General features: G+C 43.9%; 53 protein-coding genes, 1 tRNA gene and 1 other annotated feature (2 of these 55 cut by a window edge). Of the genes, 47 read left to right on the top strand and 7 right to left on the bottom strand.

Translation table 11 applies throughout. The annotated features are described in order from the left end of the window. The 28 genes from DXD06_RS04305 to DXD06_RS04440 all read left to right on the top strand — a co-directional run. Positions 1 to 1107, top strand: partial view of a glycoside hydrolase family 9 protein gene (locus DXD06_RS04305; protein WP_117830784.1) — the 3' portion only. Its footprint begins 570 nt before the window's first position; only the last 1107 of its 1677 coding nucleotides appear in the window; its start codon lies off the left edge, out of view; the stop codon is at positions 1105 to 1107. Positions 1108 to 1245: 138 nt separating this feature from the next. Then, positions 1246 to 1794 carry an RNA polymerase sigma factor gene (locus tag DXD06_RS04310; RefSeq protein WP_055067087.1) on the top strand — a complete coding sequence of 183 codons (549 nt, stop codon included), beginning with the start codon at positions 1246 to 1248 and terminating at the stop codon, positions 1792 to 1794. After that, a complete protein-coding gene (locus DXD06_RS04315; protein WP_117830785.1) occupies positions 1791 to 2564 on the top strand; it encodes a hypothetical protein in 774 nt (257 codons plus the stop codon). The genes DXD06_RS04310 and DXD06_RS04315 overlap by 4 nt, the downstream gene beginning before the upstream one ends. After that, complete coding sequence (locus tag DXD06_RS04320; RefSeq protein WP_117830786.1) at positions 2542 to 3405, top strand: ABC transporter ATP-binding protein; 864 nt, start codon at positions 2542 to 2544, stop codon at positions 3403 to 3405. The genes DXD06_RS04315 and DXD06_RS04320 overlap by 23 nt, the downstream gene beginning before the upstream one ends. Beyond that, positions 3402 to 4517, top strand: a complete 1116-nt coding sequence (locus DXD06_RS04325) for a hypothetical protein (RefSeq protein ID WP_117830787.1) — start codon at positions 3402 to 3404, stop codon at positions 4515 to 4517. The genes DXD06_RS04320 and DXD06_RS04325 overlap by 4 nt, the downstream gene beginning before the upstream one ends. Positions 4518 to 4545: 28 nt before the next feature. Then, positions 4546 to 5655: a hypothetical protein gene (locus DXD06_RS04330; RefSeq protein WP_117830788.1), complete on the top strand. Its 1110-nt coding sequence runs from the start codon at positions 4546 to 4548 to the stop codon at positions 5653 to 5655. A gap of 341 nt (positions 5656 to 5996) precedes the next feature. Beyond that, on the top strand, positions 5997 to 8537 hold the full coding sequence (locus tag DXD06_RS04335) for a YhgE/Pip domain-containing protein (protein WP_117830789.1): 2541 nt from the start codon (positions 5997 to 5999) through the stop codon (positions 8535 to 8537). Continuing rightward, positions 8534 to 10720, top strand: a complete 2187-nt coding sequence (locus tag DXD06_RS04340) for a YhgE/Pip domain-containing protein (RefSeq protein ID WP_117830790.1) — start codon at positions 8534 to 8536, stop codon at positions 10718 to 10720. The genes DXD06_RS04335 and DXD06_RS04340 overlap by 4 nt, the downstream gene beginning before the upstream one ends. Before the next feature lie 115 nt (positions 10721 to 10835). Continuing rightward, a complete protein-coding gene (locus DXD06_RS04345; RefSeq protein WP_117830791.1) occupies positions 10836 to 12512 on the top strand; it encodes a glycoside hydrolase family 13 protein in 1677 nt (558 codons plus the stop codon). A gap of 123 nt (positions 12513 to 12635) precedes the next feature. Next, positions 12636 to 13955, top strand: a complete 1320-nt coding sequence (locus DXD06_RS04350) for an MATE family efflux transporter (RefSeq protein WP_117830792.1) — start codon at positions 12636 to 12638, stop codon at positions 13953 to 13955. Positions 13956 to 14094: 139 nt separating this feature from the next. Beyond that, positions 14095 to 14295, top strand: a complete 201-nt coding sequence (locus DXD06_RS04355; protein WP_117830793.1) for a hypothetical protein — start codon at positions 14095 to 14097, stop codon at positions 14293 to 14295. Between the two features lie 13 nt (positions 14296 to 14308). Further along, complete coding sequence (locus tag DXD06_RS04360) at positions 14309 to 15070, top strand: ABC transporter ATP-binding protein (protein WP_117830794.1); 762 nt, start codon at positions 14309 to 14311, stop codon at positions 15068 to 15070. Positions 15071 to 15074: 4 nt separating this feature from the next. Beyond that, positions 15075 to 16949: an FtsX-like permease family protein gene (locus DXD06_RS04365; protein WP_117830795.1), complete on the top strand. Its 1875-nt coding sequence runs from the start codon at positions 15075 to 15077 to the stop codon at positions 16947 to 16949. 249 nt (positions 16950 to 17198) lie between these two features. Then, positions 17199 to 17387: a hypothetical protein gene (locus DXD06_RS04370; RefSeq protein ID WP_117830796.1), complete on the top strand. Its 189-nt coding sequence runs from the start codon at positions 17199 to 17201 to the stop codon at positions 17385 to 17387. A 95-nt stretch (positions 17388 to 17482) separates the two neighbouring features. Further along, a complete protein-coding gene (gene thrH / locus DXD06_RS04375; protein ID WP_022045380.1) occupies positions 17483 to 18088 on the top strand; it encodes a bifunctional phosphoserine phosphatase/homoserine phosphotransferase ThrH in 606 nt (201 codons plus the stop codon). A 267-nt stretch (positions 18089 to 18355) separates the two neighbouring features. Further along, entirely contained in the window at positions 18356 to 18682 is a 327-nt protein-coding gene (locus DXD06_RS04380; RefSeq protein ID WP_022045379.1) for a (2Fe-2S)-binding protein, read from the top strand. Positions 18683 to 18697: 15 nt separating this feature from the next. Next, positions 18698 to 20281 carry an FAD-dependent oxidoreductase gene (locus DXD06_RS04385; protein ID WP_117830797.1) on the top strand — a complete coding sequence of 528 codons (1584 nt, stop codon included), beginning with the start codon at positions 18698 to 18700 and terminating at the stop codon, positions 20279 to 20281. Between the two features lie 21 nt (positions 20282 to 20302). Next, positions 20303 to 20644, top strand: coding sequence for a (2Fe-2S)-binding protein (locus DXD06_RS04390; protein WP_022045377.1), 342 nt, complete (start codon positions 20303 to 20305; stop codon positions 20642 to 20644). Continuing rightward, on the top strand, positions 20634 to 21761 hold the full coding sequence (locus DXD06_RS04395; RefSeq protein ID WP_117830798.1) for an NAD(P)/FAD-dependent oxidoreductase: 1128 nt from the start codon (positions 20634 to 20636) through the stop codon (positions 21759 to 21761). The genes DXD06_RS04390 and DXD06_RS04395 overlap by 11 nt, the downstream gene beginning before the upstream one ends. 174 nt (positions 21762 to 21935) lie before the next feature. Beyond that, on the top strand, positions 21936 to 23066 hold the full coding sequence (locus DXD06_RS04400) for a tyramine oxidase subunit B (RefSeq protein ID WP_117830799.1): 1131 nt from the start codon (positions 21936 to 21938) through the stop codon (positions 23064 to 23066). Positions 23067 to 23137: 71 nt separating this feature from the next. Further along, positions 23138 to 23950 carry a helix-turn-helix domain-containing protein gene (locus tag DXD06_RS04405; RefSeq protein WP_117830800.1) on the top strand — a complete coding sequence of 271 codons (813 nt, stop codon included), beginning with the start codon at positions 23138 to 23140 and terminating at the stop codon, positions 23948 to 23950. A gap of 27 nt (positions 23951 to 23977) precedes the next feature. Next, positions 23978 to 24322 carry a P-II family nitrogen regulator gene (locus DXD06_RS04410; RefSeq protein WP_022045373.1) on the top strand — a complete coding sequence of 115 codons (345 nt, stop codon included), beginning with the start codon at positions 23978 to 23980 and terminating at the stop codon, positions 24320 to 24322. Between the two features lie 17 nt (positions 24323 to 24339). Next, positions 24340 to 25743 (top strand): APC family permease, encoded by a 1404-nt coding sequence (locus tag DXD06_RS04415; protein ID WP_117830801.1) that lies wholly within the window; start codon positions 24340 to 24342, stop codon positions 25741 to 25743. 212 nt (positions 25744 to 25955) lie between these two features. Beyond that, complete coding sequence (locus DXD06_RS04420) at positions 25956 to 28400, top strand: methyl-accepting chemotaxis protein (protein WP_117830802.1); 2445 nt, start codon at positions 25956 to 25958, stop codon at positions 28398 to 28400. 45 nt (positions 28401 to 28445) lie between these two features. Beyond that, positions 28446 to 28761 (top strand) — a binding site (T-box leader). Positions 28762 to 28862: 101 nt separating this feature from the next. Next, a complete protein-coding gene (locus DXD06_RS04425) occupies positions 28863 to 29894 on the top strand; it encodes an ABC transporter substrate-binding protein (RefSeq protein ID WP_117830803.1) in 1032 nt (343 codons plus the stop codon). A 34-nt stretch (positions 29895 to 29928) separates the two neighbouring features. Further along, positions 29929 to 30810, top strand: coding sequence for an ABC transporter permease (locus DXD06_RS04430; protein WP_055067062.1), 882 nt, complete (start codon positions 29929 to 29931; stop codon positions 30808 to 30810). Further along, positions 30811 to 31584, top strand: coding sequence for an ABC transporter ATP-binding protein (locus DXD06_RS04435; RefSeq protein ID WP_117830804.1), 774 nt, complete (start codon positions 30811 to 30813; stop codon positions 31582 to 31584). 111 nt (positions 31585 to 31695) lie between these two features. Further along, positions 31696 to 32277, top strand: coding sequence for an ECF transporter S component (locus DXD06_RS04440; protein ID WP_117830805.1), 582 nt, complete (start codon positions 31696 to 31698; stop codon positions 32275 to 32277). Positions 32278 to 32332: 55 nt separating this feature from the next. On the opposite strand, the gene DXD06_RS04445 is transcribed toward DXD06_RS04440, so the two are convergent. The 4 genes from DXD06_RS04445 to DXD06_RS04460 form a co-directional block, all read right to left on the bottom strand. Continuing rightward, positions 32333 to 33160, bottom strand: a complete 828-nt coding sequence (locus DXD06_RS04445; RefSeq protein ID WP_117830806.1) for a DUF4097 family beta strand repeat-containing protein — start codon at positions 33158 to 33160, stop codon at positions 32333 to 32335. A 16-nt stretch (positions 33161 to 33176) separates the two neighbouring features. Then, positions 33177 to 34184 (bottom strand): permease prefix domain 1-containing protein, encoded by a 1008-nt coding sequence (locus tag DXD06_RS04450; protein ID WP_117830807.1) that lies wholly within the window; start codon positions 34182 to 34184, stop codon positions 33177 to 33179. Beyond that, entirely contained in the window at positions 34171 to 34524 is a 354-nt protein-coding gene (locus DXD06_RS04455) for a PadR family transcriptional regulator (protein WP_055067057.1), read from the bottom strand. Before DXD06_RS04455 ends, DXD06_RS04450 begins: the two co-directional genes overlap by 14 nt. Positions 34525 to 34684: 160 nt before the next feature. Continuing rightward, positions 34685 to 35851 (bottom strand): HD-GYP domain-containing protein, encoded by a 1167-nt coding sequence (locus DXD06_RS04460; protein ID WP_117830808.1) that lies wholly within the window; start codon positions 35849 to 35851, stop codon positions 34685 to 34687. A gap of 210 nt (positions 35852 to 36061) precedes the next feature. On the opposite strand from DXD06_RS04460, the gene DXD06_RS04465 reads away from it, so the two are divergent. The 14 genes from DXD06_RS04465 to DXD06_RS04530 all read left to right on the top strand — a co-directional run bounded on the left by DXD06_RS04465 (position 36062) and on the right by DXD06_RS04530 (position 50123). Further along, positions 36062 to 37246 (top strand): acetyl-CoA C-acetyltransferase, encoded by a 1185-nt coding sequence (locus DXD06_RS04465; protein WP_117830809.1) that lies wholly within the window; start codon positions 36062 to 36064, stop codon positions 37244 to 37246. Between the two features lie 84 nt (positions 37247 to 37330). Next, the gene (locus DXD06_RS04470; protein WP_022045362.1) at positions 37331 to 38203 is read left to right on the top strand and encodes a 3-hydroxyacyl-CoA dehydrogenase family protein; all 873 of its coding nucleotides are present in this window, start codon (positions 37331 to 37333) and stop codon (positions 38201 to 38203) included. Positions 38204 to 38248: 45 nt separating this feature from the next. Next, positions 38249 to 39403 carry an acyl-CoA dehydrogenase gene (locus DXD06_RS04475; RefSeq protein WP_117830810.1) on the top strand — a complete coding sequence of 385 codons (1155 nt, stop codon included), beginning with the start codon at positions 38249 to 38251 and terminating at the stop codon, positions 39401 to 39403. Positions 39404 to 39452: 49 nt separating this feature from the next. Continuing rightward, positions 39453 to 40235, top strand: coding sequence for an electron transfer flavoprotein subunit beta/FixA family protein (locus DXD06_RS04480; RefSeq protein ID WP_117830811.1), 783 nt, complete (start codon positions 39453 to 39455; stop codon positions 40233 to 40235). Positions 40236 to 40261: 26 nt separating this feature from the next. Continuing rightward, positions 40262 to 41311 carry an electron transfer flavoprotein subunit alpha/FixB family protein gene (locus DXD06_RS04485; protein ID WP_055067055.1) on the top strand — a complete coding sequence of 350 codons (1050 nt, stop codon included), beginning with the start codon at positions 40262 to 40264 and terminating at the stop codon, positions 41309 to 41311. A gap of 257 nt (positions 41312 to 41568) precedes the next feature. Beyond that, a complete protein-coding gene (locus DXD06_RS04490; RefSeq protein ID WP_158569483.1) occupies positions 41569 to 42024 on the top strand; it encodes an RNA polymerase sigma factor in 456 nt (151 codons plus the stop codon). Continuing rightward, entirely contained in the window at positions 42021 to 42692 is a 672-nt protein-coding gene (locus DXD06_RS04495; RefSeq protein ID WP_117830813.1) for a DUF4367 domain-containing protein, read from the top strand. Before DXD06_RS04490 ends, DXD06_RS04495 begins: the two co-directional genes overlap by 4 nt. Positions 42693 to 42704: 12 nt before the next feature. Beyond that, complete coding sequence (locus tag DXD06_RS04500) at positions 42705 to 43211, top strand: hypothetical protein (RefSeq protein WP_117830814.1); 507 nt, start codon at positions 42705 to 42707, stop codon at positions 43209 to 43211. Positions 43212 to 43336: 125 nt separating this feature from the next. Then, complete coding sequence (locus DXD06_RS04505; RefSeq protein WP_117830815.1) at positions 43337 to 44158, top strand: ECF transporter S component; 822 nt, start codon at positions 43337 to 43339, stop codon at positions 44156 to 44158. Positions 44159 to 44313: 155 nt separating this feature from the next. Further along, a complete protein-coding gene (locus DXD06_RS04510) occupies positions 44314 to 44667 on the top strand; it encodes a DUF2500 domain-containing protein (protein ID WP_117830816.1) in 354 nt (117 codons plus the stop codon). An 86-nt stretch (positions 44668 to 44753) separates the two neighbouring features. Further along, a complete protein-coding gene (gene coaBC, locus DXD06_RS04515) occupies positions 44754 to 45947 on the top strand; it encodes a bifunctional phosphopantothenoylcysteine decarboxylase/phosphopantothenate--cysteine ligase CoaBC (RefSeq protein ID WP_117830817.1) in 1194 nt (397 codons plus the stop codon). 9 nt (positions 45948 to 45956) lie between these two features. Then, positions 45957 to 46763: a class I SAM-dependent methyltransferase gene (locus tag DXD06_RS04520; RefSeq protein WP_117830818.1), complete on the top strand. Its 807-nt coding sequence runs from the start codon at positions 45957 to 45959 to the stop codon at positions 46761 to 46763. Continuing rightward, positions 46760 to 47905, top strand: coding sequence for a CapA family protein (locus DXD06_RS04525; protein ID WP_117830819.1), 1146 nt, complete (start codon positions 46760 to 46762; stop codon positions 47903 to 47905). Before DXD06_RS04520 ends, DXD06_RS04525 begins: the two co-directional genes overlap by 4 nt. A 118-nt stretch (positions 47906 to 48023) precedes the next feature. Beyond that, positions 48024 to 50123 carry a glycogen debranching protein gene (locus tag DXD06_RS04530; RefSeq protein ID WP_117830896.1) on the top strand — a complete coding sequence of 700 codons (2100 nt, stop codon included), beginning with the start codon at positions 48024 to 48026 and terminating at the stop codon, positions 50121 to 50123. 36 nt (positions 50124 to 50159) lie between these two features. Here the strand turns inward: DXD06_RS04530 and DXD06_RS04535 are convergent, their stop codons facing one another. Both DXD06_RS04535 and ymfI read right to left on the bottom strand, forming a co-directional pair. Then, positions 50160 to 50423 carry a helix-turn-helix domain-containing protein gene (locus DXD06_RS04535; protein WP_022045349.1) on the bottom strand — a complete coding sequence of 88 codons (264 nt, stop codon included), beginning with the start codon at positions 50421 to 50423 and terminating at the stop codon, positions 50160 to 50162. A 100-nt stretch (positions 50424 to 50523) separates the two neighbouring features. Then, the gene (gene ymfI / locus DXD06_RS04540) at positions 50524 to 51255 is read right to left on the bottom strand and encodes an elongation factor P 5-aminopentanone reductase (RefSeq protein WP_117830820.1); all 732 of its coding nucleotides are present in this window, start codon (positions 51253 to 51255) and stop codon (positions 50524 to 50526) included. Between the two features lie 96 nt (positions 51256 to 51351). Here ymfI and DXD06_RS04545 point away from each other — a divergent pair. Then, positions 51352 to 51425: transfer RNA gene (locus DXD06_RS04545), tRNA-Pro, on the top strand. A 159-nt stretch (positions 51426 to 51584) separates the two neighbouring features. On the opposite strand, the gene glmS is transcribed toward DXD06_RS04545, so the two are convergent. Further along, complete coding sequence (gene glmS / locus DXD06_RS04550) at positions 51585 to 53399, bottom strand: glutamine--fructose-6-phosphate transaminase (isomerizing) (RefSeq protein ID WP_117830897.1); 1815 nt, start codon at positions 53397 to 53399, stop codon at positions 51585 to 51587. A 560-nt stretch (positions 53400 to 53959) separates the two neighbouring features. Between glmS and lepB the strand changes: the two genes are divergently transcribed. From lepB to DXD06_RS04575, 4 genes are all read left to right on the top strand, one after another. Next, positions 53960 to 54496, top strand: coding sequence for a signal peptidase I (lepB, locus tag DXD06_RS04555; protein WP_022045346.1), 537 nt, complete (start codon positions 53960 to 53962; stop codon positions 54494 to 54496). A gap of 109 nt (positions 54497 to 54605) precedes the next feature. Beyond that, the gene (gene nadA, locus DXD06_RS04560) at positions 54606 to 55526 is read left to right on the top strand and encodes a quinolinate synthase NadA (RefSeq protein WP_055260618.1); all 921 of its coding nucleotides are present in this window, start codon (positions 54606 to 54608) and stop codon (positions 55524 to 55526) included. 405 nt (positions 55527 to 55931) lie between these two features. Next, a complete protein-coding gene (locus DXD06_RS04565; RefSeq protein ID WP_158569484.1) occupies positions 55932 to 56483 on the top strand; it encodes a zinc-ribbon domain-containing protein in 552 nt (183 codons plus the stop codon). A gap of 368 nt (positions 56484 to 56851) precedes the next feature. After that, positions 56852 to 57671, top strand: the 5' portion of a protein-coding gene (locus DXD06_RS04575) for a phosphate ABC transporter substrate-binding protein (RefSeq protein WP_117830822.1). 95 nt of this gene lie beyond the right edge of the window; the window shows 820 of its 915 coding nt (coding positions 1-820); its start codon is at positions 56852 to 56854; its stop codon lies off the right edge, out of view.

The following is a 57671-nucleotide window of genomic DNA, read 5'->3' on the forward strand; positions in this document are numbered from 1 at the left end:
TTCACCGAAAACTTAAATATTCCGGAAAGCAACGATGCGATGCCGGATGTCTTAAGTGAGTGCCTGTATGAGCTGCGCTGGCTTTTGAAAATGCAGATGGAGGATGGAAGTGTCTGCCATAAGCTGACTTCGATGCGCCATGCAAATTTTGTGATGCCGTGTGAGGACAAACGGCAGATGATCCTGTTTCCGGCATCGACAATGGCGGCAGCGGATTTTGCAGCGGTCATGGCACTGGCATCCCGCGTGTACCGGACATGGGAGCCTGCGTTTGCAGCGGAAGTGGAGGATGCCGCAGTGCGTGCGTGGGACTGGCTGATGCAGCATCCACAGTTTATCGGATTTGAAAATCCAGCAGGCTGCAATACCGGCGGCTATGAGGATACCTCGGATCTGGATGAGCGGCTCTGGGCGGCAGCGGAACTGTATGTGACCACGGGCAACGCCGCATATCTGGACAAGCTGGAGGACTATTTAAAAACAAACGAAAATCCAACCGATATGGGCTGGGTGGATGTGTCCGGTCTGGCGGGACTTTCCTGTCTGTTTGGGGCAAAGAAAAAAGAAGCAAAGGAAACACAGCGTTTTCAGGTATGCCAGCAGAAATTCCGGCAGGCATTTTTAAACGAGGCAGATAAAATCTGTGACATTGCAGATGTCAGCGGATATTTTGTCGCGCTGACAAAAGAAGAATATGGCTGGGGCAGCAACATGGTCGTGCTCAACCGCGCCATGATCCTTGCAGTTGCGCATCTTCTGACCGGGGAAGCGCGTTACCAGAAAATGGCACAGGCGCAGATGGACTATATTCTTGGTGTGAATGCAACCGGCTACAGTTATGTGACTGCCGTGGGAACAAAAAGCTGTCAGAATCCGCATAACCGTGTGACTGTTTCGGATGGAATCGACGAGACTATTCCGGGATTTGTGGTGGGCGGTCCAAACTCCGCTCCGGTGGATGAAAAGGCAGAGTGGCTGATCACACCGGATACACCGCCGATGAAATGTTTTCTGGATGTATGGGAGTGTTATTCGCTGAATGAAATTACGATTTACTGGAACTCTCCGGCGATTTTTGTCGCTGCATTTTTAGATAAGGACGCATAAAAGGTTATGACAGGACTGTGGCAAATTAGTTTTGCACCGGTCCTTTTTTCTTTTTTGAAAAAATCTTTTCAGAATCCAAACTATTTTGTATCATATTTCGTATATCTGAGTGAACGGAGATAAAGGCGGTGAACATGCATGCAGACGGACAACCAGTTAATCCGCAGAATTAAGAAAAAACAGGATAAAAAAGCGGCGGATGAACTGATCCGGCGATACTACCGGGAAATCTATGCGTTTACCTACCGGCAGACCGGAGAGAGGGAACTTGCGCTTGATCTGACACAGGAAATTTTTATTACGGTTTTGCAGGGGATTTATGCGTTTGATGAGAAAAAGGCGGGCTTCCGCACCTGGGCATACCGTGTGGCAGCCAACAGGATCACGGATTATTATCGCAGTAAAAGTTATAAAAAGGAAAAACTGCAGCAGCCCCTGCAATGGGAAACAGAGGAGGAAAAAACTGTGCGTGATCTGGCGGAGCATATGGTTCAAAAAGAAGAGATTCGCCGGATTATGGATATTGTCGTTTCCTATGAGCGCGAATGGATTCGCATTTTTCAGAAAAAATGCTTTGAGGAGAAAACATTTGCGCAGATTGCAGAGGAGATGGATCTTGCGGAGAGTACCGTAAAGACCCGGTTTTACCAGATGTTAAAAAGGATTCGGCAGGAGGTGCAAAGATGAAGGAAAAGGAATGGGAGAAAGAACAGAAGATACCACTGCTTCCAGTAGAATTCCCGGAGGATAGCGTTATGCAGAAGGAATGTCGTGCGATTGTGGAAAAAGCAATACCAAAGCGGCAGAGTCTGTGGGAAAGAATCAAAGAAATTTACTGGGGACCGGGCATTCGTGCCATATTTTATCAGAGCGGAAGTATCTGGCTTATTGTTGCCTGTCTGTATCTGGGAATCGGATGGCTCGGACAGTTGTATGCCAAGCAGCCCGAAACGCAGAGGATGATTGTGTTTTTAGGATTTCCTGTCTGTTTTCTGGTGTTTGCGGCACTGGCATGGTGGCTGGATGCGCAGAACCACATGCAGGAGCTGATCGGCTCGCTTCACTATTCCAAGAGCTATCTGTCGGGACTTCGCATGCTGTATGCAGGCGTGATCATGATACTGGTCAATGTGGCCGGAGAAGCTTTATTTACGGATGTTTCGGGAAAAGCATTTGTGAGTATGGTTCTGCTGGGAAGCAGCAGTGTGTTTTTGTTTGCTTCGGTCTGTGTATATGCCTGTCACAAAGGTGCGGGTGGTCTGTTTTATGCAGGTCTGATCGCAGTCTGGGCGTGTGTGTGTGTGATTGCAAGGTTTGCGGAAACTGGCGTGCAGATGTTTCTTTTTACATCGGTTCCGCTGGCGGTGCACGGCGCGGTCACTGCCGCAAGCTTTTGTCTTTTGTTCGTATCAATAGGAAAGGTGGAGAAAAAAGATGCTTACTCTTTCGCATGTTAGCAAAAGTTACGGAAAATTTCCGGCGGTGGAAGACATCAGTTTTGAGATGGAGCATGGGCTTTACGGAATGCTTGCCCCAAACGGTGCGGGAAAGACAACTCTCATAAAAATGATTGCAACACTGCTGGTTCCTACTCAGGGAGAAATTTTATGGGATGGGATTCCTGTTGCAAAACTCGGGGAAAAATACCGGGATCTGCTGGGGTATCTGCCGCAGCAGTTTGGATATTACAAAAACAACACACCCGTGCAGTATCTGGATTATCTGGCAGCACTTAAAAATATGCCAAAGCAGACCGCAAAAGAAAAGATAGAACAACTGCTTGAATTGGTCGGACTTTCTGATGTGGCAGACAAAAAAATGAAAAAATTTTCCGGAGGAATGATCCAGCGGGTGGGAATTGCACAGGCAATGTTAAATGATCCGAAAATTCTGATACTGGATGAACCGACTGCGGGGCTTGATCCCAAGGAGCGGGCGCGCTTCCGCAATATCCTGTCAACGTTGTCAAAGAACCGGATCGTCATTCTTTCCACGCATATTGTGTCGGATATTGAGTCGAATGCCAATCAGGTGATTCTGTTAAAAGAACGTAAACTATACCGGATGGACACGGTTTCCAATATTTGTAAAACGCTTGATGGAAAGGTGTATGAGTGTGTGATGGAAGACCGTGCGTTTGATGCATTTCAAGACACGCATCTGATTCTTTCTGTGCGGCAGGAGCAGGAACATATGCAGGTGCGTTATTACAGCAGCAAGCCAGAGGAAGGCAGCAGGAATTGTACGCCGAATCTGGAAGATGTATTTCTGGTTACTTATCAGGAGGAACCGGCATGAAAATATTGATAAAAGAATGTAAAAAAATCATGGATATCCGGGTATTGCTTGTTATAGCAGTATTTACGGTGCTGTTTTATCATTTGTTTTTAGAAGTGACGATTTATCCGGCGGGAGGGCAGACAACAAATTCCCCGTATGATATGCCGTTTTACGCCGAACTGATCGAAAGCTGGGGAACTTCGCTGCCGCGTGAGGACTGGTCGAAGCTGGATGAAAAAAGAAAAGAACTGGAAGAGGCATACACCCGGATCATTGCGGCGGATCCGGTTCTTGCAGATGCAAAAATTACGAATTATCAGGAATTTTCGAAGACACAGGAAACATTTTTTGATAAGGATACTTTAACCGATGAGGAAAAGAAAATCGATCAGGAACTGTCGCGTCTGGTCTTTGAGGATTCAAAAGGGTCAAAACTGTTTTTTGAACTTCAGGTGCTCGATCGGCTGGATGAACACAAAAATTTACAGAATGGAGACAGTATCTCTCTAATGCCGGGTGGAATTTTTTATATTGTAGAAAAAGATATGAGAATGATGGGAATTCTGCTTCTGATTTGTTTTGCAATCCTTGCACTGCCGTATCTGATACGGGAACGGTTATGTCATGTGCTGCCGTTGTATGCAACGACTGCTACCGGGCGGAAACTTTTTGACAGGCAGTTTCAGGCACTTGTGGCCTGCTGCGGTTTTGTGGGAATCGTACAATTTGGTATTTATGTACTGGTTTATGTCATAAAAGGACTGGCGGTATTCTGGAAAGGCGATTGTATCGATGATACGGGACTGCAGTTGTGGTGTAAAAATCTGCCATTTGGTTTCTATATGCTGCTTTACATGCTGCTGGTTTTTGTGTTTGTGCTGGCTGCGGTTGTTTTGATTTACCTGATCGGAAGAACGGCAGGCAATTACATTGCGGGAATTGCATTTGCCATTCCGGCATGCGCAGGAATTGGCTTTTTGCTGACACACATTTTTGTACATCTGTTTCAGAAGCCGATGGGTGAAAATATCCTGCCTTATTCAGAAGTGCTTTGGATTCTGGGGTGGATTTTGGCATGCGCGTGCGTGCTGTGGTGGAAAATGCACAGGGATCATTACAGAGATCTCTGACGATAGATGAGTGTAAAGGAGAGAAAGAATGCGCCTTTTGCAAAAAGAGTGTGGAAAATGTCTGCGGCATCCGTTTCTGTGGATTGTCTGTATCACATTCGGGCTGTTTCAGTTTTTGAGTATCTATACCTATGTGGGAAATGCCGGCATGAGAAAGGAACTGCGGCAGATGCATGTGGCTGTGACGGATGAGGAGACGGCAAGCCCGGAGTATGAAAGTGCCTATGCGGACTATAAAAAGACCTATGGCGGAATGTATGATACACTGGATATGCGTAAGATTCTGGAACAGAAAGAAAAAAAGAGTGGATATGAACCGCAAGGAGCCTGGGGAATGTGGATTGTGCGCAATTATGACCGATTGCAGAAGCGGGTGGAACAGATCAGAAAAACAGGGGAAGGCACGTATGCCTTTTATCCGGGAAGTTGGTATAAACTGCACTCCACTTTGTATGGAAAACTGTGGAAGAAGCTGATTTTGCAGACTGCGGTTCTGATGATTCTTTCGATGCTGTATCTGATGGATTATGAGAGGATATATAAGACGCAGGATCTGGTTTTAGCGACCACCACCGGAAAGAAAATGATGGAAAAGAAAATGCTTGCAGGAACGTTGTGCGGGCTGTTTTATGCAGGACTGCTTACAGTGTTTACCCTCTTGGTATTTTTTGCAGCGGTTCCGTTTCAGAACCTGTGGCATGTTCCGGTGGCGGCATGCATGGTTGCAGAGCCGCGGCTGCAGATGATGTATCCGTTTGTCACGTTCTGGCGGCTGGAGCAGTGGCGTTATTTTTTGCTTGCGCTGGTGGTGCTTGTGGGACTGCTTGGGATTGTTGCGGCTGTTACTGCCGCAGTGCAGTTGTTTTTACAGAACAGTTATTTTTCGTTTGCGGTATTGGGTCTTCTTTTTATGGGGGCATATCTGCTTGGCTATGTGCAGATGGGAAATGTGTGGGATCTTATCCGGGAATTCTTTAATCCCACAGTATTGTATGCAACCAGCGGAGGCTGGTTTATGGAAAATGATCTGTGCCTGTCGTTTGCAGGAAATGAATTTGCCGTGTTATTCTGCAGTGGAACGGCTGCGGTCTGCTTGATGGCTGTGGGAAAACGAAGATACCACCGGCTGGAAGTCTGATTGCCGTAAGGTATGCAGCAAAATCCGGTCATTTTTGATCATTTGTTCGCCCAGCTGATTGTGCACCATGCAAACGATTCTCAAGGAGTGAACAGGTATCAATGAAAACAGAAGAGCCATCCCTGGGTGATATACCGGGATGGCTCCATTTCTCATAATTCGGTACTTATATTATATGAGAAATCAGAAGAAAATACAATGGAAACCCCAAAAACATAAATTATAATTTTCAAGTTTCGGTTGAACATTCATATAGAACTCTTTATAATAAAAAAGGGGAATGGCTGAAAAAGCCATTTTCCTTTTTTCATGAAGAAACTGAGAATAGAAAGAGGTAATGAATGAAGACAGCATTTCAGATTTTCCGCAGGGATGTGCGACGTCTGTTAAAAAACCGTGCCGCGACACTGGTTATGATCGGCGTATGTCTCCTGCCGTCTTTGTATGCATGGTTTAATATTGCCGCAAACATGGACCCGTATGCAAATACTTCGGGAATCAGGGTGGCAATTGCCAATTGCGATACAGGAACCAAAACCGACGTGATCACGATGAATGCAGGCGATTCGATTGTTGAAAAACTGAAAGAAAACAAGTCGCTGGGCTGGCAGTTTGTCAGTGAAGAGAAAGCAAAAGAAGGTGTTCAGGCAGGAGATTACTATGCGGCAATTGTCATTCCGGAGAATTTCAGCAGTTCCCTGGTAAGTATTCTCTCCGGAGACCTGAAACGCCCGAAGCTGGACTATTATGTGAATGAAAAGAAAAATGCCATTGCACCGAAGATTACGGATACCGGTGCGACAACGGTGCAACAGCAGATCAACGACACATTTTCCGCCACGGCATCTTCGGCAGTATCAGAAATTGTAAAGTCTTCCGCAGACAGTATTACCAGAGGACTGGACGATACACAGTCGGAACTGACATCTGCCATTACCGAAGTTCAGAATAATTTAACGGATTATCAGAAGCTGGTAAAAGAATTTCAGAAAAAAGTAGATAAATCCGATGCACAGATCAAAGAACTCAAGGAGTCTTTGGATCAGGTGGATGAGGCAGCAAAGGACAGCTCTTCTTCTTTAAAAGAAACTTCTGTATTGCTGGAAAAAAGTCAGACGGCACTTGGAAAATTTTATAAACAGTTCTCCAATGGGCTGACCGGCGGGGAAGTTTTTCTGGATGAAGTTTCGTCCTCGGCTTCTAAGAGTCTGAATAGGTTTGAGATAAAGGCAGATAAGGCAAATCTTGCGGTTGGGGAAAGTCTCGATACGATCACCCGGATCAATGAGAAAAATGCCCAGCTTCTCAAAGATCTGGAAAAGTTAAATCAGAATCTTGGAAAAGATACACAGTTATCAGCATCTGTCGGACAGGAAATCTCACAGCTGCAGACGCAGAGCATTTCTGCGCAGAAACTGGTAAATTCATTGAAAAGTGCAAATACCAGTATGCGGAAAGTGTTAAAGAATTCCAAAGATACGAGAAGTTCACTGGAAACGCTTGCAGAGGATAACCGTGAGAGTTTTCAGGACAGCAGGATCGATTTCAGCAAAAATATTTACCCGCAGCTGGACCAGTCACTGGAAGGTCTGGCGAATGTAAGCGGGGATCTGTCAACAACCTTACATAGCATAACATCCATGACAAAACAGATGAGAGATCTGCTGGATCAGTTAAAATCTGCATTGCACAGCAGCTCCAAAGTACTTACGCAGACGGGCAATGTTATGGACCAGGTGGATCAGAAACTGCAGAAAATTGTCACGGATCTGCAGACACTGCAGAATTCGGATATGTATCAGAATATCCTGTCACTGGAAAAGATTGATGCCAAAGACATTTCCGATTTTATGTCTTCTCCGGTAAATATAAAGACGGATGTCCTGTATGAGGTGGAAAATTACGGAACAGGAATGACCCCGTTTTATACAAACCTGGCACTCTGGGTAGGTGGACTGATACTGGTTTCTATTTTAAAACAGGAAGTAGACCGGGACAAAGAAGTGCCGGATTTTACACCGACAAGTGCGTATTTCGGGCGTATTCTGCTGTTTCTTATCATAGGACTGATTCAGGGAGCTATCGTATGTGCGGGAGATATTATTCTGCTGAAAGTACAGTGTCTGCATCCGGTAAAATTTATTCTTGCCGGAATGTTAACTTCCTTTGTTTATGTGAATCTGATCTTTGCACTGGCATCGACGTTTAAACACATGGGAAAAGCACTGGCGGTTCTTCTGGTAATTTTACAGATTCCGGGTTCTTCCGGAACGTATCCGATTGAAATGATGCCGGAATTTTTCCAGAAACTTCATCCGCTGCTTCCGTTTTCTTATTCAATCAGCGCAATGCGGGAGTGTATTGCCGGATACTATCATCATACTTATAGAAGCAGCCTTGGAAAACTGCTGGTATTTTTACTGGTTGCATTGTTTATCGGGCTTGTACTCCGTCCGCTTCTGATGAATCTGAATCATCTGTTTGATGTCAGACTTGCAGAAACCGATCTGATGATCTGTGAGACGGATTCCAAAGGCAGGGATAATCCACAGCTGCAGCGGATTATGCAGGTGATTATGAAAGATGATGCGTGGAGAAAGAAATTAACAGAGAAAACACTCGCATTTGAAAAATATTATCCGGTCATGGTACGCTCCGGTTTTATCTGTATGATGGTCATACCACTCGTATTTCTGATTTTGATGTTTAGTCTGGAATCCAAACTGGTTTATCTGATTTTGTGGATCGTTTCTTTACTTGCACTGATACTGTATCTGCTGATTGTGGAATATCTACATGAAGAGATGAAAAAGAAATCTGTTTTGGGAGAGATGAGTTCCGAGGAACTGATGAAAATTTTGAAGGGGGAGAACAACAAATGAAAAACATTCTGAAAATTTTCATCAGCGATGTAAAACGGATTCGCAAAAATGTAATCGCAATGATTGTTGTCATCGGTGTCCTTGTCGTTCCGTGTCTGTATGCATGGTTTAATATTGCGGCAAGCTGGGATCCGTATAACAATACGGGAAATTTAAAGGTCGCGGTGGCAAGTGTGGATGAGGGATATACCGGAAGTCTGATTCCTCTTGAGATTAATGTAGGGGAACAGGTGATTTCCGCACTAAGGGAAAATACACAGATGGACTGGGTATTTACCAGCAAAGAAAAGGCAATGGAGGGGGTAAAATCCGGACAATATTATGCGGCGATTGTTGTTCCGGAGAAATTCAGTACCCAGATGATGAGTCTGTTTTCCGATCAGATTCAAAAGCCGGAAATTATTTACTATTCCAATGCCAAGGAAAATGCGATTGCACCAAAAGTGACCGACAAGGGTGCAACCGCGATCCAGAAACAGGTGAATCAGGTATTTATACAGACAATATCCGACACGGCAATGACGGTGTTTCAGTCGGTCTCTAATATGGCTGAGGCAAACGGAGCAGACCGACTGGTGGATAATCTGATTCACAATCTTGAGGATGCATCGGATGACATGGATATGACTGCATCCACGCTGGAAACTTTTTCAGGGATTACGTCTTCTGCCCAGTCCCTGCTGAATACGTCTTCTGATTTTTTAAAAGAACTGAAAACAGAGTCTGCGGATGGAAAACAGATTCTGGAAAATTCCAAAAAGACGTTTACCGATATGAAAACGACAATAAGCAGTGCGACCGAGAGCGTGGGCAAAGCACTGAAAGCAGGCAAAAAGGTATATTCTGAAATAAAACTGCTTTTGGATCAGACGGTGGAAGATGGAATAAATGGCAGTGAGGATACGGTGGATACCCTTGTAAAAGCAGCAAAGACGGTGGATAAAAACATCAAGTCATTTACAACACTCCGGGATAATCTGATCAAGCTTTCGGAAAAACATCCGGAAACCGATTCCTCATTAGGACCTATGATTGAAAAGATCAACCGTTCTATTGAAAAACAGGAAGAACTGCGGGATGATCTGACCGATACTGCGGCTTCCATGAAGAAGTCCACTACAGGTCTGATTTCTGACAAGAAAGCTTTGGATGCCCTTGTAAAAGAAAATCAGAAACGTCTGCAGCAGATCAGCAAAGAATATGAAAATGATGTAAAAGGAACTTTGCAGAAACTTGCAGATTCGGTCAAAGATACCTCTGCAGATCTTACAGGTCTGACGAAACAGATCAATGCAAGTGCAAAGGGTGTTTACACGTTAACGGACACCGCAGGATCGGATCTGTCAGAAATACAGACCTGTCTGGATGATTCTGGTAAACTTTTACGCAAATCTGCAAATAAAATAAAAAAGATTACGGATAAGCTTACGAAAGCAAAAGACAACGGGGATTATGCGGATCTGGAACATATGATCTATGATGATAAGTCCGGGGTCAGTGCCTTCCTGTCGGCACCAGTGGAACTGAATACGAAGAAAATTTATCCGATTGATAATTATGGTTCTTCCATGGCACCGTTTTATTCGACACTTTCTATCTGGATCGGCGGAATCGTGTTGGTTGCAATGTTAAAAGTGACCGTTTCCGAGGAAAGCATAAAAAAGATGGGACTGAAAAAGGTCAGAATTCATGAAATTTATCTTGGACGCTGGATCATATTTCTGATCCTTGGTCTGTTGCAGAGTACGCTGATTGCACTGGGAGATCTGTATTATCTTGGGATTCAGTGTGCGCATACGTTCCTGTTTTTATTTGGTTGCTGGTTTTCAAGTATAGTCTATGTCACGATCAGTTATACGCTGACGGTTTCATTTGGAGATATCGGAAAAGCAGGCAGTGTGGTTTTACTTGTTATGCAGGTTGCGGGAACCGGTGGAACTTTCCCGATTGAATGTGCTCCGAAATTTTTCCGGGCAGTGTATCCGCTTCTGCCGTTTACCCACAGCATGGCAGCCCTGCGGGAATCGGTTGGCGGATGTTATGGGAACGATTACTGGATAGATCTGGCAAAACTGGGCATCTTCCTGGTGATTGCACTTTTTATGGGACTTGTACTTCGCAAACCGATCATTCGGATGAACGAAGCATTTACCGAGCAGCTGGAGGAAACAAAAATAATTTAAGCAGGAAATGAGGGCAGAATTGTTTTATTTTTGCGCAGTAATGTGAAAGAAAATTCCGCAAAAATGCCGTATAATGCAGGTATTCAAATATGAGAGAGGCAAGGAGGATATGGTATTGAATAAGGCATGGTGGAAAGAAGCGGTTGTATATCAGATTTATCCGCGGAGTTTTATGGATTCAAATGGAGACGGCATCGGGGATCTCAATGGTATTACAGAAAAATTAGAGTACCTCAAAGAACTTGGAATTGATGTGATCTGGCTGTCCCCGGTTTATCAGTCACCGAATGATGACAATGGATATGATATCAGCGATTATCAGGCAATCATGGAAGAATTCGGAACCATGGAAGATTATGACAGGATGCTTGCACGGGCACATGAGCTGGGAATTAAGATTATGATGGATCTGGTTGTCAATCATACATCCGATGAGCATGCATGGTTTGTGGAAAGTAGAAAGAGCGTGGATAATCCATACCGCGATTTTTATATCTGGAGAAAAGGAAAAGACGGAAAAGAGCCGAATAACTGGGGATCCTGTTTCAGTGGTTCGGCATGGAAATATGACCCACAGACAGATATGTATTTCCTGCATCTGTTTTCGAAAAAACAGCCGGATCTCAACTGGGACAATCCAAAAGTGCGGGATCAGGTATTTGAGATGATGAACTGGTGGTGTGAAAAAGGCATTGATGGATTCCGTATGGACGTGATCAGCCTGATTTCCAAACCGGAAGGACTGCCGGATGGAATTCCGGGAGAAACCGGATACGCAGACAGTGGTTGTGCGAACGGTCCGCATGTACATGAGTATTTAAAAGAAATGAACCGGAAAGTGCTTTCCCATTATGATCTGATCACGGTAGGGGAGGCTGCCGGAGTGACGCTGGAAGAGGCAAAAAAATATGCCAATGCAGATGGCAGCGAACTGAACATGGTTTTCCAGTTCGAGCATATGGGAAGCGGACCGGAGGCAGACAACCGGTACGGTAAATGGGACAGCCATAAGATGCCGCTTCCGGTATGGAAGAAGATTTTATCCAGATGGCAGACCGGACTGGAAGGGAAAGCCTGGAACAGTTTGTTTTTATCCAATCATGATCAGCCGCGCTCGGTTTCCTGGTTTGGAAATGACAGTGAACAGTATCGGGAAATTTCAGCCAAAATGCTGGGAACCTGTCTGCATATGATGCAGGGAACGCCATATGTTTATCAGGGGGAAGAACTTGGCATGTGTAATGCTTATTTTGATCAGTTAGAGGATTACCGGGATATTGAAAGCCTGAATGCTTACAAAGAACTGACAGAAACCTGCGGTGTTTCCCATGAAGAAATGATGGGATATTTAAAGCGGATCAGCCGCGACAATGCGCGCACGCCGATGCAGTGGGATGACAGTGCAAATGCTGGTTTTACCACAGGAACTCCGTGGATTAAGGTAAACAGTAATTATCCAAAGGTTAATGCAAAACAGGAGGTCAGTGATCCGGATTCTGTCTTTTCGTACTACAAAAAACTGATTCGCCTTCGTCATGAAAACGAGATTATCGTTTATGGCGATTACGAACTGTTAGCACCGGAGGATGAGGCATTATTTATCTATACCAGAATGCTCGGGACGCAGCGGCTGATGGTGCTTTGTAATTTTACGGAAAAAGAAGTTGCCATTCCGGCAGAAGTAACGGAGCAGATTCCGGCAGATGCCAAGCTTTTGATCGGAAATTATTCCAAGCAGAAAGAAGAAGTGCTGCAGGCATATGAAGCACGGGTGTATGCTTATCATTTATAAATTTTAGAAAAGAAAAAGCATCCCAGGCTGGTGTAAATGGATGGGAAAAACAGATTGACTTGTATGATTTTCGGGCGTAAAATCCCCTGTGGAAATAGGAATTTTCACAGGGGATTTTGTTTTATGAATACATCAGACAGCAACTTTTTTGGAACAGAAAAAGTCAGCAGGATTCTGCTCAAGATTGCGCCACCGGTCATGCTCGCTCAGCTGATACAGGCTCTTTATAATATTGTTGACAGCCTGTTTGTCGGAAAATATTCGGAGAGTGGACTGACGGCACTTTCCATTATTTATCCATTGCAGCTTCTTATGATTGCCATTGCTGTAGGAACGGGAGTCGGGATCAATACGGCAATGGCACATTATCTGGGTGTACATGATGAGAAAAAAGCAAATGAATATGGCGGGATCGGAACACCGCTTACACTGGTTCTGTGGGTATTGTTTGCACTGATATGCTTCCTTTTTATGCCCGCATATGCAAGGATGTCTACGGATTCCCCGGAAGTCATAAAGGATGTGATTGTATACGGCCGGATCGTCTGCGTATTCAGCATCGGACTGTTTACCGAAAGTATCTGGACAAAGATTTTACAGGCGAATGGAGATATGCGGACACCGATGATTGCGCAGATTGTCGGGGCATTGGTCAATATCGCGCTGGACCCGTTATTTATTTTTGGACTGTTCGGGCTTCCGAAACTTGGGATTGCCGGAGCTGCCATCGCAACTGTTGTGGGACAGATTGTAGCGGCTCTTATCGTAATGAAAAAAGGGTTTCGCAAGTCTCCACCGCTTTCGGTGTATCCGCGGGATATCTGTTTTATTTATAAACTTGGAATTCCGAATATCCTTATGCAGTCGGCATATACCTTTTATATTCTCGGATTGAATCTGATTCTTGCAACCTTTTCCGATCAGGCAGTTACGGCACTGGGACTTTATTACAAGTGGCAGTCATTTTTCTTTATTCCGCTGGGGGCACTGCAGACCTGTATTGTGCCGGTGATCAGTTATAATTATGCATCGGGACGGATGGATCGCTGTAAGAAAACACTGTCCACTTCACTTGTGGGAGGAATGGGGCTGATGTTCATCGGAACGCTGGTTTTTAATCTGATTCCCGGACAGATGCTCCGTGTATTTACGAGTGATCCGCAGGTGATTGCGATTGGAACCGTTGGGTTTCATTTTGTGGGAATCAGTTTTATCCCGATGGTTACTTCCCTGATTTTTCCGGTATTTTTTCAGGCGGTTGGTGCAGCAGTCAAAAGTTCGCTTCTTACCGTCGTGCGCACGATGATTCTGTTTGTACCGCTCGGGTATTTATTTTCCCGTTTGGGACTGAATGATTTCTGGTTTACATTTCCGGTGACGGAAGTCATCACCACGCTGGTCGGGGTGTTCTTTTACCGGCGGTTTATGGCACAACAGAAGTGAAGAGTACCGATTGTATTTAGACAGAAAAAATAAATTAAAAAATGATTGCGATTTTTATAGAAATAGCATATTATAATATCAACAGGACTCCCCACACCTCTCACGTAAGTGATGTGTCCCATGGGGAGACATTTTTATTTTGGGAGAAATAATAGTGGATATAAGCGATGGTGTACGGGAAAATCATAGTAAAGCGGGGCATGATTATCAAATTATAAAACAGCCGAAAACCTATGAACAGCAAGTGGAACTTAATACAAAGATTATATTTAAAAACAAAATATATGAGATGAATACTATAGATGAAGTGAGCAGCAGATTGATTAGAGTATTTAGTTAGAAATGGTAAAAATATGGAAGAATGTCAAAATATTTTAGAAATTAGAAATCTTAAAAAGAGTTATATGATTAATAAAGAAAACTCGCTGCAAGTTCTTAAAGGATTAAATATTTCAATTGGTAGCGGAGAAATGGTTGCTCTTATGGGAGCCTCGGGTTGTGGGAAAACAACACTGATAAACTTAATATGCGGGATTGATAAAGCCGATAGTGGCAGCATTATGATTGATCATGAAGAAATAACTAAAATGCGAAGGTCTAAAATGGCGGTATTTAGAAGAAATAATATTGGACTGATTTTTCAGGATTTTAATCTTTTGGAAAGTTTAAATGTGAAGGACAATATTTTATTGCCGCTTATTTTGGAGAATAGAATAGAAGACAGTGAAGAGAAATTGAAACAAATAGCTGAAGTTTTATCTATCGCAGACATTATGGGGAAGAGTGTAACAGATATTTCAGGAGGGCAGAAACAGCGTGTGGCAATAGCAAGGGCATTGATCAATACTCCTCAGATTATTTTAGCTGATGAGCCTACAGGAAATTTGGATTCAAAATCAACGGAAAATGTAATGGAGTATTTAGTTGATATAAATAGAAAATTTAAGATTACACTGGTTATGGTGACGCATGATTCTTATGCTGCATCTTTCTGTGATAAGGTAATTCTGCTCAAAGATGGTATACAATTTTTGGAAATAGAAAAGAATAATAAGAGTAATAGCACTTTTTTGAAAGATATTTATGAGCTTTTAAAGCGGATAGGAGGTGAATAAACAGATGGAAAAGATTCGTATTCTGTTGAAAATGATATGGTATAATCGTAAAAACTATATTTTATATTTAGTATGTAATATTTTTATCATAGCATTTTTTCAAGCATTTTTATCTATAGGGGAAAATGAATCTTTTATGTCTGCTGATAAAATTGATCCGATGATTTCAAGTAATATTTTTGCACCAACTGTCTTAACGGCACTATTTATGATACTTTTTGTGCCATATGTTTATGAGGCTTTTTTGAAGAGCAGAAAGCAGGAGTATGCAGTATTAATAACTCTTGGAGTGACGCAATATGAAGTAATTTGTAACATGTTGCTAGAATGTCTGATAATAAGCATCGTTAGCTTTTGCGCTGGAATTGTAACTGGAAGTGTTCTTTCAGTATTTTTTTTCTTTTATCTTCACAAGGTGATTGGTTTGCGTTCTATGAAATGGACGCTGCATCTTGGAGCTTATGTGTCAGTAGGAAAAGTATATGCTTTGGTAGTTATTATTATTTTGCTTTTGAACATAGTTAGGTTTTTACACGCAGAAATTCTTGAGTTATTCAATGCAAGATATAAGGAAGAAAAAGGGAAAAAGGGATCTAATATATTCTTGCTATTGGGAATATTGCTTATAATAGTTGCTGTTATAGTTATGTTATATGCTTATAATTTCGAAAAAACATATATATGGTTTATCAGCACAGGAATTATTATTACCGGCATAGGAATAATGTTGGCTAATTTTGACTGCATCTTTATGAAAATTCGAAGTGTTAAGTGGAAAATTAGTTTGTCATTCGTATTACAGTACATAAAATCATGGAGAATGGTAAGTTTTATTGCAGCAATTCTGTTTATTTCTGCGATATTTTTTACAGCACATTGTGGAGTAACATACCAAAATTTTACGAGAAATGCACTTACGTATTCGCCGTATGATCTATTCTATGTGCAGTATAATGATATCAACAATATGGAACAGAAAGAAATTATGCAAACGTTAGATAAATATGACATAACAATTACGGAAGAAAAACGGTTGGGGCTGTTGAGAAATAGCTTTTGTAATATCATATCTGCAGATGATGTTAATAAAAAATATGGATGTACTTATGAAGTGAAACCAGGTTACTTTATACAATTATTTCAGTTTGATATAAATGATGGATATGAACATGATTTTCAAGCAAATAAGCAGATAACTATTGGGCTTGGTAATCATGAAAAAATGCATTTGAAATTGCAAGGAAAGTCAAATAAAATATTAATGAATTCATGCCGTAGTCTGGCTGATATAACTTTGATTGTAAATGAACAGGATTTTATGAAAATCAGGAATCATTCAAATGACTGTATCTATGAAACTGCTGTTATGTTTAATTTTAGCCAATGGAAAGATTCGGGCAACGCAATGCAAGAATTACAGGAAAAAATGAGTAGAATGAATGAGTTACCTATGGAAGATCAATCCGCGTACATGCTATCATCGAAAATCGAAACTTATAGTGTTGCAAAGCAGTCATCTGAGGTTTTAACTTTTCTATTGCTTTTTGTTGATATATTGTTTTTGGTGGCTGCCAATATATGTATATTTTACAAAATAAAATCTGAATTGAAAGAAGAAAAACATATCATTTACAAGTTGTATAGGGTGGGTATAACAGACCAAGAACTTTGGAAGATATTGTTTGAAAAAAATATATGCTATTATTTTGTTTCTTTGATAATAGCTATATTTATTGGGGTATTTTATAGTTATAGTGTGAATGCCATATACGATTATGGAAAAATAGGCATTGTATGTGGAATGGGCGTATCTGGTATCATAATGTTTATACAATTTGTGGTGATTTGGGAAATTACAAAGTTTGAAACAAAGAGGTAGTGAGTAGAAAGTTGTATGGCAAACTCCAGGAGAGCAATTCTGCCCGGTGCCAATAGTATGATATTTGGCGGGATAAAATCCACATAAAAACACATTGACTTGTATTATTTTCGGGCGTAAAATCCCCTGTGGAAATACGAATTTTCACAGGGGATTATTTTATGGAAACCACAAACAGCAATTATTTCGGAACGGATAGATCGCTGTAAGAAAACACTGTCCACTTCACTTGTGGGAGGAATGGGGCTGATGTTCATCGGAACGCTGGTTTTTAATCTGATTCCCGGACAGATGCTCCGTGTATTTACGAGTGATCCGCAGGTGATTGCAATCGGCACAGTCGGATTTCATTTTGTCGGAATCAGTTTTATCCCGATGGTCACTTCACTGATTTTTCCGGTGTTCTTTTACCGGCGGTTTATGGCACAACAGAGGTGAAAAGACGTTTGGTACTAGACAGGGACTGCCGAATTCATTACAATGGAACTAAATCGGAATAGTAGTATATTTATTTTAACATGGAGGAAGAAAAAATGGAAATTGTTTGCTTGGACTTAGAAGGTGTACTGGTACCGGAAATCTGGATCGCATTTGCAGAAGAGACCGGAATTCCGGAATTAAAGAGAACAACCAGAGATGAGCCGGATTATGATAAGCTTATGAAATACCGTATCGGAATTTTAAAGGAGCACGGTCTTGGACTCAAAGAGATCCAGGAGACAATCGCAAAGATCGATCCGATTCCGGGCGCAAAGGAATTTTTGGATAAACTGCGTGCCATGACACAGGTGATTATCATCAGTGATACGTTTTCCCAGTTTGCAGGTCCGCTTATGAAAAAACTCGGATACCCGACAATTTTCTGCAACTCGCTTGAAGTTGCCGATAACGGAGAGATCACAGGCTTTAAGATGCGCTGTGAGAAGTCCAAGTACACAACCGTCAAGGCATTACAGTCCATCGGTTATGATACCATCGCTAGCGGAGACAGCCACAATGATCTTGGCATGATCCAGGCCAGCAAGGCGGGGTTCTTATTTAAGAGTACCGATGCGATCAAGGCTGAATATCCGGATATTCCTGCATATGAGACGTACGATGAGCTGTTTGCAGCAATCAAAAAAGTGATTGAAGGATAATTTGTCGGAGATGAAAACAAAGAAGGAAGCTGTTGCATGAATGCACAGCTTCTTTTTTGTTGTATCGTTTTTTACAATACATGTGTTGGGAGAGAGGGTATGATAAGGACAAGTTAAGAAAAGTAATTGGTTCTTGGAAAAAACATAATGGAGGGCGATACCCCTTACGGGGCACCGCATTAGACAAAGGCGTCTATGAGAATCATAGGTGTCTTTTTGATTTTCACGGAAACCATACATGATTACACATAGAAAGGAAGGAGTTATATGAGCAGCAGAATTTCAGAACATCCAATCCTTGGAGAACAGCAGAAAGGAAAACTGGTTACATTCACCTATGACGGTAAAGAATTACAGGGATACGAGGGAGAACCGATCGCGGCAGCATTAAAAGCCGCAGGCGTGATGGTTCACCGTTATACCAAAAAGGAACACAAACCGAGAGGAATCTTCTGTGCGATCGGAAGATGCACCGACTGCGTGATGGTCGTGGATGGAAAACCAAATGTCCGCACCTGCATGACACCGCTTGCAGAGGGCATGAAAGTCCAGACACAGTACGGCGTATCGGATAAACCGTTTGAAGAACAGTAGAGGGGAGTGAGTAATATGAAGCGTTATGATCTGATTATCGTAGGAGCCGGTCCATCCGGATTGTCTGCAGCAGTTGAGGCAGCAAAGCGGGGACTGAAAGTTGTAGTATTTGATGAAAATGAAAAGCCGGGTGGACAGCTGTTTAAGCAGATCCATAAATTCTTTGGATCAAAGGAACATAAGGCAAAAGTCAGAGGTTTTGTGATCGGGCAGCAGCTGTTGCAGGAAGCAGCGAATGCCGGTGTGAAAGTTGTGCTGAATGCAACCGTTATCGGCATGTATCTGGATAAAGAAATTGTGGTAAGGATCAAAGATGAGGTTCATCACTACAAAGGAGATTCCATAATCATTGCTACAGGAGCCGCAGAAAATATGGTTACCTTTGAGGGCTGGAATCTCCCGGGAGTCATCGGCGCAGGAGCCGCACAGACGATGATGAATCTGCACGGGGTAAAACCGGGAAACAAAATTCTGATGCTTGGTTCCGGAAATGTCGGTCTGGTCGTATCCTTCCAGCTGATGCAGTGCGGCTGTGATGTGGTTGCACTGGTTGATGCAGCACCTCGTGTCGGTGGGTACGGAGTTCATGCAGCAAAGGTTGCACGAACTGGTGTTCCGTTTTATCTTTCCCATACCATCGTAAAAGCAGAGGGCGAGGAGTATGTGACCGGTGTTACGATTGCAGAAGTGGATGACCACTTCCAGTTCATTCCGGGAACTGAAAAGCATTTCGATGTGGATACGATCTGCCTGGCAGTCGGACTTTCTCCTATGTCGCAGCTGTTGAAGATGGCGGGCTGCGAGATGGAAGACAATCCAAAGCGTGGCGGACAGGTTCCGATCTGTGATGAATATGGCGAAACCTCAATTAAGGGCATTTTCGTAGCAGGCGATGTATCAGGGATCGAGGAAGCCAGCTCTGCCATGATCGAGGGACGTATCGCAGGAATTGCAGCTGCCCATTACCTGGGATATATGGATGAGGAAGAATTAAAGACAAAGGTAAAAGAACAGGAGGATGCACTTGACGGACTGCGCCAGGGCATGTTTGCTCCAAAGAATCGTGGAAAACTTATCGAGAAGACAGAAGAAGGAATCGATATTTCCATGAATCTTCTGAAAAAAGGATATGTTGCAGATGATGAAATCGAACGCTTCCCGGGCGTGACACACAAAGTCGGTGTTCATCCGGTGATGGAATGTACACAGAATATTCCGTGTAACCCATGTCAGGATGCATGCCCGAAGCATTGCATCAGGATTGGAGAAAATATTACCTCCCTTCCGGTGGTAGATCCGGATGTGGATTGCATCGGATGCGGTATGTGCGTGGCATCCTGCTCCGGACAGGCAATCTTCTTAGTCGATGAAACGTATGAGCCGGGATTTGCAACCGTGACGCTTCCATATGAATTCCTTCCACTTCCGGAAAAAGGAGAAAAGGGATACGGAATGAGCCGGAGCGGTGAAAAAATCTGTGAGGCGGAAGTGGTATCCGTCAGGACATCGAAGGCATTTGACCACACGAATCTGCTGACGATTAAGGTGCCGGCAGATATGGCAATGAAGGCCAGATTTTATCGTAAGGCAGAAGCCTGATTCGCAGAGGAGGAAAAAATTATGCATGAGATTAATGATAGATCAAGAGATATCGGACCTTTCGTACCGGGACCGGATGACGATATGATCATCTGCCGGTGCGAGGAAGTAACCAAAGGGGAAATTCGCAAAGCGGTGCACGATGGAATGTTTACACTTACGGAGATCCGCCGGTATTTAAGAACCGGCATGGGACTCTGTCAGGGACAGACCTGTGCAAAGCTGGTCAAAGGAATCGTGGCAAGAGAACTGAACGTATCCCCGGCAGAACTGGAACCGGCAACATCCCGGGCACCGATGCGTCCGATCGAGATGCGCGTGTTTGCGGCAGAGGCAAAGGAGGGCGAGGAAGATGAAGAATAATGCGGAAGTAGTAATTATCGGTGGTGGAATCATCGGATGCGCAACAGCTTATTATCTGGCAAAAGAAGGGGTTTCCGTGATCGTACTCGAAAAAAGCGATCATATCGGAAACGGTGGTTCCTCAAGAAACGGAGGCGGTGTAAGACAGTCCGGACGTGATCCGAGAGAACTTCCGCTTGCCATGTATGCCGTGGAACACATGTGGCCGGCACTGTCCGAAGAACTCGGTGTGGATGTGGAATACCATAAAGAAGGAAACCTTCGTCTCGGAAAGACAGCAAAGCACAAAGAAATCTTACAGGGACTGACGGACCGTGCCGTTGCACTGGGACTGGATGTGCGGATGATCGATGGAAAAGAAGTGCGTGAGATCAACCCATACTTAAGCGATGAGATTACGGTTGCCAGCTGGTGCCCGACCGACGGACATGCCAATCCGCTCGTTGCAACCCTCGGTTTTTACAAGAGAGCCAGAGAGCTTGGCGCAGAGTTTATCACAGGTGAGGATGTGCTCGAGATCCAGAAGATCAAAGGAAAAGCCAGACGTGTAGTAACAGAAAAAAATGTGTATGAAGGAGAAACCATCGTACTGGCATCCGGATACGAAAGCCGACCGATTGCAGCGAGTGTCGGCATTGACATCCCGATGCGCAAAGAGCTGATCGAGGCACTGGTTACGGAGGCAGAGCCAAAGATGTTTCCACAGATGCTTGGTACCGCAGATGCGGATTTCTACGGCCATCAGACGAATCATGGATCTTTTGTATTTGGTGGTGCTTCCGGATTTGAGGCAGAAAATCGTGACAACGGACATATGATTACTTCAAGTATCACTGCTCCGTGCATCTGCCGGGGAATTATGAAATACATTCCAAAACTTGCCGATGCAAAGATTGTCCGTACCTGGGCTGGATATGAAGATCTGTGTGCGGACGGAGTACCGGTACTCGGACCGGTTAAAGAAGTGCCGGGACTGCTGTTAGCCTGTGCTTTTACCGGCCACGGATTTGGAATTTCACCGATTGTCGGAAAACTGTTATCCGAACTGGCCATGGGAAAAGAAACCACACTGGATCTGCATGAACTGCGGTATGACCGGTTTCAGGCAGTGATCTAAGACAGCAGGATTGTTGTATAAAAAAGAATACAAGAGTAGCAATCAAAAAGATAGTATGGTATATTATAAGCACGAATAAGTAGCAAAGGCGCTATAGTAGGTGATACTATGGCGTCTTTTTTGTTTATTTGCTTTGATATTCCATACCTCTGAAAACATAAGGAGGAAATGCATATGGATACCAGGATTAAATTTTTATATTTGAGTGAACCGGATATGATCAAGGCCGGAGTAAAGAACATGGATCAGTGTGTGGAGGCAATGGAAGATCTGCTGGTTACATTGAACAAAGGCGATTATGTGATGGCCGGAGTCAACCATAATTCCCACGGTGCACAGGTCATTTTTCCAGATGATCCGCAGTTTGAGGGAATGCCGAAAAATGCAGACGACCGCCGGTTTATGGCGATGCCGGCATATCTTGGAGGAAAATACCAGATGGCCGGAATGAAGTGGTATGGAAGTAACTGTGAGAATAAAGCTTCCGGTCTGCCGCGTTCCATTCTGATGATGATGTTGAACGATAAAGATACCGGGGCGCCACTGGCACTGATGTCTGCAAATCTTGTCAGCTGTTACCGTACCGGAGCAATTCCAGGAGTCGGGGCAAAATATCTGGCAGGAAAAGATTCCGAAACGGTTACTATTATCGGACCGGGTGTTATGGGAAGAACCTGTCTGCTGGCTTTTTTAAGCGTCTGCCCGAAGATTACTACGGTAAAAGTGAAAGGAAGAGGACTGCGTTCCCTGCATGCATTTGAAGAGTTCGTAAAGAAGGAATGTCCGCAGATTCAGCAGATCATCGTATGTGATTCGATGGAAGAGGCCGTAAAAGACAGTGACATCATCTGTGTTACTTCCACCGCACCGGTAAAAGAAATCGATTTCCCATATATCGCAGAAGACTGGGTCAAAAAAGGTGCACTCATCTGTCTGCCATCGGCTGCACGGTTTGATGATGATTTTCTGATCAACCGCTGTAAGAAAGTGGTGGATAACTATAAACTGTATGAAGCCTGGGCAGAGGAATTTCCGTATCCGAGTTATGAGATGGTACAGATCATAGGTTCCAAGTTTACGGATTATCTGCACGAAGGACGGATTCAGCGGGAAGATATTGTAGATATTGCCGATATCATTAATAAAAAGCATCCGGGACGGGAAAGCGATGATGAGATCATTGTATACTCGGTAGGCGGTATGCCTGTTGAGGACATTGCCTGGGGCGGTACCGTATACCGCAATGCATTAAAAGAAGGTATCGGCGTGGAACTGCCTTTATGGGATCAGCCGGATATGGCATAAAAGGTACGCCTTTTTAAGTACTTTTTGCCGGGCGGTCCTGGCAGAGGTTTAAGTACAAGGGGCGAAAGAAAATGAAAAACGTCATGCCAATGCAGCCGTATCTGGTGCTGGATACAGATGATTATGAGGTAAAAAAAGAAATGAAATCCGGAATCTCCCACTTTTATGAATTTTCCAAAAAGAAGAGTTTAAAGGAAGAGATGAAAGCGGTGCCGGATGGCAGCGTGGACCTGTTGTTTGGAATCGGAGAGCAGGATGTTAAGACGTATATTGGCGGAACGGTTCTTGCCGCAAAAGGCTGGGAGTTTGAGGACGGACGTTCATATTTTGGGGTCCGTTTTCAGCCGGGAAGCTGTATTCTGCCGGAAGAACTTTCCATCCGGGATCTGGTCAATAAAGACCTGGAGATAGATGGCAATCTGTTTGGAGATCACCTGACCGAGAAACTTGCCGGGAGTAAAAATATTTCGGAGCGCGTCAATGTGTTTACCACGGAATATGTAAAACTGCGGGGAAAAGAACTGGCGGATGGCATACAAAAGCTGGAAAATTATCTCAGGGAGAGAATTTATGATACCGATGGATGCATTTCTATCCGGAAGCTGGCAGAGGAAACCGGATATTCGGAATGTTATATCCGGCGTGTTTTTCAGCAGGTGCATGGAATTTCGCCAAAGAATTTTGAACGGTTTGTCCGGTTTCAGAAGCTGCTGCATGTCATAAATAAAATGCCGGAGAGGATCCGGCTGGATGCACTGGCGCAGCAGTGCGGATATTATGACGAAGCACATATGATCAAAGATTTTAAACAGTATGCCGGGATTACCCCACAGGGTTATGAGCGGCTCATTACAGGAACAAAGATTCCGGAACTGGAATTGTAAAGAGCATTATACCAAGGAGGAAAGACCATGAGTTTGTCAAGAATTGAAGTAATTACAGGCATGTCAAAATTTTCCAGCTTAAAAGCAGCACTCAGCAAAGCCGGTGTGCGGGGAATGACCGTGATGCAGGTACTTGGATGCGGTGTGGAAAAAGGAACCAGAGAGTATGAAGTGGATGAGCTTGAAGAGATGGAACTGCTTCCAAAACAGCAGATCAATATTGTTGTGGAAACGGAGCGTGTGAATTCCATCGTAGAGATCATCAAGGAACAGCTGTATACCGGTCACATCGGAGATGGAAAGATCTTTATCTATAAACTGGATAATGTCATCCGCGTCCGCACCGGTGATGAGGGCGAAAAAGCGTTGTAGGGGATGGGGGTCTGTTTATGGAAGAAAAGAAGTTAGGACTCAAAAGTGTTATTTCTGTTTCTGTAGGACTTGTCATTGCAACGAGTTGTCTGGTTTCACTCGGACAGGGCGCAGGGACGATAGGCGTGACCTTTATTTTTGCCATGGTAATTGCCTGTCTGTTTAACATGACAACCATTGCATCCCTGTCGGAACTCAATGCCCTGATGCCGAATACGACCGGGGGACTGGCACAGTATACGCTTGCCTGCCTGGGACCGTTTCCAACGATGATTTCCATGGTGGGAGGTTACCTGTTCTGCAATGTATTGTCTTCCGGTGTGGAAGCCTCAATTTTTGCATATGCCATGGGAGAAATTTTTCATCTGCCGATTCCAAACTTTTCCTATACCGTTCTGGTGACAGTCATTCTTCTGATTGCCAATTTAAAGGGTGTGGATATGTTTGCAAAGATTCAGGATGCAGTGGCATATCTGATGGTCGGATCAATGGTGATTATGGGTGTCATCGGTATGCTGGGGCTTGGTACTGGGAAAAAGATAAGCCAGCCGATGGTTCTTTCCGCAGACTGGAAAACGATTGTTTCCATGACCGCAGTTGCATTCTGGCTGTTTATCGGTGCAGAATATGTGATTCCGATTTCGAAGGATGTCAAAAATGCCAAGCGGAATGTACCGCTTGGTATGTTTCTTGGGCTGGGACTGATCTGTGTTGTGCAGTCGATTCTGGTGTTCGGATTTCACAATTATACCCCATGGGACAAGCTGGCAGATTCTGCAGCCCCGCATCTGCTGTACGGGGAAAATCTTCTGGGAAATGTCGGAAAAATATGGATGGCTTTTGTGGCGGCGCTGGCACTGATCAGTTCCCAGAACTCTGCGATCAACGGGCTGGCAAGTATCTGTCAGGGAATGGCAAAAATGAATATGATGCCGCGCTGCTTTAAAAAACTGAACAAAAACAATGTGCCGTTTGTCGGTGTGTGGTTCATCAGTATTCTGATTCTTGTATTTGCATTTATCAGCAGTGATTCCTCAGATGCAATTTCCTTTTTTATTCTGGTTGGATCGGTTTTCTGGATGGTGTCCTATATTTTTGCACATATTGATGTGCTGGTGCTGCGGCACCGTCTTCCGAAAGCTCCGAGAAGTTTTAAGGTTCCGTTTGGACCGGTGCTTCCGCTTATCGGAATTGCGGGTACTATTTTTATGATTTGTAACATTTCAACAGACCCGGTGGAACGCAATGCGATTCTATTTTTATCTGCTGCAGTATTTTTTGCACTGGGTGTATATTCCTTCTTCTGGATTCGGTTTAAAATGAAGATGCCGGTTTTTAAAAGTGTTCCGGTGGAAAAAGTTATGGCAATGGAACACGATATGTATGATACGATTCGCAGACGCCGGGGAATCTGGCGATAAAAAGGAAAAAGACGTTTTTTGTGGGCTTTGTCTGCAAAAGACGTCTTTTTTGTATGGATATAAAGTAATAAAAGAAAAAATCACCAAAAAACAATGCGAAACATTAGCTAAATTTAAGCTGATAAAATATTGAAATTAAGTATTTTTAATGATAAAATTTATTAGAAAATAAATGGAAAGTACCAGAGAAGAATGAAGGAGGAGTACAGAATATGAAGATGAGACTCGTACAGAGCATTAAAGGAAAAATCCTTTTAATGGGCGGAGTTGCAATTGCAGCATCTGTGATTTTGGGAAGTGGCGGAATTACCGCGTTAAATAAGAACAGCCGGAACAATGAGGTATTAAAAGAAATTAATGCCATTAATGTGGCACAGAGTGAGAATCAGAGTCTGGAAACTTCTTATCTTTACTTTCTGGATGATTCCTACCTCGAAAAAATTGTAAAGAATTTATCCGATATGGAAAATGACAGCAAGGCGGCCAAAAAATCTGCCTCCATTCTGGAGAAGAAGAAACTGGATACGGTGGCAGAAACCATCGGAGAGTGCAAGGATAATTATTCACAGATCCGTGAACTGGCATCACAGAGAGGTTACACTTCGGATGTGGGAGAATATCAGAAATTCATTGCCAATGATGAGGATCTTGCAAGTACATTTGCTGCTGTCAAAGATGATCAGTCCTGGCTGGATGGCAGCTGGTCATCCATCAGCGGCGGTGGACAGACAATCAAAATTGACGGAAAAACATATACAAAGTTTGTTTATAAGGGAAAAATTCCGGAAGGCGGAAAGAGAGATTATCTCGTTGCCAGAATCGGTGGTAACGGTGCAGGATATGCGGGAAAAGTATATTTTAGTAACATCAGTTTTCAAAAAGGCAGTAAAAAAGAAAAAATAGATCTTTCCAAAGTAACGGATGAGGATATTTCCGGTTCTTACGGTGATGCATTAAAAGATCAGAAAATCACTGATTTTAATAAAGGAAAAGCAATTTATTTCAACAGTAAGTTTACGGCATCCAATGCAAAGTGGGAAGAAGTATCGATTAAGCTTCCGATTACTTCCTACGCGATGCAGGATTACAGTACCGTTACGTTTGAAGCTTATCTCGAAAAGGGAAACTATGCGGAATTGTCTCTTGCTGCAGCGTTTTCGGACAAATATGATTTCAGCGGAACATTTGCTTCCATCAACGATAATTTTGCGACATACAGCAAACATGTTATGGAAGGAAATGATGTGGCGGATGAAGCCAAAGCACTGGAAGCCCAGTTCAAAGAGATGACAGATAATATTCCACTGTATATTTTTGATAAGGGACAGCAGAGTGATGTGAGCAGCAAGCTGGCAGACAAGCAGTCTCAGTTTGAAGCAATGAACAAGGTGGACGAGCAGGTTCTGAAGCTGAAAAAAGAAAATATTACGCTGGCAGATAATTTGACAAAGACAACAGCCACAGTACAGAAAGAAGTGGAAAAAGATACCAGTGCATCCAGAACGAGACTGACAGCAATTATGATTTTTGTGCTGTTTTTAAGTGCAGGTATTCTGATTATGCTGACACTGCTGATCAGCCGAACCATGAATGAGAGTATCAAAAACTTTAAAAATACATTGCAGCAGATGACAGAAGGAAACCTGACCGTTCGTGCCGCAGCAAACGGCAAGGATGAGTTCTCAGCGTTTGGTGCGTATGTCAATCAGTTCCTGGAAAGACTTTCTGAGGTGATCAAATCCGCACAGAAAATTTCCAAGCACGTAAAGAAATCCGGAAACGAACTGGATGTAATGGCAAAGAACAGTAATATGACATCCGGAGAAATCGGAAGCGCGGTAGAGGAAATTTCAAAGGGAGCGACCAATCAGGCCAGTGAGGTAGATGTAGCATCGACACAGATTTCAAAAATGGGAGATGTTTTTGCGGAGATCGTAGCAGATGTAGACCAGCTTGGAGAGATGGCTGAGCAGATGCAGCAGGTAAGTGTGGAATCCACACAGTTTATGGAGGAACTCGGAAGTGCCAACAGTCGTACAACGGAAGCTTTTGCGCAGGTGGCACAGCAGACACATACCACAAATGAATCGGTGCAGAAGATCCGTGAAGCGACGGAACTGATTACTTCCATTGCAAGCCAGACCAACCTGCTTTCCCTGAATGCAAGCATTGAGGCAGCAAGAGCCGGAGAGGCAGGAAAGGGATTTGCGGTAGTTGCAAGTGAGATTCAGAAGCTTGCAGAGCAGTCAAGTTCTTCGGCAGATATTATCAACGGAATTATTGAAGAACTGGCAAATGAAGCAGAACAGACCGTCAGCATTGTAGACGAAGTGACGGAGATCATGCAGAACCAGCAGGAAAAACTTGCAAGTACACAGGAACATTTCCGTACACTCGGAGATGGAATCCAAAAGTCCAGTGAAGAGACTGCGCATATCAAGTCCAGCACAGGTATCTGCGATGATGCCCGCAATAAGGTAGAAGAAGTAATTGTCAGTCTGTCTTCCATTTCCGAGGAAAATGCGGCATCTACAGAGGAAACAACCGCTTCCATGACGGAACTGAATCAGACGATTGAGCAGCTGGTTGAAAAAGCAAAAGAGTTAAATGAGATGGCAGACAGTCTGGCGGGAGATCTGAAATTCTTCCAGATTTAGCGGTTGACAAATACAGATAAAAGGATTAAAGTATAGCAATAAGAGAACAAACCGATGAGAAAGAGGAGTAGACTTATCTGGATATCCCAGAGAGCTGCAGGTGGTGCGATGCAGTATGGAAGGATTTGTTGAATGGACTTTTGAGGGCGACCTGAAAAGGAGCAGATCGCATGGATTCCGTTATGCGGAGGCGATTAATGCAGGAAACATATTTTTGATATGGTTTATTGAGTAGGTGTCGCCGGGAACCGAACCCGTTACCAATTCGGCGCATATGAAGGTATGTGACAGAGCGGACAGATGACTGTCAATTTGAGTGGTACCGCGATAAAAAAGCAAAGGCTTTATTACCGTCTCAGGATTTATTTCCTGAGACGGTTTTTTGATTTTCAGAGTCAGAAAAGCCGGGAAAGGTTTGTTTCTGAAGTTAGTTAGTCAGAAAAAGAAAGCGAGGAAAAGATTATGAAAAAGAAAGTATTAGCAATGGTTTTGACAGCCGTATGTGCAATGGGACTTATGGCAGGATGCGGAAACAGTGGAAATGCAGCTACAGGAACACAGAATGCAGCGACAGAGAGTGGTTATAAAGTGGGAATTTCCCAGTTTGCGGAGCATGGATCTTTGGATAACTGCCGCGAAGGATTTCTGGAAGGATTAAAAGAAGAAGGCATTGAGGAAGGCAAAAACCTGACGGTGGATTATCAGAATGCACAGGCCGATACCGGTACGGCAAGCACGATTGCTGACAGCTTTGTATCTGCAAAGGATGATCTGATCTGTGCAATTGCAACACCTTGTGCAGCCAGCGCATACAACTCTACCATGAATACGGACATTCCGGTTGTTTATACTGCAGTGTCTGATCCGGTTTCTGCCGGCCTGGCAAACGAAGATGGTTCCAGCATTGGAAATATCACAGGATCTTCTGATATCCTTCCGGTGGAGGAACAGCTTAAAATGATCCGTGCGATGCTTCCGGATGCAAAGAAGATCGGCATTCTTTATACCACAAGTGAGGCAAATTCCTGCAGCACCATCGAAGAATACAAAAAGCTGGCAGGCAATTATAACTTTGAGATTGTTGACACGGGTATCAATACCTCCGCAGATATTGAGATTGCAGCAACGGATCTGGTTGGCAAGGTAGATTGTCTGTGTAACCTGACCGATAATACGGTAGTAAATGCGTTACAGACGGTTCTTGATAAGGCAAACAGTGCAAAGATCCCGGTATTTGGAAGCGAGATCGAGCAGGTAAAATCCGGATGTGTTGCATCCATGGGAATTGATTATTATCAGCTTGGAATTGAAACCGGAAAGATGGCAGCAAAGATCTTAAAGGGAGAAGCAAAGGCTTCTGACACTCCATACATTACAGCATCAAAAGCAGAGCTGTACGTCAATACAGCAGCCGCTGATAAAATTGGCATGAAGCTGGACGAATCCTACATCAAAGATGCTGCACAGACATTTGATGAGATTACAGTAGAGTAAGTTATAAAGTTATAAAGTTATAAAGGGGTATGACATGACATTAGTATTAAGCGTTTTGGAGCAGGGTATGATCTATGCGATTATGGCCCTCGGCATTTATATCACGTACACGATTCTGGATTTTCCGGATCTGACGGTAGATGGGAGTTTCCCTCTTGGGGCGGCACTTTCTGCGGTGCTGATCTCCAAAGGGATGAATCCGGTTCTGACACTGGTGATCGCATTTGCGGCAGGTGCTGTGGCAGGTACTTTAACCGGACTGATTCATGTAAAATTAAAAGTCCGGGATCTGCTGTCCGGTATTATTATGATGACAGCTCTTTATACGGTAAATCTTCGGATTGCAGGACGCGCAAATCTTCCGATTTATAATATGACAACGTTGTTTGACAATGCATTGGTAAAGAAGGTATTTTCCGGTGCGCTGGCACCATTTGCCAATACCATTATTATCCTGATTATTACACTGATCATGAAATTTTTACTGGACTGGTATATGAATACCAAGTCCGGTTATCTGCTTCGTGCGGTTGGTGATAACGAAACGATCGTGACATCTATGGGCGTGGACAAAGGTGTAATTAAAATCATTGGCCTTGCGATTGCAAACGGTCTGGTGACATTAAGCGGATGTATTTTTGCACAGCAGCAGCGGTATTTTGATATTTCGATGGGAACCGGAACGATGGTGATCGGTCTTGCGAGCGTTATCATCGGTATCAGTCTGTTAAAAAAGGTGACATTTATCCGTGTGACGACGAGCGTCGTGATCGGCTCGATTGTGTACAAAGCCTGTGTGGCAATTGCCATCCGGCTTGGTATGCCGTCCTCTGATTTGAAACTGATTACGGCAGTGTTATTCCTTGTGATCCTTGTACTTGGCATGGATCGCAAAAAGAGAAAGAAGGTGGCGTAAATGCTGGAATTACAGCACATTCACAAAATGTATAATCCCGGCACGATCAATGAGATCTGCCTGTTTGATGATTTTAACCTGACCATCGAGGACGGACAGTTTGTTTCTGTTGTCGGAAGTAACGGTTCCGGAAAGACTTCCATGCTTAATATCATCTGTGGAAGTATTCCGGTGGACGGTGGTAAGATTATGGTAAACGGCGTGGATATTACAAAGAAAAAAGATTTTATCCGCCACCAGAGTATTGGACGGGTATTTCAGGACCCATCGAAGGGCACCTGCCCGTCCATGACGATTCTGGAGAATCTGGCTATAGCAGACAATAAAGGAAAAACGTATGGTTTGGGACGAGGAACGAATCATGCAAGAATCGATGCGTACCGTGAGCTTCTTGCAAGTGTTGGTCTGGGACTGGAAGATAAAATGCATACGAAGGTCGGGGCACTCTCCGGAGGACAGAGACAGACGCTGGCACTTCTTATGGCAACGATGAAACCGATTGAATTTCTCATTCTTGACGAACATACCGCAGCACTCGATCCAAAGACCGCCGAGATTGTGATGCAGCTCACCGGAAAAATTGTAAAAGAGAAAAAGGTCACGACGATTATGGTCACTCATAACCTTCGTTATGCCGTGGAATACGGGGACCGTCTTCTGATGATGCATCAGGGACATGCGATCATTGACAAGGCGGGAGCCGAAAAGAAGGCGATGCAGGTCGATGATATTCTAGGAACCTTTAATGAAATTTCAATAGAGTGCGGAAATTAAAAATAGGGTCAGATATTGTCTGACCCTATAAAAATATACAAAACTGGATATTTACATATGACCATTCTGCTGTAAAATAGCGTTAGATTTTACAGAAAAGAGGAATGCGTTATGAAACATGAAAACATTTACAAATTGACATTGACTGCGCTTATGGCAGCATTATCTTATGTCGTATTTACATTTTTGCAGATTAAGGTAACACTTCCGGGTGGAGATGCCACTTCCTTCCATCTTGGCAATGCTGTTTGTGTACTGGCTGCACTGCTTCTTGGTGGTGTATATGGTGGAATCGGCGGAGCCATTGGTATGACGATCGGTGATCTGTTGGACCCGGTTTATGTTGTGTATGCGCCAAAGACATTTATTTTGAAATTTTGTATCGGTCTGATCACAGGACTGATTGCACACAAGATTGGTCATATCTCTACATCAAATGACAACAAGCATGTATTAAAGTGGACAATTATTGCCACGGTCTGCGGACTTGGATTTAATGTGGTATTTGATCCACTGTTCGGATATTTTTACAAACGTGTGCTGATGGGAAAACCGGCTGCAGAAGTGGCACTGGTATGGAATATCACAACGACTTCTGTCAATGCCATCATTTCTGCCGTTGTTGCAGTAATTATCTACATGGCACTCCGTCCGGCACTCAAGAAAGCAAATCTGTTTCTTACATTAAAATAAAAGATAATGAAAAAGAAAGAGCGGGCACCGTCAGGTGTTCCGCTCTTTTTTGGAATCAGTAGGTTAAGCTGATATCCCCGGTATCGTTGGAAATGGTCAGCGAGTGTGAGGAATCGCCTTGGTTGGAGTAACTGCGGTGACAGTAGGTATCATTAACATTTACATCTCCGACACCGGTTCCTAATTCTATATGGTAACTGGACAGGTCTTCCTTGCAATCGAGATCGACATCTCCCACATTACTGGTAATTTCCATGGAAGTAAAGGTACAATCTTCCAGATCAATATCGCCCACATTTGCATCCAGTGTGGAAGTCTCCAGAGTGCAGTTCTCCAGATCAATATCTCCGACATCGGCACGCAGGTCAAGTGCCAGAACGTTCAGACCGGACAGGTCAACATCGCCCACGTTTGTATGGAGTTTTAAATCGGTTAAAGTATCGGCGACCGTGATGGTTACGGAGCATTTTTTGTTTCTGCCGAGAGCGTTGTGGGCTTTGGCATACTGTGTGATTGTCAGGCAGTTGTTTTCTACTTTATATTCCGGGGTAAGCTTTTTGCTGGCTTTGCAGGTGATGGAAAAAGTGTTCCCCCGCTGGATGGTTAAATCGACAACATTTAAGTCGGCATTGATGGATGAGAAGGCATCCAGATTTTTTTGGCTGGCATCTACAGATGTAGATATACCATTATCGCTATCATCATTGTCATCACTATCGTCACCATCATCATCCCAGTCAGAGATGGCCTCTATAAATTCGCTGAAGGACGGCAGTCCTTCTGCCACGGAGAGACCAAAACGCACCAGATGGTAGCCGGTTCCTGCAATGATACAGAGAATCGTAATGACGGTAATAAGGATTAAATAAACATTTCGTTTCATGACAGTTCTCCTCCCATTAGTTTTTACTGATGTTTTTGATCAGGGATTCTACAATCGCAGCAATCGGCCAGACAATCCAGGTAATCCACCAGTCGAACGAAAGAAAACTCCAGATCAGGTAAAGGCAGGTGATGGTTGGCCAGTAGACGGACATGATTGCAGCCAGTGTGGAATTATGGTACTGCTGGCGGTCCTGCTGCTCCGGAACGTAGTTTCCGCCAATGGTGTTCTGGTTGTTCAGATGCAGCAGAGTGCGATATCCACCCATGCGCATGGAACTGATTACAATCAGGAAAACGCCGATGGCAACAAAGATTAATACAAACCCGGCGGAACAGTCCTCAAGTGTATCTGCAGCAAAACTGGATGCCGCATCTAAAAAGATCGGTGGGACAACACTTAAGATGCACAGCATGATACCTATGGTCAGCAGGAGCGCATGTGTGCTTTTATAATGTTCCATTTCATGATGGATGTAGTCTGTGGTGGCAAAATCAGTAACAAAATTTCCTTCCTCTAAGTGTTTCCAGTGCCCCATGCATACATTCGAATAGACAAGCATGCCCACACCGATGGCTATGAAAACAAACATCAGAATAACACCGGATGCATCAAGTACATCACTGCTGCGCAGCGAAGTATCTGCAGCAGCCCCGAAAAAGATCGGGCAGCAGGCGGAAAGGATAAACAAAAATACGCTTAGTGCCACAAAGTAGGAATGACGGGAATGTTCCCGCAGAAACTGTCTGACATCTTCCATAGAGAGCGATACAGCATTGGGAGTCTGCTCCTGTCGCGGCTGGTGAACAAACTGTTTGATCCCAAGATCTTCTGCAAGTTCGTCGAGATTTCCAAATTCCGCGATGACGGTGCCAACCGCTTCATTTTCCGATTTTCCCTCATTTTTTAACTCGGTGTATTTGTCTTCCATCATCTGCCAGAGCTCGTTTTTGGCTTTGTATACTTCTGGCGTGTTTGGAAGATTTAAAAACATAGTTTCCAGATAATTTCTAATAGCTTCCATTTTCCGTTTCCCCTTTCCTGATAAACTGTTCTACAACTTCCTGCGTAAGCAGCCATTCCTCACATTTTTCCTGATAGTAAGCACGCCCTTTGCCAGTGATCTGGTAGTAGGTACGGCGTTTGCCGGTTGCAGTGTTCTGATCCTGAAAAGATGTGATATAGCCATTTTTCTCCATACGTGTAAACGCAGAATAGAGCGTGGTCTCCTTGATAATATATTTTTCATGGGAGAGCGTTTTGATCTGTCTGGAGATTTCATAACCATAGGATGGCTGATCCAGCAGAAGATAAAGAATCATGGTGTCATTGTAACCACGGATAACATCACTGCTGATTGCCATATGCATTCCTCCTTACTTTATCTGTCGTATTTCGTCTGTCGTTGCTACGATAGATGTACTACGCCTGATGAAGTAAATATAACAGAATAGAGGAAACGCGTCAAGTGAAAAATAAAAAAAACCCCATGAATAAATCATGGGGAAGGTGATTACGGTTATGCTATTTTTTCCCGGCAGCAAGTTTTCTGCGGAATTCCTGCGTTAATTGTCGGAGTTTTTCATCCGGTACAAATTGCTTTAGGGTTTCTTCATCCATGGCAACACGGTTATCCATGGTTTTCATGATGTCGGTCACCTGCATTTCCTGATAAACGTTTTTGTCGCTCAGGTCGTAGATCTGATTGTCAGAAAGGCGCAGGACAACCGGACGCATAAAATCACGGGTGTTTTCTATAAGAACAATGCCTTTATCACCTGTGGAAAGATCAACACTGGCGGCCTTTGGAACAATATGAATACACTCTGCAAGTGCTGTGACAAGCACCGGAAGAAACTTCTTTGGGTATTTTTTGAAATACTGCATGGCGGCAATTTCTGACATCGGTTCATGGCCGCTGTTCATCGCAGTCATCTGGTCAAACCAGTCGGCAATGCGCAGTATGGATGCCATTTCCTGTAATTCCTGATCCGGAGCGGTTGCGAGTTTTTCCGGATGACCTTCATATACATAGGTCTGCATCAGAGCCAGTGCGCGTGGAAAAAAGTCAAAATCATTCCGGTACATGGAAAGCGGGATAAGTCCTTTTTCCAGAGAAAGCTGGATGACATCCTGATCGGATGAGGACAGCTCGTTCATTCCTTTTTCCAGAATATTCCGCGGAACATTCCGGTATCCATTGTCATAAAGAAGGGCAGCCGTGGTCAGTATACGGAGTTTTTCCTTCGGTAGTCTCAGATGGGCGCCCATCATGGTTACAAGTATTGCGGTGCTGATCGCATGCTTGTACATGAAATCATCACTGCTGCGCAGATTCTGGTTAAAATTCACACGGTGTTTTAAAGACCCGTAGTGGGAAAGAATATCTTCCAGAAATACCGGGTATTTTTCGAGTTTTCTGCGCTCGGTAATGCAGTTTAACACTTCCCGGAGACGGAAAATGTATACCGTCTGTAACTGCTCAAACTCCAGATCTTCACGGGAAAGCGGAGGAAGCGGTTCGGCCGGCTCGAGAATGTAGACACCGATCAGGCCGAAATTTTTTGCACTGGCAATTCCCGGCGCGGTGAGTGCGGAATTGCGCTCATAAAGCAGCACACCTTTTTTATTGTAAATTGGTTTGGCAAGACGCATGCCTGCCTTTAAGTCTTCTGTTCTTACAAATTTCATATCACATGATCCCCCGTTTGGATTCCCCTCAGTATTGCTTGAAATATACCATAAATATACCATGAAACAGAGCCGGTTGCAATAAATGAAGAATTTTTTATGAACAACGTAGGTTTTCATTGATTTTGTGCGGAAAATGTGGTATTATAGACATTGTTAAAAAATTAACAGCATCATTGGGTGCGAGTTTGATTTAAAGGAGAACGAAGAATGGCAAAGAAAGTTGTATTAGCAGGTGCTTGCCGTACAGCAATCGGCAAGATGGGTGGAGCATTAAGCAATACTCCAGCAGCAGATTTAGGTGCAATTGTAATTAAAGAAGCTTTAAACAGAGCAGGTGTTAAGCCGGAGATGGTTGACGAAGTTAAGATGGGTTGTGTAATCCAGGCAGCTCAGGGACAGAACGTAGCTCGTCAGGCTTCCATCAAGGCTGGTTTACCGATTGAAGTTCCGGCAATCACAATCAACGTTGTTTGTGGATCCGGTCTTAAATGTGTAAACGATGCTGCAACAATGATCATGGCTGGTGAGGCTGATATCGTTGTAGCCGGTGGTATGGAGAACATGTCTATGGCTCCTTACGCTATGACAAAGGCTCGTTTCGGATACAGAATGAACAATGCAACAATTATCGATACAATGGTTAACGATGCATTAACAGATGCATTCAACCACTACCACATGATGATCACTGCTGAGAACGTATGTGACAAGTATGGTATTACAAGAGAAGAACTTGATGAGTTCTCTGCAAACAGCCAGCAGAAGTGCGAGGCAGCTATCGCAGCCGGCAAGTTTGATGACGAGATCGTTCCGGTACCTGTAAAGGTTAAGAAGGAAATGGTTGACTTCAAGAAAGACGAAGGACCTCGTGCAGGAACAACTGCTGAGTCTCTTTCCAAGTTACGTTGCTGCTCTGGTAAGGAAGGCGGACTGGTTACAGCTGGTAACGCTTCCGGAATCAACGATGGTGCTGCAGCAATCGTTGTTATGAGCGAAGAGAAGGCTAAGGAGCTTGGTGTTACACCAATGGCTACATGGGTAGCTGGAGCTCTTGGCGGAGTTGAGCCGGAGATCATGGGTGTTGGTCCTGTTGCTTCTACAAAGAAAGTTCTTGCAAAGACCGGTCTTTCTATCGATGATTTCGATCTGATCGAGGCTAACGAGGCATTCGCTGCTCAGTCTATCGCAGTTGCAAGAGACTTAAAGTTCGATATGAGCAAGGTAAACGTAAACGGTGGCGCAATCGCACTTGGACATCCGGTAGGAGCTTCCGGATGCCGTATCCTTGTTACACTGCTTCATGAGATGCAGAAGCGTGGATCTAACAGAGGTCTTGCTACACTTTGCATCGGTGGTGGAATGGGATGTTCTACAATCGTTGAGAAATACTAATTTTTTTGCCAGATAAGATACATAGAGGGGGTGCGCTGCATCCCCTTGAAATGTGAATATATTTATTATTTAGGAGGAACTAAAATGAAGGTTGGAGTTATCGGTGCTGGTACAATGGGCCAGGGAATCGCTAAGGCATTCGCACAGGTTGACGGATATGAAGTAGCACTCTGCGATATCAAGCAGGAGTGGGCTGAAGGTGGAAAAGACAAGATTGCAAAAGGATATGCAAGACTTGTTGCAAAAGAGAAAATGACACAGGAGAAGGTTGATGGCATTCTTGCCAAGATCACTCCAGGCTTAAAAGAAGACCTTTGCAAAGACTGCGACCTGATCGTTGAGGCTGCTTTCGAGGATATGAATGTAAAGAAGACTACATTTGCTGAGTTAGACAAGATTGCTAAGCCAGAGTGTATCTTCGCTTCCAATACTTCTTCCCTTTCTATCACAGAGATCGGAAACGGACTTACCCGTCCAATGATCGGTATGCATTTCTTCAATCCTGCTGACCGTATGAAGTTAGTAGAAGTTATCGCTGGTGTAAATACTCCTGCTGAGACTGTTGAAGCAATCAAGAAGATCGCTGTAGAGATCGGAAAGACTCCGGTACAGGTAAATGAGGCTGCTGGTTTCGTAGTAAACCGTATCTTAATCCCAATGATCAACGAAGCTGCTTTCATCAAGATGGAAGGTGTTTCCGATATCGCTGGTATCGACGCAGCTATGAAGCTTGGCGCTAACCATCCAATGGGACCTTTAGAGTTAGGTGATTTCATTGGTCTTGATATCTGCCTTGCAATCATGGATGTACTTTACAATGAGACAGGTGACAGCAAGTACCGTGCATGCCCACTCATCCGTAAGATGGTTCGTGGTGGTAACCTTGGTGCTAAGTCTGGTAAGGGATTCTACATCTACAATGCAGACCGCACAAAGACACCTGTAGACGCACAGTAGAAAAGTATAAATAAAAATAAATCATAATTAAGGAGTGTTAAAATCATGGATTTTACTTTAGACAAGAAACATGAGATGGCTCGCGGTCTTTTCAGAGATTTCGCTGAGACAGAAGTAAAACCTCTTGCACAGGAGACAGATGAGACAGAACAGTTCCCGGCTGAGACTGTTGCAAAGATGGCAAAATACGGATTCATGGGAATTCCGGTTCCAAAGGAGTACGGCGGACAGGGATGTGATCCTCTGACATACGTTACATGTGTTGAGGAGTTATCCAAAGTTTGTGCAACTACCGGTGTTATCGTATCTGCACATACTTCTCTTTGTATCGACCCAATCATGACATTCGGTACCGAAGAGCAGAAGAAGAAATATGTAGTACCGCTTGCAAAGGGCGAGAAGCTCGGTGCTTTTGGTCTTACTGAGCCAGGCGCTGGTACAGACGCACAGGGCTGCCAGACAAAGGCTGTATTAGATGGTGATGAGTGGGTTTTAAACGGATCTAAGTGTTTCATCACAAACGGTAAGGTTGCAGATGTTTACATCGTAATCGCAATCACAAGCATTACCGAGGACAAGAGAGGAAGAAAGAAGAAAAACTTCTCCGCATTTATCGTAGAGAAGGGTGCTCCTGGATTCTCCTTCGGTACAAAGGAAAAGAAGATGGGTATCCGTGGATCTTCTACATACGAGCTGATCTTCGAGGATTGCAGAATTCCAAAGGATGCATTACTCGGTCAGGAAGGAAGAGGTTTCCCAATCGCAATGCACACACTCGATGGTGGACGTATTGGTATCGCTGCCCAGGCACTTGGTATTGCAGAAGGTGCTTTGGATCGTTGTATCGCATATACAAAAGAGAGAAAGCAGTTCGGTCGTTCTATCGCACAGCAGCAGAATACACAGTTCAAGCTTGCTGATATGGCTGCAAGAATCGAAGCTGCTCAGCTTCTTGTTTACAAGGCTGCCATGGCTAAGGCTACACAGAAGGTTTATTCTGTAGAAGCTGCCAAGGCTAAATTATTCGCAGCAGAGACCGCTATGGCTGTTACAACAGAAGTTGTCCAGTTATTCGGTGGATACGGATATATCCGTGAGTACGACGTAGAGCGTATGATGCGCGATGCCAAGATCACAGAGATCTACGAAGGAACTTCCGAAGTTCAGCGTATGGTTATTTCTGGATCATTATTAAGATAATCGTACAGTTGCGTCACAACAAGATTGAAGAAAAGGAGATAAATAATACATGAATATCGTAGTATGTATTAAACAGGTTCCGGATACAAAGGGCGGCGTAAAGTTCAACGCAGACGGAACACTCGATAGAGCTGCAATGCTTGCTATCATGAACCCAGATGACAAAGCTGGTCTTGAGGCAGCACTTAGAATTAAGGATCAGAACGGTGCAAAGGTTACTGTTCTTACCATGGGACTTCCAAAGGCAGATGCTGTTCTTCGTGAGGCTATGGCTATGGGAGCTGACGATGCTATTCTTGTTACCGACAGAGTATTAGGTGGAGCTGATACATGGGCTACTTCCACAACCATCGCAGGTGCACTTCGTAACTTAGATTATGATCTCATTATTACAGGACGTCAGGCTATCGATGGTGATACCGCACAGGTAGGACCACAGATCGCTGAGCATCTTGGACTTCCGGTAATCTCTTATGCTGAGGATATCAAGGTTGAGGGAGATTCCGTAATCGTTAAGCGTCAGTATGAGGACAGATATCATGAAGTTAAGGCTAAAATGCCTTGCCTGATCACTGCTCTTTCTGAGTTAAACGAGCCAAGATATATGACTCCGGGTGGAATTTTCGATGCATGTGACAAAGAAGTTACCGTATGGGGAAGAAAAGACTTAAAGGATGTAGATGATTCTAACCTTGGTCTGAAAGGATCTCCAACAAAGATCGCTAAGGCATCTGATAAGGTACCGAAGGGTGCAGGAGAGAAAGTAAATCTGGATCCTGCAGAGTCCGTTGCATACTTAATCGGAAAATTCAAAGAGAAACATATTATCTAAGATTATAGAGAAAAGTGGTGAATAACATGGGTTTAGAAGAATATAAGGGCGTATTTATCTACGCACAGCAGGTAGACAATGAACTTAGCTCTATCGCTTTTGAGTTAATCGGAAAGGCAAAGGAGCTTGCAAAAGATTTAGGAACAGACGTAACAGCAGTCCTTCTTGGATCAAACGTAAAGGGCTTAACAGATGAGTTAGGCGAGTATGGCGCAGACAAGGTTATCGTAGTGGACAACCCTGAACTTGAGACATACCGTACAGAGCCATATGCACAGGCTCTTGCAGCAGTCATCAATGAGTACAAGCCAGAGATTATGTTAGTTGGTGCAACAGCAATCGGTCGTGACCTTGGTCCTACCGTATCTGCAAGAGTTGCAACTGGACTTACTGCTGACTGTACAAAGCTTGAGATCGGTGATTTCCCAATCAACGCAGTTCCTGGTAAGGAAGACGAGCAGAAGCACAACCAGTTACTGATGACCCGTCCTGCATTCGGTGGAAACACAATCGCAACCATCGCCTGCCCGGACAACCGTCCTCAGATGGCTACCGTTCGTCCTGGTGTTATGCAGAAGCTTCCAAAAGAGGCTGGACGCAAGGCAGAAGTGATCGAGTTTAATCCAACACTTGAGAAGAACAACCGTTACGTTGACATCCTTAACGTTGTTAAGGCAGTTGGAAACGTAGAGAACATCATGGATGCAAAGGTTCTTGTATCTGGTGGCCGTGGAGTTGGAAGCAAAGAGAACTTCAAGATGCTGCAGGATCTTGCCGATGTATTCGGTGGAATGGTAAGCTGTTCCCGTGCCGCTGTAGAAAACGGCTGGTTAGCACAGGATTATCAGGTAGGACAGACCGGTAAGACCGTTCGTCCACAGATCTACTTTGCAATCGGTATTTCCGGAGCAATCCAGCACGTAGCTGGTATGGAAGAGTCTGACCTGATCATCGCAATCAACAAGGATGAGGATGCTCCAATCTTCTCCGTAGCTGATTACGGTATCGTTGGAGATCTGAACAAGATCGTTCCAGCTCTGACAGAGGCTTTAAAGGCTGAAATGAAGAATAAATAATTTCATCTTACATAAAGATGTGAAAAGAAACCGCCGCGGATTTCCGCGGCGGTTTTTTTTTCAGACATGCGGAAATCGGATGTCTTTTATTTTTGTCTGAAAATATGTAACAATGGAAGCGACAGGTTCGTTATAGTTAGCAGAGACAAAACAAAAGTGAGGAACGCGCGTGATTTTACTGATGATGGTGGACACACCCGAAGAAAAACGAAAATTTGTGATCCTGTACGAAAACTATCGTTATCTGATGTTTGAAAGTGGCGGTGGATATTCTGCATGATTACCAGTTGGCAGAAGATGCCGTGCAGGAAGCATTTGTACGGGTGGCAAAACATATGGAAAACGTCGGACAGCCGGAGGAGACTGCCACGAAACGTTATCTGATTACGATTACAAAACATGCAGCGATTGATCTTTACCGCAGAAGAAACCGGTTACAAAGCAGGGAAATCTATATGGATGAACTTCCGGAAGAAACCGGGCAGCTTACTTATATGGCACCGGAGGAAGAACATGGAGTGTTAGATATTTTAAAAAATCTTCCACCAAAATACAGAGATATATTTCTGTTAAAATATTCCGCACATCTGGAAAACCGGGAGATTGCCAGAATATGCGGACTTCGGGAGGGGACGATCCGGCAGCGGATTGCCAGAGGAAAACGGCTAATTGAAAAAGAACTGGAAAAAATCAAGAAGGGAGATACCGAATGAAAGTAACGGACGAATGGCTTTATGAAAAAATGCCGATCGTTGATGCAGCAATGGTACGGCAACTGGAAGTGTGCACGCAAAAAGATTACGTTTTTTCAGATAAATTCAGAAAGCGTATGAAGCGGCTGATACAGAAAGAAAAGTATATGTATGCCGAAAAACAGTTGAAGAAAATCACACAGAAAATTGCGGCAGCAGCGGTTGTGATGCTTGTGGGAGCACTCACCGTCACGATGAGTGTGGAGGCTTACCGGGTACGGTTTTTTCATACGATAAAAATGGTGCTGGATGGTAACATCAGTATTTACTCTTATGAATCGGACGAAGAGAAGATTTCCGATACTATTTTAAAACCGCAGTATATTCCAGACAACTATCGGCTGAACGAAGAAAAAATTACGGATACCACATCCGTTTTGGAATATGGAAATGACAAAAAGCATTTGATTTTCCAGCAAACAATTGTGACAAATGAGAAAATGATTTTTGACACAAATTATAATTCTGTGGAACAAATCAGAATAAACGGAATGACTGTTTTTCTATATCGGTATACGGATGAGACATTTTGGGCATATGGGGAATATGGAAACAGCGTATATGTGCTGGCTGGAGATACAATCCAAAAAGAAGAAATTGAAAAAATATATAAACACTGGATCTGGTAAAGGAGAGAGAAAATGATGAAAAAGAGATGGATTTTACTTATGATGTGTGCGTGCATTTCAGGACTTGGAGGATGTGGAAAACAGACAGTTACAGAAAAAGCTGAGGAGACAGAAACTGCAGACAGTATGAAGGAGGATACAACAGAACTCTGCGCTTATATAAAGGAAATCAATGGAAATACACTGGTCATCGATCCCGTGGAGTATATCAGTTCCGGGGACAGTGATCGACTGGCAAGTTACAAACACACGGATGACGATATGCCTGACGGATATTATATATACAATAAGGATGAAAAAACAGAGGATGTAACATTGACAGATCAGACGGAGTACTCCTTTTTGGATTGGACAAGAGAATTTGGGGGAACAGATGCCGATATTCGTGTAGTAACAAAAGATAAAATGATTTTTGAAAAATATATGGAAACTTATACGGATGCAAAACCGGGAATGCCGTTTTTCCTGAAAATGAAAGGAAATACGGTGATTCAAATTTTGGAAAAACCGATGGCGTGATGTGACTTGACCATAAGAGAAGCAGGGTGTAAACTGATAAAGTTAATGTTTACTTTATTCGCAAAAGAAAAAAAGAGAGAGACGGAAAACATAACATCCGCTTTCATCTGGAACAGGAGGAACCAATGCGAAACAATAAGACCGCGGAGCTGGTACTGACCGCTCTGTTTGCAGCAATCATTATCATTATGGCGTTTACACCGCTGGGCTACATCCCGCTTGTGGTGATCAATGCGACCATCATCCACATCCCTGTTATTTTAGGATCGTTATTCTGTGGACCGAAGAAGGGCGGATTTTTGGGATTTATCTTTGGTCTGACCAGCTTTATCAAGAATACGGTTATGCCGACCTCCCTTTCGGCATTTGTATTTTCCCCGGTGCTGGCGGCCAGCATGGTAGGCACCAGCGGAATCGTAAAGAGTGCGTTTATCTGTTTTGTACCGCGTATTCTTGTAGGAATTCTGCCATATTTTGTATATATCGGAGTAAAGAAAGCGCTTTCTTCCCGGCACAAAATTCTCTGGGCAAGTGTGTTTAATATTCTGATCGGTGTGTTCCTGTTTCTTGGTGCGCGTGCGTTTCTGCTTCATGTGTTTGACAAGAAGCCATTGTCAGATATTGCATTGTATGCAGTAAGTGCACTGGTTGGATGGTTTGTTTTTATAGCACTGGAAGTGTATACGGTATTGAAATCCGGCGCAGTCTGTGCATTTGTCTACGCGGGTGTAACAGGCGCAATGGTCAATACGATACTGGTTATGGGCGGAATTTTTGTGTTATACAAAGATGCATATGCAAAAGCCCTGAGTGTCGATGCAGGAGCCGTGCTTGGAATCATCGGTGGTGTCATCAGTTTTAACGGAGTCATTGAAGCGATTGTGGCTGCAATCATTGTAGCAGCACTTGGCATGGTACTAAATAAATTAAAACCGATCCGGAAATAATGATTTTGAAAGGCAGCGGGAAGACGAATATCAATTTCGTGATATTCATCTGAGGGCTGCCTTTTTTGTTGTATTCTTTGGAAAAAGCAATAGTGCATTCAACAGGGGTATGCTAAAATAAAAAAGGTATGAGTTTATTAAAGGATGGGAAAAGTATGTTTTTTAATGTGATGGATGTAATTTTTCCGATTATGTTTATTGTTGTAGCAGGTTTTATTGTGGTTACAATCATAAAGGGAATTTCACAATGGAATGACAATAATCATGCACCGAGACTGACAGTAGAGGCAAAGGTTGTAGCCAAACGGACGAATATAACACATTTCAATGATGGGACAGATACAACTATGGTACATACAAACACAACTTATTATGTTACGTTTGAGGTGGAGAGTGGAGATCGCATGGAAATGAATGTGCGCGGATCTGAATATGGAATGCTTGCAGAAGGGGATGTTGGAAAACTGACATTTCAGGGAACCCGATATCTGAATTTTGAACGTTGTTAACTTTGAAGACAGTTTCTTTACGATTCTGCCGCAAGTGTGATAAAATAGCAGAAGATATGATTTTTTCTGCAAAGGAGTAAGAGACAATGTTAAAAGGAAAATGTGTGGTACTCGGTGTGACCGGAAGTATCGCTGCCTATAAAATCGCCTATCTGGCAAGTGCGCTCGTCAAGCAGCATGCGGATGTGCATGTGATCATGACGGAAAATGCAACCAATTTTATTAATCCTATCACGTTTGAGACGCTCACAAGCAACAAGTGTCTGGTCGATACATTTGACCGGAATTTCCAGTTCAATGTCGAGCATGTGGCACTGGCAAAGCGTGCAGATATTTTTATGGTGGCGCCGGCTTCTGCTAATGTGATCGGCAAGATGGCAAACGGAATCGCAGATGATATGCTGACAACTACGATTCTTGCGGCAAAATGCCCGAAGTATGTTTCCCCTGCCATGAATACCAATATGTTTGAAAATCCGATCGTACAGGATAACATCAAAAAGCTGGAGCATTATGGGTTTCATATCATTGATCCGGCGAGTGGTTATCTTGCCTGCGGGGATACCGGAGCCGGGAAAATGCCGGAGCCGGAAACACTGTTTTCTTATATTATGAAAGATCTTGCCTGTGAAAAGGACATGGTCGGAAAGAAAGTGATGGTCACAGCAGGACCGACACAGGAGAAGATTGATCCGGTGCGTTATATTACGAATCACTCTACCGGAAAAATGGGCTATGCAATTGCGGAAAACTGTATGCGCCGTGGCGCGGAAGTGACGCTGATCACGGGACCGGTGGCAATCACTCCGCCGCCGTTTGTAAAGGTCGTTCCGGTTGTATCTGCCGCGGATATGGCAGCAGCCGTAAAGGAGACAGCAGAGCAGCAGGATATTATCATCAAAGCGGCAGCAGTAGCCGATTACCGTCCAGATCACCCGGTCGATGAGAAAGTCAAGAAAAAGGATGGCGATGCTACACTTACGATGGAGCGCACAGAAGATATTCTTTCGTATCTGGGAGCGCACAAAAAGCAGGGACAGTTTCTGTGTGGATTTTCCATGGAGACGGAACATATGCTGGAGAATTCCCGTGCAAAACTTGCAAAAAAGAATGCAGATATGATTGTGGCGAATAACCTGAAAGTAGCCGGAGCCGGATTTGGTACAGATACTAATGTTGTGACGCTGATTACGGCAGATGACTGCAGGGAACTGGAAATAATGAGCAAAGCGGATGTCGCATCAGCGATTGTGAGTGAAATTTTAAAGAAAATGTGTTAGTATTAAAATATGACAGACTTAGAAGCCTATTATAATAAATTTAATGAAGAGAAGCGTCTGGACAGCCGACACGGCAGGGTGGAATTTGTGACAAGTATGCATTATATCCATCAGTGTCTGGACGAAATTGTAAAAGAACGTGCAAAAGAGGAAATTCATATCCTTGATATCGGGGCGGGAACCGGACGATACAGCGTACCGCTGGCACAGGAAGGGTTCGATGTGACGGCCGTGGAACTGGTGAAGCATAATCTGGGGCGTCTGAAACAGAAGGGGGCAGGCGTGCATGCATATCAGGGAAATGCAATGAATCTGAAAAAATTTTCCGATGATTCCTTTGACGTAACCCTGTTGTTTGGACCGATGTATCATCTGCATGAGGAAAAGGACAAGCTTGCTGCGCTGCGGGAGGCGGTGAGGGTGACCAGACCCGGAGGCAGGATTCTCGTGGCGTATATTATGAATGAATTTTCCGTTATCACGTATGCGTTTAAGGAAAAACATATTCTGGAGGCGCTTAAGGAGGGAATGCTCACAGAGGATTATCACTGTACTTCAAAAGCCAATCCTCTGTATTCCATGGTTCGTCTGGAAGATATTGAAGCATTGGACCGGCAGGTAGAGGTCAGGCGCCGGCAGATCATAGCGGCAGACGGTGCAGCAAATTATATGCGTCCGTTTTTAAATGCGCTGACGGAAGAAGAGTTTGATGCGTTTCTGCAGTATCATCTGGCAACCTGTGAACGGATGGATCTTATGGGTGCAAGCGGTCACACGGTGGATATTCTTGTGAAAGAGGAGTCTGAAAACGTATGAAAAAATGGATATTGCCAATCCTAATGGCAGGATTTTTGCTGACGGGATGTTCTTCTCCTGCAGCAACGTCATCGGCTTTGCCCTCTTCTACGGAAAAAATCACGGAGACACAGATGACGGAAGAACCGGGTACGCTGGAAGAAACGGAAACCGGGACTGCAACTGAAACGCAGCAGGAACCGGTGATACAGACGGTAAAAATTACGGCGACAGGTGACTGTACGCTTGGGGCAACACAGACGCATGGGTATGCAGGTTCCTTTCATGAATACTATGATAAATACGGGCAGGATTATTTTTTTAAAAATGTCAGAAGTATTTTTGAGCAGGATGATTTTACACTGATCAATCTGGAATGTGTGTTGTCAAATGCGACCGAGCGTGTGGAAAAAACGTGGAACTTAAAAGGAAAACCGGAGTATGTTGGTATTATGACAGACAGTTCTGTGGAGGGGGCAAGTCTGGGAAATAATCATACGTTTGATTATGGGCAGCAGGGACTTGATGATACCAGAGAAGTGTTAAATAAAGCAGGGATTATTTTCGGATTCAATGATCATGTGGATACCTATACCACGAAGGATGGTATCAAAATCGGAATTGTCTCCGCAAGCCAGCTGTCCGCTGATGAAACACATGCTGGTTATATCCGGGATGGGATTGCAAAACTTCGGGAAGAAGGAGCGGATCTGGTAATTGCCTGTTGCCACTGGGGGATAGAGGGGGATCATTATCCGAATGATTATCAGCAGAAGCTGGCACACCAGGTGATTGACTGGGGAGCAGATCTGCTGGTCGGTACACATCCTCATGTATTGCAGGGAATGGAATTATACAACGGAAAAATGATCTGCTACAGTCTTGGAAATTTCTGCTTTGGGGGGAACAGGAATCCAAAAGACAAAGATACGGCGATCTATGAACAGACCTTTACCTTTGTGGATGGGGTACTGCAGACAGATATATCAGCCGATATGATACCATGCAGCATTTCTTCCACATCAGAAAGAAATAATTTTCAGCCTGCCATAGCAAAAGGCGACAGAAAACAGACGATTATTGATCATATGAATGAGTATTCGGAAAAGTACAGTAAAATCGGATTTGACGCAAATGGCAGGGTAATCATCAGGGAAGAGTAGGGAGATAATATAAAATTTTATGTGGCAAGTAAATAATAATGATAAGAGGAATCAGCACATGAATGCAAGTTTTTGGAATTATCCGTCAAAACAGAAAAGCTGGCCGATAGACGAAGAAATGGAAAGTCTCGGGGAAGTCATTCATCCACTCGATAATATTGGGGGATTTGATGTACGTCCGGGATTTTATCAGATGAATGGTGCATATCAGACAGAGGAAGGGGTAAGTTTTACCGTAAGCTCCCATGGAGCCACGAGCTGTGTCCTGCTGTTATTCCGGCCGGCGGCACAGGAACCATATGCAAGAATCCGCATTCCGGAAAGTTATAAAATTGGAAATACGTATTCTATCCTTGTTTTTGGCTTAAAAGCAGAGGACTTTGAGTATGCCTATCAGATGGACGGTCCTGCCGATCAGGCGAGAGGGTTACTGTTTAACAGAAAACATACGCTTCTTGATCCATATGCGAAAGCTGTTACCGGTCAGAGAAACTGGGGAGAAAAACCGGAAGGCGGAAAGGATTTTGTCTATAAAGCCCGTGTGGTGCAAAGTGATTTTGACTGGGGGCGGTATCGGAATCTGAATCACAAATTTGAAGATCTGGTGATTTATGAGATGCATGTCAGAGGATTTACCAAAGATGCGTCCTCCGGCGTAAAAGGCGGGGGAACATTTGAAGGTCTGCGGCAGAAAATTCCGTATCTGAAAGATCTGGGAATCAATGCGGTAGAACTCATGCCGATTTTTGAATTTGATGAAATGGAAAGTGCCCGTGTGGTGGATGGCGTGCAGTTGTACAATTACTGGGGCTATAATACGGTTTCCTTTTTTGCCCCGAATACAAGTTATGCATTTCATCAGGAGCATAATCATGAGGGTGATGAATTAAAGCGTCTGATCCGCGAACTGAAAGAAAATGGAATTGAAGTCATTCTTGATGTGGTATTCAACCATACGGCAGAGGGAAATGAAAACGGTCCATGTTTTTGCTTTAAGGGGATTGATAATAATATTTATTATATGCTTACACCGGATGGATATTATTATAATTTCAGCGGCTGTGGCAATGTCTTAAACTGCAACCATCCGGTGGTACGGAGGTTTATTACGGATTGTCTGCGGCACTGGGCAGTAGAGTACCGGGTGGATGGATTCCGGTTTGATCTGGCATCGATTCTGGGAAGAGATCAGAATGGTGCACCGATGGAGAATCCGCCGATTCTGGAAGCCCTTGCATTTGACTCTATTCTGGGGGATATGAAGCTGATCGCAGAAGCCTGGGATGCGGGTGGCTTGTATCAGGTTGGAAGTTTTCCGTCATGGAACCGCTGGGCCGAATGGAACGGAAGATACCGTGATGATATGAGAAGCTTTTTAAAGGGCGACAGTGGCGTCGCAGGGCGTGCAATTACACGTATCACCGGATCCTCCGACATGTATGATCCGGCAAGCCGCGGATATAGTGCATCCGTCAATTTTCTGACCTGTCATGATGGGTTCACGTTGTATGATCTGTATTCATATAATGAAAAGCATAATGAGAAAAACGGATGGAACAATACGGACGGGGATAACAACGGCCTGAGCTGGAACTGCGGGGTGGAAGGTGAGACGGATGATCCGGCGGTTATGAGCCTGCGACGCAGACTCGTGAAGAATGCATTTGCCACGTTGTTATGCAGCCGTGGACCGGCTATGTTTTTTGCAGGGGATGAATTTTGTAATACGCAGTATGGAAATAACAACGCATACTGCCAGGATAATATTATTTCCTGGCTGGACTGGAACAGACTGGAAGAATTTCAGGAGATTCATGATTTTGCCCGTTTTATGATCCATTTCCGTGCAAAGCATCCGATTCTGCGAAGGGATACAAAGCCGGCAGTCTGCGGGTTACCTTCCGTAAGTATCCATAACGGAGAGCCGAACCGGAATTATACGGACTATAATACACATTTAATTGGAATCATGTATGCGGGAAGAAATGCCGATGATACGGATGATGATATGATCTTTTACGGAATGAATGCGTATTGGGAGCCTTTGGAGATGCGCCTGCCTTCGTTGCCGGAGTCTTATCATTGGAAACTTGTAGTAAATACTTTCTGTGAATACCAGGATGGGGCAGATTTTGAAGCCCAGACACAGGGAGATCAGACACGTGTGCGTGTTCCGGAACGTTCTACGGTAATTTTACTGGCAGAACATGATTTATAAAAAAGAGTTGAGCACCGCTCTGGAAACAGGGCGTGCTCAACTCTTTTTTTCGGTGGTATCGGGTCTGGTTGTAATTTCACTGGTTCCGATGAGGTAATCTGCAGAAACATTCAGAATCTGCACGATGGCTGCAAGATCCGCAACGGTCGGAGAACGACGGCCGGTACGGTATCCGCTGATCGTGGACGGCGAAACAAACATTGCATTTGCCAGCTGGATATTGGAAATATTTTGTTTATACATAATCAGACTCAGACGGTCACCAAAATCTTTGTATTTATTTTTATCATTCGTTTTCATACAAATGATTTTATAGAAAGTTGATATAAAAAACAGAGAAAACGCGTATTGCGTTTTAATTCTTAAATAAATGGAAAAAGATTTCCAAAAAGATAAGAAATTAAATCCATCCACCGTCTAAGGTGAGAATCTGTCCATTCAGGTAACTGCTTGCTGTGGCAAGAGAATATGCCAGTGAAGCAACTTCTTCCGGGGATCCCATACGGCCGGCAGGAATTTCTTCGATGAGTGCAGAGCGTTCTTCCTCGGAGAAACAACGGTTCATATCCGTATCGATTACCCCACAGGCGATGGCATTTACCTGGATATTGCTAGGGGCAAGTTCTTTGCCCAAAGCGCGTGTAAGGGAATTGATCCCGCCTTTGCATGCAGAATAGGCAACTTCGCAGGAAGCTCCGACATTTCCCCATACAGAAGAAATATTGATGATATGTCCGGATTTGGCATGAACCATGGAAGGGATGACCTGTCTGCATGTGGAAAAGACGGATGTGAGGTTTGTCGCAACTATCCGGTTCCAGTCGGTAATATCCATGTCGGTGAGCAGACCGATATAAGAGATGCCGGCATTGTTGATTAACACATCAATCTGGCCGAAGGTATCCAGTGTTTTTTGCACCATGTCACAGATAAAAGTATAGTCTCCTACATCACCACGGAAGCAAAGCACCTGTATGGAGTAGGTTGTTTCAAGTTTTGTGGCAAGTGCCTGCAGCGTTTCATAAGAGTTATGGCAGCAAAGAGCCAGATGATAGCCTTCAGCGGCAAATCGACATGCCAGGGCTGCACCGATTCCACGGGATGCACCTGTAATCAAAGCAGTATGTTTCATTGTTCTTCTCCGTTCTTTTTTTGTATTGTACCATAAATTAAAAAAATTCACTAGACAAACACCGGAGAATGTGTTACTATAATTGGGCAGTTGAAACGGCGCGTGGCTCAGCTTGGTAGAGCGCTGCGTTCGGGACGCAGAGGTCGCAGGTTCAAATCCTGTCGCGCCGACGATACAAGGATTCCGGTACATGGGTGAGAGAATCCTTGGCAGGGGCAACCTCAGAGACTTTTAGAGAGTTTCTGGGGTTCTTTTTTTGCATTCAAAAGTTTTAGAAAGGCTCTATGTCAAAAAAACTGTCGCACGAATTTTCGCGCGACAGTTTTTTTTTATTCTACCGTTACAGATTTTGCCAGGTTACGTGGCTGATCCGGATTTAAGCCTTTTCCAACGGATGTGTAATATGCAATCAGCTGGAAAATTACAACAGATTCAAAAATCGTAAATTCGTCGGATACATCCGGAAGATTGATGTGTACATCACAGATAGAAGGATCTGTGATTTCTTTGTCTTTGGACAAAAGAATGACATAAGCACCACGGGCTTTTACTTCCCGGATATTGGAAATAACTTTGCTGTATACATGTTTCTGGGTAGCAGCGGCAATGACAGGAACCCCTTCACTGACCAGAGCAATGGTTCCGTGTTTTAATTCACCGGCAGCATAGGCTTCGGCATGAATATAAGAAATTTCCTTTAATTTCAAAGCACCTTCCATGCAAAGGGTATAATCGAGTCCACGACCGATAAAGAACGCGTTGTTGGCATTGATCATGCGTTTGGTCAGCTGTTCAATATCAGGAGCCTGTGCAAGAACTTCCTCGATGTAATTTGGAATTTCCTGCAGTGTTCCAATAAATGTACGTGCTTCTTCGACAGAAATCTTTTGCTGTGTCATGGCAAGTTTGCATGCAAGCAGGTAAAAAGAAGCAACCTGAACGGTGTATGCTTTTGTACTTGCAACAGCGATTTCCGGACCGGCATGTGTATATAATACATAGCTGCTTTCACGTGCAATGCTGGAGCCTTTTACATTTACAATAGACAGTGTTTTCTTTGTATATTTATTTGCAAGGCGAAGAGCTTCCAAAGTATCAATGGTTTCTCCGGACTGGGATACAACGATCACCATGGATTTTTCATTGATTACCGGTTCTTCATAGCGAAACTCCGATGCGATTGCCACGGTAACCGGAATATGCAGGCGGTTCTGGATCATGGTTTTTCCTACCATTCCCGCGTACATTGCAGTACCACAGGCAACGATTGTAATGTCGCTTACATTTTCAAAGAAGGAATCCGCAATGGCATCTTCCGAAAAATCCGGGAGCATATCTTTGATACGTGGGGTAATGGTTCTTGTGATGGCAGCCGGCTGTTCATGAATTTCTTTGATCATGAAATGCGGATAACCATCTTTCTGGGCTGCGGTAACATCCCAGTTTACTTCCATATATTCCGGTTCTACGGAATGACCGTCTAAATCCTCTAACGTAATGCCGTCCGCAGTCATAGTTAAAATATGATATTCCGGCACGATGAAATAACGCTTGTTGTATGCGATAAAAGCAGTCAGGTCAGATGCAATAAAAGCACCGTCATCACAGTATGTTGCAACCATAGGGCTGACATTTCTTACCGCATAAATTTCACCCGGATGATCCTTGAACAGAACGCAGAAGGCAAAGGAACCTTCAATTTCGGCTACTGCTTTGCGCAGAGCTTCTTTTGGATCTCCTTCGTAGAGTTTATTGATCAATGCGGCGGCAACTTCGGTATCCGTCTCGGAAATCAGTTCATCCGTCAGATCGTATTTGGTGGCGAGATCATGATAGTTCTCGATGATACCATTGTGGATCAATGCAACCTGTCCGACCTTATGAGGGTGTGCATTGGCATTGGTAACGCCACCATGGGTTGCCCAGCGGGTGTGGCCGATTCCACACGTAGAATTGTTATCATCATCGCAGATGGCACGAAGATCTTTTACTTTTCCGACAGTTTTCCGAAGTGAAATTTTTCCGGTATCTTTAAAGTACGCAATTCCCGCACTGTCATATCCACGGTACTCAAGGCTTGCAAGTCCTGTCAATAAGACATCCTGGGCTTTTAATTTACCTGTAAATCCAATAATTCCACACATAATTGAAATCTCCTTTTTCTCATATAATTTTATGATCCCGATATTGTTTTCGTTCATCAGAATATTTTTCATTGTGCATTATGTGGTAACACGTAAGTGTTATCACTTATGCCAATTGCTTCGCGTAAGCAAATTCTCATGCAATTGGCTCCATCGGGGTACGAATCCTTTGTTCGGATGTTACCATCCTGTTTGTGATTCGTATGCGCAGCCCCATTCCTGCGTTCAGGCATCCGCCGAATCTTCGATCACCTGAATCCTCGTTAACCCTTGTGGTGCAGCGAAAGCTGTATCACATTTGCACATTGCTTCCGCGAAAGCTGTATCACAGGGTACATGGCGCTAAAGTTTTTAACTTTTCGAAATCTGTTTCTCCTTTCTATAACAGACACCCCCATCTTAACATAAACACCGGGGTTCTCACAACCGAAAATATCCACAGAGATTTACAGTAATTGCATAAATTTTTCACGTTACTTACAATCTTAAAAAAATTTATACATCTTTGCCTCTGGTATGATATGATTAATTCCAAATGAAAAACATACAGGGAGGAATCTATGGACGAACAGACAAAACAAAAACGAAAAGATATCGTGGGGTGGGTGATTTACATAGCAGTTCTTCTTGCCATTATTATCACATTCCGTTGTTTTTTGATGATCGGGCGGGTGCCATCTGAGAGTATGGAACCGACACTGATGGTTCATGATTGGCTCATCGGAGACCGTCATGCATATGAGGAAGAAAAACCACAACGCGGCGATATTGTCATGTTTTATCAGAAAGATGAAAATGAAACCATGGTCAAACGTGTGATCGGACTTCCGGGGGAGACGGTTTCTTTTGTCGGAGGAAAAGTATACATCAATGGGGAACCGCTGGATGAATCGGCTTATCTGGATGACACTGTCGAAACGGATTGTGGAGAAGAAGATAAAACCTTTACCGTTCCGGAGGGCTCTTATTTCATGTTGGGGGATAACCGGGAAATTTCCCTGGATGCGCGATATTGGAAACATACCTACATTACAACGGATGACATGAAGTCGAAGGAAATCCTTATCATCCCGTTTCACAGGCTTCCGTGGTTTTAACCCTTTTGTGTCTTGACACCTGACGGGCATGTGAGTATACTCTATGTAATATGTTGAATGTAACAAGAAATGTCTGTATAGAAGGGTATTTCGTGAAAAGGAGTATTTTATGTTAACGACAAGAGAACTGCAGGACGAGATCATCCGCCTGAAGAAAGAAAAGGATATCTGTATTCTGGCACATGCATATCAGAGTCATGATATCTGGGAGGTGGCTGATTATGTAGGGGATTCCTATGGGCTGAGCGTGCAGGCTGCCAAGGCAGCGCAGAGCACTGTGCTGATGTGCGGAGTCCGTTTTATGGCAGAGACGGTCAAGATTCTGTCCCCACAGAAAAGGGTATTGTTATCCAACAGCAATGCGGGATGTCCGATGGCAGAGCAGATGGATGTGGAACTGATTTCCGGGGTGAAAAAGATGTATCCGGATTATACCGTGGTAGCGTATATTAATACGACTTCCGAGTTAAAAACGATTTGTGATGTCTGTGTAACTTCCTCATCGGCAGTTCAGATTGTAAAGAATATAGAGAATAAAAATATTTTGTTTATCCCGGACTGCAATCTGGGAAAATGGGTGGCTGATCAGGTGCCGGAGAAAAATATCAAACTGCTGCAGGGGGGATGTCCAACGCATGTCCGCATGTCGAAACGGGATGTGGAAAAAGCACGAAAGGCACATCCGGACGCACTTCTTCTGGTACATCCGGAATGTCTGCCGGAGGTTTCCGGGCTGGCGGATTATCGGGGAAGTACAACCGGAATCATGGACTATGCAAAGAAAAGTGATGCAAAGGAATTCATTATCGGAACCGAGAACAGTATCGTGCAGCATCTGCAGTTTGCATGTCCGGACAAGCAGTTTTATCCATTATCAAGAGACTGTGTCTGCCACAATATGAAACTGACCACACTCGGAGATGTATACCAGTGTGTAAAGGGCACCGGCGGAGAGGAAATCAAGCTGGACGAAGAAGTGCGTATAAAAGCAAAACGCTGTATTGATACCATGCTGGAACTTGGCAATTAAAGCAGGTCAGCCTGCAAAGATGCGCGCCCTGCGGAGTCAAAGATGATGCTGTGTCTCCGCAAGGGCGCGAAAGTGTGCGGTAAACGCACACTTTATTTTTTTACCGATTTTACAAGGGAATCCAATGTAACCGTTGTGGTGGTATCACCGGCAAGGAGCGTGTACGTTTCTCCGCTGGTGAGCTTTGGACAACTGATTACAACGGAATTATAGGATTTGGCAGGGGTATAGGAAAGTAGCATCCGGGGTATCAGATTGTGGTAGTGTCTGTTCTGAAAACAATTTATGAAGAAAGAAAAGGAAAACTTAAGAGAATCTAAATTGACTTGCAACATAAACTTATATAAAATAAAAAGCGCGGAGATGTTCGCAGAGTTCATTTCAAACGAAGAGGAGGAATTTTATATGATATGTCCGAAGTGCGGCAGTGAAATGCCGGATGACAGTACATTCTGCACCAGATGCGGAGCCAGCTTACATACAGGAACACAGGAAAATCAGAATTCGCAGGGGACGCCATACGGCTACGGAAATCCACAGGGAAACAACGGAGCGTATTATGGCAATCCACAGATGAACAATGGTATGCCGTACGGGCAGCCTTATGTAGATCCTAAGGATCATTCCACAGAATTTGACGGAAAAGATATTGCGGAGCACAAACTGTTTGCAATGCTTCCATATCTTCTGGGAATTTTGGGAACTATCGTGGCACTTCTTGTGGCAAAGGATTCTCCTTATGTCGGATTTCATGTGCGTGAGGGAATCAGGATCCTTGTGTCTGAAGTTCTGCTGGGACTGATTACTGTAGTGCTCTGCTGGACCGTTGTCGTTCCGATTGCAGCAGCCGTATGTTTTATCATTTTATTGGTTGTCCGTATCATCAGTTTTGTCAATGTCTGCAATGGAAAGGCAAAGGAAGCTGCCATAGTCAGCAATTTCGGATTTTTGAAATAACTTATAAAGATCCAATGAAAAAGAGAAGAAGATTCTGCATGTTATGTAAGAATCTCCTTCTCTTTTTTGTGGAAACACGGGATATTTAATTGAGAAGAATGGAAAAAGTCAGGGAATTTCCATCTTCACTTTTGGCAGAAATTTTCCCTTTGTGTGCGGTTACAATGGCGTAGACTACGGTAACATCTTTATATATAGAAGATAAGACGGGAACCTTAAATAAACTTAAAACATTCGTAAGTTTTGTCGTTTTACAGGACAACATACTTTTTACATTGAATTTACATTAGTCTGGTTATGCATTTTACACAGACCCGATAAGATAACAACTGTAATGAGGAACAACATGAAAGAAAGAGGAGAAAATCATGAAAAACAAACTTGTAAAAATGATGGCTTTACTGACAGCAACAACAATGGTCGCTGCAGGTGTGATGGGATGTGGTTCTGACAGCAGTGATGCAAACGCTGATGCAAATACAGATACAACGGCATCTGATACAACTGCAAATGCAGATGCAGATACAACAGATGGATCGGATCTGAGCGGAACCGTTACATTGGCAGGAAGTACTTCCATGGAGAAGCTTGCAAATGCCATGAACGAAGCATTCATGGAGAAATATCCGAATGTTTCCGCAACCGCAGAGTTTACAGGGTCCAGTGCAGGAATCGAGTCTCTTACAGCCGGCAGCGTTGATATCGGAGATGCTTCCCGTGCCCTTTCTGACGATGAGAAAAGCCAGGGTGTCGTAGAGAATATTGTGGCAATTGATGGTATCGCAGTTATTACAGATACAGCAAACACAATCACAGATATTAAGTCTGAAGATCTTGCAAAAGTATATACCGGAGAGATTACAAACTGGAAAGATCTCGGCGGACCGGATGAGCAGATCGTAGTCATCGGCCGTGAGGCGGGATCTGGTACAAGAGATGCGTTTGAGGAATTGATGGATGTAAAGGATTCCTGCAAATATGCACAGGAACTTGATTCTACAGGTGCTGTTTTGGCAAAGGTTGCAGCAACTCCGGGAGCAGTTGGATATGTATCCCTGGATGTGCTGGATGACACCGTAAATGGATTAAAGATCAACTCTGTAGAGCCGACAGAAGACAATATTCTTGCAGGAGACTATGTATTACAGAGACCGTTCGTAATGGCTACCAAGGGTGAGATTTCTGAGC

Source organism: Roseburia sp. TF10-5, assembly GCF_003462365.1.
GTDB lineage: Bacteria > Bacillota > Clostridia > Lachnospirales > Lachnospiraceae > Roseburia > Roseburia faecis.

What these genes read in the sequence shown, in the direction of transcription:
- DXD06_RS04310 (WP_055067087.1), top strand. Translation starts at nt 1,246, where the DNA reads ATGCAGACGGACAACCAGTTAATCCGCAGAATTAAGAAAAAACAGGAT.
- DXD06_RS04315 (WP_117830785.1), top strand. Translation starts at nt 1,791, where the DNA reads ATGAAGGAAAAGGAATGGGAGAAAGAACAGAAGATACCACTGCTTCCA.
- DXD06_RS04320 (WP_117830786.1), top strand. Translation starts at nt 2,542, where the DNA reads ATGCTTACTCTTTCGCATGTTAGCAAAAGTTACGGAAAATTTCCGGCG.
- DXD06_RS04325 (WP_117830787.1), top strand. Translation starts at nt 3,402, where the DNA reads ATGAAAATATTGATAAAAGAATGTAAAAAAATCATGGATATCCGGGTA.
- DXD06_RS04330 (WP_117830788.1), top strand. Translation starts at nt 4,546, where the DNA reads ATGCGCCTTTTGCAAAAAGAGTGTGGAAAATGTCTGCGGCATCCGTTT.
- DXD06_RS04335 (WP_117830789.1), top strand. Translation starts at nt 5,997, where the DNA reads ATGAAGACAGCATTTCAGATTTTCCGCAGGGATGTGCGACGTCTGTTA.
- DXD06_RS04340 (WP_117830790.1), top strand. Translation starts at nt 8,534, where the DNA reads ATGAAAAACATTCTGAAAATTTTCATCAGCGATGTAAAACGGATTCGC.
- DXD06_RS04350 (WP_117830792.1), top strand. Translation starts at nt 12,636, where the DNA reads ATGAATACATCAGACAGCAACTTTTTTGGAACAGAAAAAGTCAGCAGG.
- DXD06_RS04360 (WP_117830794.1), top strand. Translation starts at nt 14,309, where the DNA reads ATGGAAGAATGTCAAAATATTTTAGAAATTAGAAATCTTAAAAAGAGT.
- DXD06_RS04365 (WP_117830795.1), top strand. Translation starts at nt 15,075, where the DNA reads ATGGAAAAGATTCGTATTCTGTTGAAAATGATATGGTATAATCGTAAA.
- DXD06_RS04370 (WP_117830796.1), top strand. Translation starts at nt 17,199, where the DNA reads ATGTTCATCGGAACGCTGGTTTTTAATCTGATTCCCGGACAGATGCTC.
- thrH (WP_022045380.1), top strand. Translation starts at nt 17,483, where the DNA reads ATGGAAATTGTTTGCTTGGACTTAGAAGGTGTACTGGTACCGGAAATC.
- DXD06_RS04380 (WP_022045379.1), top strand. Translation starts at nt 18,356, where the DNA reads ATGAGCAGCAGAATTTCAGAACATCCAATCCTTGGAGAACAGCAGAAA.
- DXD06_RS04385 (WP_117830797.1), top strand. Translation starts at nt 18,698, where the DNA reads ATGAAGCGTTATGATCTGATTATCGTAGGAGCCGGTCCATCCGGATTG.
- DXD06_RS04390 (WP_022045377.1), top strand. Translation starts at nt 20,303, where the DNA reads ATGCATGAGATTAATGATAGATCAAGAGATATCGGACCTTTCGTACCG.
- DXD06_RS04395 (WP_117830798.1), top strand. Translation starts at nt 20,634, where the DNA reads ATGAAGAATAATGCGGAAGTAGTAATTATCGGTGGTGGAATCATCGGA.
- DXD06_RS04400 (WP_117830799.1), top strand. Translation starts at nt 21,936, where the DNA reads ATGGATACCAGGATTAAATTTTTATATTTGAGTGAACCGGATATGATC.
- DXD06_RS04405 (WP_117830800.1), top strand. Translation starts at nt 23,138, where the DNA reads ATGAAAAACGTCATGCCAATGCAGCCGTATCTGGTGCTGGATACAGAT.
- DXD06_RS04410 (WP_022045373.1), top strand. Translation starts at nt 23,978, where the DNA reads ATGAGTTTGTCAAGAATTGAAGTAATTACAGGCATGTCAAAATTTTCC.
- DXD06_RS04415 (WP_117830801.1), top strand. Translation starts at nt 24,340, where the DNA reads ATGGAAGAAAAGAAGTTAGGACTCAAAAGTGTTATTTCTGTTTCTGTA.
- DXD06_RS04420 (WP_117830802.1), top strand. Translation starts at nt 25,956, where the DNA reads ATGAAGATGAGACTCGTACAGAGCATTAAAGGAAAAATCCTTTTAATG.
- DXD06_RS04425 (WP_117830803.1), top strand. Translation starts at nt 28,863, where the DNA reads ATGAAAAAGAAAGTATTAGCAATGGTTTTGACAGCCGTATGTGCAATG.
- DXD06_RS04430 (WP_055067062.1), top strand. Translation starts at nt 29,929, where the DNA reads ATGACATTAGTATTAAGCGTTTTGGAGCAGGGTATGATCTATGCGATT.
- DXD06_RS04435 (WP_117830804.1), top strand. Translation starts at nt 30,811, where the DNA reads ATGCTGGAATTACAGCACATTCACAAAATGTATAATCCCGGCACGATC.
- DXD06_RS04440 (WP_117830805.1), top strand. Translation starts at nt 31,696, where the DNA reads ATGAAACATGAAAACATTTACAAATTGACATTGACTGCGCTTATGGCA.
- DXD06_RS04445 (WP_117830806.1), bottom strand. Translation starts at nt 33,160, where the DNA reads ATGAAACGAAATGTTTATTTAATCCTTATTACCGTCATTACGATTCTC.
- DXD06_RS04450 (WP_117830807.1), bottom strand. Translation starts at nt 34,184, where the DNA reads ATGGAAGCTATTAGAAATTATCTGGAAACTATGTTTTTAAATCTTCCA.
- DXD06_RS04455 (WP_055067057.1), bottom strand. Translation starts at nt 34,524, where the DNA reads ATGGCAATCAGCAGTGATGTTATCCGTGGTTACAATGACACCATGATT.
- DXD06_RS04460 (WP_117830808.1), bottom strand. Translation starts at nt 35,851, where the DNA reads ATGAAATTTGTAAGAACAGAAGACTTAAAGGCAGGCATGCGTCTTGCC.
- DXD06_RS04465 (WP_117830809.1), top strand. Translation starts at nt 36,062, where the DNA reads ATGGCAAAGAAAGTTGTATTAGCAGGTGCTTGCCGTACAGCAATCGGC.
- DXD06_RS04470 (WP_022045362.1), top strand. Translation starts at nt 37,331, where the DNA reads ATGAAGGTTGGAGTTATCGGTGCTGGTACAATGGGCCAGGGAATCGCT.
- DXD06_RS04475 (WP_117830810.1), top strand. Translation starts at nt 38,249, where the DNA reads ATGGATTTTACTTTAGACAAGAAACATGAGATGGCTCGCGGTCTTTTC.
- DXD06_RS04480 (WP_117830811.1), top strand. Translation starts at nt 39,453, where the DNA reads ATGAATATCGTAGTATGTATTAAACAGGTTCCGGATACAAAGGGCGGC.
- DXD06_RS04485 (WP_055067055.1), top strand. Translation starts at nt 40,262, where the DNA reads ATGGGTTTAGAAGAATATAAGGGCGTATTTATCTACGCACAGCAGGTA.
- DXD06_RS04495 (WP_117830813.1), top strand. Translation starts at nt 42,021, where the DNA reads ATGAAAGTAACGGACGAATGGCTTTATGAAAAAATGCCGATCGTTGAT.
- DXD06_RS04500 (WP_117830814.1), top strand. Translation starts at nt 42,705, where the DNA reads ATGATGAAAAAGAGATGGATTTTACTTATGATGTGTGCGTGCATTTCA.
- DXD06_RS04505 (WP_117830815.1), top strand. Translation starts at nt 43,337, where the DNA reads ATGCGAAACAATAAGACCGCGGAGCTGGTACTGACCGCTCTGTTTGCA.
- DXD06_RS04510 (WP_117830816.1), top strand. Translation starts at nt 44,314, where the DNA reads ATGTTTTTTAATGTGATGGATGTAATTTTTCCGATTATGTTTATTGTT.
- coaBC (WP_117830817.1), top strand. Translation starts at nt 44,754, where the DNA reads ATGTTAAAAGGAAAATGTGTGGTACTCGGTGTGACCGGAAGTATCGCT.
- DXD06_RS04520 (WP_117830818.1), top strand. Translation starts at nt 45,957, where the DNA reads ATGACAGACTTAGAAGCCTATTATAATAAATTTAATGAAGAGAAGCGT.
- DXD06_RS04525 (WP_117830819.1), top strand. Translation starts at nt 46,760, where the DNA reads ATGAAAAAATGGATATTGCCAATCCTAATGGCAGGATTTTTGCTGACG.
- DXD06_RS04530 (WP_117830896.1), top strand. Translation starts at nt 48,024, where the DNA reads ATGGAAAGTCTCGGGGAAGTCATTCATCCACTCGATAATATTGGGGGA.
- DXD06_RS04535 (WP_022045349.1), bottom strand. Translation starts at nt 50,423, where the DNA reads ATGAAAACGAATGATAAAAATAAATACAAAGATTTTGGTGACCGTCTG.
- ymfI (WP_117830820.1), bottom strand. Translation starts at nt 51,255, where the DNA reads ATGAAACATACTGCTTTGATTACAGGTGCATCCCGTGGAATCGGTGCA.
- glmS (WP_117830897.1), bottom strand. Translation starts at nt 53,399, where the DNA reads ATGTGTGGAATTATTGGATTTACAGGTAAATTAAAAGCCCAGGATGTC.
- lepB (WP_022045346.1), top strand. Translation starts at nt 53,960, where the DNA reads ATGGACGAACAGACAAAACAAAAACGAAAAGATATCGTGGGGTGGGTG.
- nadA (WP_055260618.1), top strand. Translation starts at nt 54,606, where the DNA reads ATGTTAACGACAAGAGAACTGCAGGACGAGATCATCCGCCTGAAGAAA.
- DXD06_RS04565 (WP_158569484.1), top strand. Translation starts at nt 55,932, where the DNA reads ATGATATGTCCGAAGTGCGGCAGTGAAATGCCGGATGACAGTACATTC.